Annotated in this window: 28 protein-coding genes and 1 tRNA gene; 25 read left to right on the forward strand and 4 right to left on the reverse strand. The window is 62.1% G+C overall.

Translation table 11 applies throughout. From position 1 onward, the window contains the following. Both K1X71_16515 and K1X71_16520 read right to left on the reverse strand, forming a co-directional pair. Window positions 1–1,132, reverse strand: a 1,132-nt coding sequence (locus tag K1X71_16515) for a hypothetical protein (GenBank protein ID MBX7074746.1), incomplete at its 3' end; no start/stop codon positions are given. Between the two features lie 312 nt (window positions 1,133–1,444). Further along, window positions 1,445–2,638, reverse strand: a complete 1,194-nt coding sequence (locus K1X71_16520) for an SGNH/GDSL hydrolase family protein (protein MBX7074747.1) — start codon at window positions 2,636–2,638, stop codon at window positions 1,445–1,447. A gap of 92 nt (window positions 2,639–2,730) precedes the next feature. Here K1X71_16520 and K1X71_16525 point away from each other — a divergent pair, with 92 nt between their 5' ends. The 23 genes from K1X71_16525 (at window position 2,731) to K1X71_16635 (ending at window position 36,081) form a co-directional block, all read left to right on the forward strand. Beyond that, window positions 2,731–5,088, forward strand: a complete 2,358-nt coding sequence (locus K1X71_16525) for a tetratricopeptide repeat protein (protein MBX7074748.1) — start codon at window positions 2,731–2,733, stop codon at window positions 5,086–5,088. Window positions 5,089–5,117: 29 nt separating this feature from the next. Next, window positions 5,118–7,097 carry a hypothetical protein gene (locus tag K1X71_16530; GenBank protein ID MBX7074749.1) on the forward strand — a complete coding sequence of 660 codons (1,980 nt, stop codon included), beginning with the start codon at window positions 5,118–5,120 and terminating at the stop codon, window positions 7,095–7,097. An 86-nt stretch (window positions 7,098–7,183) separates the two neighbouring features. Further along, a complete protein-coding gene (locus K1X71_16535; protein MBX7074750.1) occupies window positions 7,184–9,736 on the forward strand; it encodes a tetratricopeptide repeat protein in 2,553 nt (850 codons plus the stop codon). Window positions 9,737–10,240: 504 nt separating this feature from the next. After that, entirely contained in the window at window positions 10,241–11,122 is an 882-nt protein-coding gene (locus tag K1X71_16540; protein ID MBX7074751.1) for an exosortase/archaeosortase family protein, read from the forward strand. 54 nt (window positions 11,123–11,176) lie between these two features. Beyond that, a complete protein-coding gene (locus K1X71_16545; GenBank protein ID MBX7074752.1) occupies window positions 11,177–13,372 on the forward strand; it encodes a polysaccharide biosynthesis tyrosine autokinase in 2,196 nt (731 codons plus the stop codon). 68 nt (window positions 13,373–13,440) lie between these two features. Next, window positions 13,441–17,754: a tetratricopeptide repeat protein gene (locus tag K1X71_16550; GenBank protein MBX7074753.1), complete on the forward strand. Its 4,314-nt coding sequence runs from the start codon at window positions 13,441–13,443 to the stop codon at window positions 17,752–17,754. Between the two features lie 14 nt (window positions 17,755–17,768). Beyond that, window positions 17,769–18,428, forward strand: a complete 660-nt coding sequence (locus tag K1X71_16555; protein MBX7074754.1) for an EpsI family protein — start codon at window positions 17,769–17,771, stop codon at window positions 18,426–18,428. Window positions 18,429–18,476: 48 nt separating this feature from the next. Further along, window positions 18,477–19,268, forward strand: coding sequence for a sugar transferase (locus tag K1X71_16560; GenBank protein ID MBX7074755.1), 792 nt, complete (start codon window positions 18,477–18,479; stop codon window positions 19,266–19,268). Window positions 19,269–19,284: 16 nt separating this feature from the next. Next, a complete protein-coding gene (locus tag K1X71_16565; GenBank protein ID MBX7074756.1) occupies window positions 19,285–20,160 on the forward strand; it encodes a DUF3473 domain-containing protein in 876 nt (291 codons plus the stop codon). Continuing rightward, window positions 20,157–21,401, forward strand: a complete 1,245-nt coding sequence (locus tag K1X71_16570; protein MBX7074757.1) for a TIGR03087 family PEP-CTERM/XrtA system glycosyltransferase — start codon at window positions 20,157–20,159, stop codon at window positions 21,399–21,401. The genes K1X71_16565 and K1X71_16570 overlap by 4 nt, the downstream gene beginning before the upstream one ends. 35 nt (window positions 21,402–21,436) lie before the next feature. Further along, window positions 21,437–22,795 (forward strand): VanZ family protein, encoded by a 1,359-nt coding sequence (locus K1X71_16575; protein ID MBX7074758.1) that lies wholly within the window; start codon window positions 21,437–21,439, stop codon window positions 22,793–22,795. Further along, the gene (locus K1X71_16580) at window positions 22,792–23,616 is read left to right on the forward strand and encodes a methyltransferase domain-containing protein (protein ID MBX7074759.1); all 825 of its coding nucleotides are present in this window, start codon (window positions 22,792–22,794) and stop codon (window positions 23,614–23,616) included. The genes K1X71_16575 and K1X71_16580 overlap by 4 nt, the downstream gene beginning before the upstream one ends. Next, window positions 23,613–24,917 carry an O-antigen ligase family protein gene (locus K1X71_16585; GenBank protein ID MBX7074760.1) on the forward strand — a complete coding sequence of 435 codons (1,305 nt, stop codon included), beginning with the start codon at window positions 23,613–23,615 and terminating at the stop codon, window positions 24,915–24,917. Before K1X71_16580 ends, K1X71_16585 begins: the two co-directional genes overlap by 4 nt. 2 nt (window positions 24,918–24,919) lie before the next feature. Beyond that, window positions 24,920–25,873 (forward strand): sulfotransferase, encoded by a 954-nt coding sequence (locus K1X71_16590; protein ID MBX7074761.1) that lies wholly within the window; start codon window positions 24,920–24,922, stop codon window positions 25,871–25,873. Continuing rightward, entirely contained in the window at window positions 25,873–27,087 is a 1,215-nt protein-coding gene (locus K1X71_16595) for a glycosyltransferase (GenBank protein MBX7074762.1), read from the forward strand. Before K1X71_16590 ends, K1X71_16595 begins: the two co-directional genes overlap by 1 nt. Beyond that, window positions 27,080–28,102, forward strand: coding sequence for a glycosyltransferase (locus tag K1X71_16600; protein ID MBX7074763.1), 1,023 nt, complete (start codon window positions 27,080–27,082; stop codon window positions 28,100–28,102). Before K1X71_16595 ends, K1X71_16600 begins: the two co-directional genes overlap by 8 nt. 21 nt (window positions 28,103–28,123) lie before the next feature. Further along, a complete protein-coding gene (locus K1X71_16605; GenBank protein ID MBX7074764.1) occupies window positions 28,124–28,801 on the forward strand; it encodes an acyltransferase in 678 nt (225 codons plus the stop codon). Window positions 28,802–28,817: 16 nt separating this feature from the next. Then, window positions 28,818–30,725, forward strand: coding sequence for a hypothetical protein (locus tag K1X71_16610; protein MBX7074765.1), 1,908 nt, complete (start codon window positions 28,818–28,820; stop codon window positions 30,723–30,725). After that, entirely contained in the window at window positions 30,718–31,896 is a 1,179-nt protein-coding gene (locus K1X71_16615) for a glycosyltransferase (GenBank protein ID MBX7074766.1), read from the forward strand. The genes K1X71_16610 and K1X71_16615 overlap by 8 nt, the downstream gene beginning before the upstream one ends. Continuing rightward, window positions 31,893–33,050, forward strand: a complete 1,158-nt coding sequence (locus K1X71_16620; GenBank protein ID MBX7074767.1) for a glycosyltransferase — start codon at window positions 31,893–31,895, stop codon at window positions 33,048–33,050. Before K1X71_16615 ends, K1X71_16620 begins: the two co-directional genes overlap by 4 nt. A 41-nt stretch (window positions 33,051–33,091) precedes the next feature. After that, on the forward strand, window positions 33,092–34,261 hold the full coding sequence (locus K1X71_16625) for a glycosyltransferase (protein MBX7074768.1): 1,170 nt from the start codon (window positions 33,092–33,094) through the stop codon (window positions 34,259–34,261). 74 nt (window positions 34,262–34,335) lie between these two features. Further along, window positions 34,336–35,367 (forward strand): FemAB family PEP-CTERM system-associated protein, encoded by a 1,032-nt coding sequence (locus tag K1X71_16630; protein MBX7074769.1) that lies wholly within the window; start codon window positions 34,336–34,338, stop codon window positions 35,365–35,367. A gap of 183 nt (window positions 35,368–35,550) precedes the next feature. After that, complete coding sequence (locus K1X71_16635; protein MBX7074770.1) at window positions 35,551–36,081, forward strand: hypothetical protein; 531 nt, start codon at window positions 35,551–35,553, stop codon at window positions 36,079–36,081. 1,421 nt (window positions 36,082–37,502) lie between these two features. Here the strand turns inward: K1X71_16635 and K1X71_16640 are convergent. Next, window positions 37,503–38,552, reverse strand: a complete 1,050-nt coding sequence (locus K1X71_16640) for a polysaccharide biosynthesis/export family protein (GenBank protein MBX7074771.1) — start codon at window positions 38,550–38,552, stop codon at window positions 37,503–37,505. Between the two features lie 343 nt (window positions 38,553–38,895). On the opposite strand from K1X71_16640, the gene K1X71_16645 reads away from it, so the two are divergent. Next, window positions 38,896–39,870: a GDP-mannose 4,6-dehydratase gene (locus tag K1X71_16645; protein MBX7074772.1), complete on the forward strand. Its 975-nt coding sequence runs from the start codon at window positions 38,896–38,898 to the stop codon at window positions 39,868–39,870. Window positions 39,871–39,975: 105 nt separating this feature from the next. Continuing rightward, window positions 39,976–40,057: transfer RNA gene (locus tag K1X71_16650), tRNA-Ser, on the forward strand. A 180-nt stretch (window positions 40,058–40,237) separates the two neighbouring features. Here K1X71_16650 and K1X71_16655 read toward each other — a convergent pair. Then, window positions 40,238–40,543: a hypothetical protein gene (locus K1X71_16655; GenBank protein ID MBX7074773.1), complete on the reverse strand. Its 306-nt coding sequence runs from the start codon at window positions 40,541–40,543 to the stop codon at window positions 40,238–40,240. Window positions 40,544–40,729: the final 186 nt, after the last annotated feature.

Here is a 40,729-nt window from a genome sequence, read left to right on the forward strand (position 1 = left end):
TCGGGGCCACGTTGAGAATGGTCAACGTGTCGCTGATCGACGAGGTGTCATCGCCATCGAAGGCAGTGCCGAGCACGTTGGCGGTGGTTGTGCCGCCATTGTTCTCGTAGAACGGTCCCAGGCTCACCGTGTTGGACGTGCGAGTTGAACCCGGGGCACCGGGAATCGAACCCGCCGGCTGGCTGTCGCTCTGGGTGGGATTCGATCCACTGGCGCTGATATTGAAGTTAATCGTATCGGCGCCAGGATCGGTGGCGGTCATGCTCGCGTTAATCGACTGACCTTCGTTGATCACGTTGCTCGACAGGGACAAGGTGAGGTTCTGCGGAGCGACGTTGAGTACCGTGACCGCACGCGTGATGGGACCATTGGTGGAGTTGGCGCCATCCTGGTCGGTTGCTTGGAACGTGTTGTTGAAGACACCGTTGTTGTTGTAGGTGACGTTGACGGTGCTGGAGGTGCGTGTTGAGCCGGGCGTATTGCCAGGGGCGCCGGCGCCACCGCCATTGATGGTGAAGTTGATGTTGTCGGCGCCCGGATCGGTGGCCGTCATGTCCAAGGCAACGGTGCTACCTTCATTCACCGTGATGTTCGAGTTGTTGCCGTTCTGATTCGCGCTTGTGATCGTCGGGGCGACGTTCAGCACGGTCAACGTGCGGTTATCCGCCACACCCGAGGACGTATCGCCGCTGGGGTTACCGGTGCCGTACGAGGCGTTTTCCTGCCAGTGCCAACCCAAAGCCTGGTTGAAGCCGACATTGTAGACGCCGTTTTGGTTGTAGGTCAGCGCGCCCGAGCCAAAGGTCTGCGTGGCGCTGCCACCGCCGACATTGCCCGAGCTGGTGCTGCCTTGGTCGCTACCGGGAGCGCTATAGCCAAGGTTATTGGTGTTGAAGGTGCGAGTGGTTGTGCCCGCAAAGCCAGATTCGTTGGCAGGGCTGACATTGAATTGTGCGCTGGCCGTGATCGATTGACCTTCGTTAATCACTCCCGAGGAGAGATTAAAGAAGTTCTGACCGACGCCACCTTCGGCATCTGCCCAGGCGGTTCCCGACGTGGCGAGAGCCACTGCGAGCGCGGAAGAAAATACTGCAAACGAACGCATGCGGAAGAAGAACTTCATGTCGACCATCCCCAGGTCCTCAGGCCCACTCGTGAACATCGCGGAATGCGAAAAAGTGAATAACTAGTGCTAACTGGCATCGGTCAAGCTATCGCTGGCCGATTTCACGTGGCCATAGTAACCGGACACCTTGGGAATGCAAACCATATTTTTGAAAAAAATCTAATTTTCCATTCAGCCGTATTCCCTGATGCAGTCAGGAGTTTGGACTTTGGTAGTAACCAATTGGGGGGTGTTAGAAGAATCCCCCGCTGGCAGGAGCCTGACTCCACCCAAGTGGGTGGGCGCGATAAGTTCAATAGCGAACAGTGCTTGCGCTACTCATTTCGAGGGGGAATGAACGTTGGCGGGAGGAGGTGTCAAGAACGCTGGATGCTCCTGCCGCAGCCAGTCAACGATGGCCGAGGCCGCAATCTTGTGAGCCCGAGAATTTGGATGATGGTCGATGGGATGCACCCATAACGACCGTTCATCCATGCCTTGGAACGCATGGGCGAGATCGAGCACGGGCAAACCGGCTTCGCTGGCCACGCTAGCAACGCGGTCGTGAATCGACTGAAACGGGTAGCCGTGGCGCAATCCTTCGAGCAAGGGATAGAGCACCAGCGCGACTTCGCAATTGGGCACGCGGGAAAGATCGGCGATTTCCCGCCAAAGCTTGCGTAGATTCTCGGCGTTGTAGCTTGGTTCATAGCAGTTGCGATACCAGCGAATCGTATCGCGCTCGACCCGCGCCAGCGCCGGTCGCGAGCTAAGAAAGTCGACCAGTCGAGAATGGCGGGCGAGTCCCGCGAGCCAATCGGCGCGCTGGAGTCGTTCGGCGCGGACGTTAATCAGGTCATTGAGAAAGTTCTGTTGATCGAGCAGTGGCTGGCTGAGCGCGATATCGTTGATCAAGAAAACGACGATTGCCCGCGGGCAGTGCAGTTGACTGACGGTGTGACGCAGCAGCGAGTATTGATCTGTCGCGCCAAGGCCGGGGAGCGCGGAGTTGACGATCTGAAATTGCGGTCCTAGTTGACGCTCCATTTGGCGGAATAGGGAATTGGCGAGCGATACCCCCTCGCCAGCGGCAAAAGAGTCGCCCACGCCCGCGATGCGGAGGACGCCGGCCGGCGGGAGGGGATCGTAGACTCGATCGTCTCGGAGGCCCTGATTGGTGCGGTGAAACTCGACACACCAGGGAGTCTCGGGGAGATGAGCGAGGGGGATTTCGTGAGGAGGGAGCGACAAGGTTTGCAGTTGCCAGCCGGGCTGCGTGGTATCTGGCAAGGGGCCTAATTCGCCGGTGGGATTGGTGGGATAGCAGAAATAGGTGTCGCGCAGTTCGTTGCGATAGAGCGCGCGCTTGGTGACGAGTGGGGAGGCGGTTGTGGGGAGCAGTCGCAGGAGCACTTCCGCGCCGAGCAGGCCGAGCAATAGACCCAGAATCAGCGCAGCGCCGCGCAATCGCCAGCGGGGGTCTTGTGGCCGGTCAGAAAACGTTAGTCGCCTGGTCCGCGTTTGAGACGTCATTGCTCAGTAAAAGTCGCGCAAGTTAGCATAAAGGACAAGTGGGAATTAGCGACAAAAGTCGGAACTCGGACGGCGTTTGGAAATCTGGCGGCATGCGTCAAACGGCGGAAGCAATCTCCAGCGCGACCAATGCCCGCGGGCGGGGATGGCTAGCGGGCTTGGGAGTCGCTATCGCGCTGCTGGTGGCCGCCGTGTTTTGGCCGGTGATTGGCCATGCCATCTTAAACTACGACGATTACGGCAACATCCTCACCAATCCGTACTACGATCCGTTGACGGCTAGCAATGTCGCGCAGCTTTGGCGCGTGCCGTACTTTTACACCTACGCGCCGGTGACCTACAGCTTCTTTGCGCTGGAACGGTGGGCAGCCTTTTTACCGGAGGTCCGTCCGCCGCAGGTTCCGCTGGACGCGCGGGTGTTTCATGCCGGCAATTTGGGGCTGCACTTGGCGGGGACGATCGCGGTATGGGCGCTGCTGATCGAACTGACGGGGTGCCGCGGCGCGTCGGCCTGTGGCGCCTTGCTGTTTGCGCTGCACCCATTGCAGGTGGAGCCGGTTGCCTGGATTACGGAAACCAAGACCTTGCTGGCTGGGCTGTTTGGCGTTGTAGCGCTATGGCAATACGTGCGCTTTGCGCGCTGCCCTTCAGGCGATGCTTGGCGATGGTCCCGCTATGCGTTGGCCACGGGGTGTTTGCTGGCGGCGCTACTCGCCAAGCCCTCGGCCGCGGCGATTCCGCTGATGGCGTTGGTGTTGGATCGCGGTTGGTTAGAGTGCGATTGGCGATTGATTGCAAAATCGCTGACGCCATGGATGGCGCTGGCCGCCGTGATCGCCTTGCTGACCAAGGGGCAACAGTCCGGCGAATCGCTGGAGTTTGCTGCGCCAATCTGGGCGCGTCCGCTGGTGGCGGCGGACGCATTGGCATTTTATCTAGAGAAGTTCTGGGCGCCTTGTTCCTTGGCAACCGATTACGGTCGGACGCCGCGGTTAGCGCTTGAGCAGGGATATGTGTGGTGGACGTGGCTGGCGCCGGCCGTGGTCGCGGCGGCTGCGTGGTGGCTGCCGATTGGCCGACAGTACCGAGTAGCGCTTGTGTTAGCGCTAGTGGCCTTGGCGCCGGTCTTGGGGCTGATCCCGTTTGGGTATCAAGACACTTCGACCGTGGCCGATCGGTATATGCATCTGGCTTTGATCGGCCCGGCGCTCGGGCTGGCGTGGTTTCTGTCGCGGCATCGGTCGCCAGTCTGGTGGTCGCTCGCCGCGATTTGGCTTGTTGGACTGGCGGTACTGTCGCACCGTCAAACAGCGGTTTGGCGCGACAGCGAAACCTTAGCCCGAGCGGGTTTGGCAGTGAACGCCGACAGTATGATGTTGCGTCATATTCTGGCCGGGGAATTGGAGAACCAGGGGCGCGCGGCCGAGGCCGTGCCGCTGTATGAGCAGGCCGCTCGGCTTTATCCACGATCGTCACGAGCGCAACTGCGATTGGGTCAGTCGCTGGCCGCCACTGGCCAGAGCGAGGCGGGGTTGGCTCTCATTCGCAAGTCGGTGGAATTGGCGCCGCATTCTCCGGCGGCGCAGCGCGCGCTGGCCGCGGCGCTGGTGGAGCGTGGCCAGGTGGCCGATGCGATTCGCTATTACGAACAGGCGGTGGCTCGCGACCCTGGCGGGTGGCGCGCTCAACTGGCGCTGGGAGATTTATTGGCGCGAAGTGGGCGGACAGCCGAAGCGATCCGCCACTACCGAGGGGCGCTGGAATGGCAGCATGAATACGAGCCGACCTGGAGCGCTTTGGCGCGCGCCTTAACGCAGGCGGGGGATTCTACTGGCGCCGAGCAGGCGTATCGCGAGGCAATTCGTATCCGTCCCGAGTGGCCAATCGCCTATGTCGGGCTGGGCACGCTTTATTTGCAGAAGGGGCGCGCGCGGGACGCCTTGGCGCCGCTAGCGCGCGCGGTGGAACTCGACACGCAGCTATTGCCAGCGCGGCAGAACCTGGCGACCGCGTTGGCGGCGGTGGGGCGCGATCAGGAGGCGATTCACGAATTGGAGATTGTGGCGACGTCGGCGCCAGACGATGCGAATGTGCGCTATAGTCTTGGCAATTTGTTTGCGCGCCAGCGGCAATGGGGTCGTGCCGCGGATCAATTGCGGCAAGCTGTGGCGAAGCAACCCAATTGGATTGACGCCCGGCTGGCGCTGGCGAACGTGCTAGCGCAAGACGGCGCGGTTGCCAATGCGTTGAAGGAATATCAAGAGGCGGTGCGGCTTGCGCCGCAGCGGAGCGACGCACATGGCGCTTTGGGGGAATTACTGGCGCGCGCGGGTGATCGGGAGCTGGCCATCCAACATCTCAAGACGGCTTTGTCGATTGATCCCAACAACCGGCCTGCGCGGGCGGCGCTCGATCGACTAGCGGCGAAGCCGCCCGGGAACGAATCGTGAGTAGCAACCGACAAGCTGAGCGTAGGGAAATGGACGCCGGTCGCGATTCGTCGCGGACCGAGCTTGTCGTACGCTGCTTGTCGGCGGCGGGAGTGCTTTATTGTTTCGCGCTGGCAACGCCTCTGGTGCTTGCGCTACGCGGCCCGGTGGACCGACCTTCCGCTTCCCGACCAAGCGCCAAGGTGGCTGCGGTTTCGCCGCCCGCACTGGCGCCGGGAGAGAATCGCTCATTCATCGGGCCCGCGGGATGCAAGGAATGTCACGCGGACAAGTACGAGGGATTCATTGAAACCGGTCACGCGCGCAGTTTTTGCCTACCGACGCCCGAGAGCGTGCTTGGCGATTTTTCGCCGGGGCACAATCAGTTAAGGACCGGCCGAGACGAGTTGTGGTACGAAATGACGCGCGAGGGAGATCGCTTCGCGCAAACGTCGCACACCGTAGGTCCCCAAGGGCCGGCGCATTTCTCGCGACAGATCGACCTGGTGATGGGCTCGGGAAAAAACGCGCAGGCGGCCATGTACTGGCAAGGAGATCAGTTGTTTCAGATGCCGGTGGTGTATTTCACTCCGCTCGGCGGATGGGCGAACGCGCCAGGTTTTTCGAATCGATTCGCGATGTGGGATCGCCCCATGGGGCCGCGTTGTTTGGAGTGCCACTCGACGTATTTTGAGCATGTGGCCGGCAGCGAGAACCGTTATCGTCAAGACAATTTTTTGTTGGGGATCTCTTGCGAGCGCTGCCATGGCCGGGGGAGCGAACACGCCGAGTTCCATCGATTGCATCCCGAGGCGGCAGGCGGTCGCGCGATAGTGAACCCCAGCGCGCTACTGCGCGCGCGGCAACTGGAGATGTGCGGACTATGCCACGGCTCGGTGGGGACGCCGGTGCAGCCGCCGTTCAGCTATCGGGTCGGGGAACTGCTGGAGCAGTATTTGAAGCCCGACGATCCAGCGGAAACGAGCGCTTTTGTGCATAGCGTGAACCAAGTGCAGCGGCTGAGCCAATCGCGCTGCTTTGCTGGCGACGACACAATGACCTGCACGACGTGCCACGATCCGCATCGGCACGAGCGGGGCGATGTGGCGATGTTCTCGGCCAAATGTCTGACCTGCCACCAGATGGATGACTGCGGCAAGTTCAGCGAGGTCGGCGAGAATTTGCGCACTAACTGCATCGACTGTCACATGCCGATGCGGGACGATGAGAGCTTGCCTTTCAATACCATTCGGGGGCACAAACTGAAATTGATTCGGCTGCGCGATCACCGAATCGGCGTTTATCCCGACGATACGACGCAAATGCTAAAAGAGTGGTTTCGCGAGTTGCCGAATGATCCAAAATCACAACAGCGGGAACTAGACAGCCGGATGGCCGATGCCGCCCAGTTGCGCCGGGCGAACCTATTGGTGGCACAAGACCAATTGGCGGCGGCGGCACAAGGGGCCCAGGCATTGACGGCTGATCCAATCTACGGCGCGGCGGCGTATGAGCTGTTGGGACGCATCGCACGGCTTCAGAATGACGACGCCGGCTCGCGGGCACTGTATCAGAAGGCGGTTGCCGCCGATCCAGAGCGCGAGAGCGCGCTCGATGGATTGGCGAGATCTCACTTGCTGCTGGGCGACGACGCGTTGGCCGCTGCGCATTGGCAAGCACTACTCAAATTGAACGATCGTTCGCTTGCCGCTCGCGCAGGCTTAGCGTGGCTATGGTCGACATCGCCAGAGGCGGAGTTTCGCAGCGGAGCGCGGGCGGTGGCGATGATTGAAAGCGCTTGTTTGTCCTCCCCCACGCCGGACATCGACGCGCTGGACGCTTTGGCGGCGGCGTATGCGGAGTGTGGGCGTTTCAAGGACGCATTGCGAGTGGCGGAACAGGCCATTGTGGCCGCGCGAACGGCACGCGACGACGCGCGCGGCGATGGGGCCGAGGCGCGCTACGAGCTGTATTTGAAGTCGCAGCCATTTCGTCGGCCACGGATGAACATTCAGGGGCGACAACCATGAGCCGGGCCGCCAAATTACGGCGCGACCGTCCCCCAGTCGCCGCGAAATCGGCGAGCGCCGCGCGGCAGCACCTCCGCCCAGTTGCTTTGCCAAAATGGCTCGTGGGTTGGCGCGCGTGGCTGGCGGCGCTGGTGCTGGTGACTGCGATCATTGCGGTGTGGCGGCGCGAGATCATCGATTCGCCACCGTATTGGGACTCGGCGATGGGGTTGTTTTTGGAAGCCGATTTTCTGGCGCGGACCGGCTTCGATTACGCGCAACTGACGTCGCAAGAAGGGAGATTCATCGAAGGGGGAGCGGCAATTTACATTGTCAGCGTGATGCCGTCGCTATTGGCTTGCGCGATGCGCAGCCTGCCGAGCGTCGAAGCGGTGCTGGTGGCGGGACATCTATTTAGTTTTGCGACGGCAGCGGCGCTGGGGTTGGTTATCTTTGCGATTCTGTATCGCAGGGTTGGGAATTGGGCCGCGGGGCTCGTGGCCGCGGCGGTGCTGACGACGCCGCTCTTCGCGACGCAGATCGACATGATCGGCATGGACTTGCCGATGACCTTGATGGCGACTTTGGCGTTGTGGTGCGTGGCGCGTGATTGGTATTTCGGGGCGGCCTGCATGTCGCTGGCCGCATTCTTCGTCAAGCTGAGCGGCGGCGTCAGCACGGCGGCCTTGGTGACTTTTTTGGCATTACTTTCGGTGGCCAGCCTCAATGGCGGCGCCTGCCGCGCGCGACGGTGGTGGGTCGGCTTTGGGATGGCGCTGTTCTGCTTGGCGATTGAGTTGTCGGTCGCGCAGTGGATGTCGCTATTACCCAAGAGCAGCGTCGAACAGCGCGAGGCCAACACCGCGGAAGGGATCGTATCGCTGCTCGACGCGCGTTATTGGTGCCCTGACTTGGCGCTGATTTTCTTGGTGTCGCTAGCGCTCAGTCTGGTTTTGCTTGGGGCCCGGTTGCTTGGCGATTGGAAGGGGCTGCCGCGACCGAGGCGAGTGGGGGGCGCGCTGGCTATCGCGCGCGAAGCGCTTTGGGATCAGCGGGTGGAGTTGTACTGTTGGACGGCGGTGATTGGCCTGCTGTTGGTGCTGTCGCGGATTTACACCATTCCGCGTTATCTGACGATGCCGCTGGTTTATGTTTGGATCGTGCTGGCCGTATCGCTTTTTCAGCGACTCAAGGCAGGGGGCTGGGGGCTGGGCTTGGTGGCGCTAGTGATTGCGTTCAATCTGGCGAACGCCTCGGGTAGATTTTTGCCGGCGCTGCCGAGCGAGGACGTTTTTCAATCACGGACCGGCGCGTTCTTGGAGCGGAGTCGCGAGTACCTGGCGGATCACCGTGAGAACCTGGCGCTGGTGAAGGCATTGGAACACGAGGCGCGCGACCGCGCGATCGTAACCGCAGCCCCGTTTGTGCACTTTCTTTCCAAACCAGCCCTGGGCTATGTGAAGTCTCCGCTTCACGGCTATTCGGTCAATACGTACACGACGGAAACCTTTCCGGCGGTGTCAACGCTGCGCGACGCGCCTGCCGAGCGGTTGGTGTTTGTGTGGGCAACGAATCGATTTGTGCCGCTGGCGCTGTGCGCCATGCCCGAGCCTCAAGCGGGAGATCGCATCATCTATAAAGCAGGCGCGCCGGTCTCGCTGGTGGCGTTTGAACGGGGCGACGACGATCCGCGGATATCGCCGCTGGAGCGGAAGGAACGCTATCTGGCCTTGCTGTTTCCGGGGGACTCCTCGAAGGGGAAAGCGGAGCGGTTGGAGGAAGCGGGCGACCTGGCTGGCGCCATCGCGGCCTATCGAGAGGCGCTGTCGGCGGAACCGTTGCGGCTGGGCGCGCGCTATCGATTGGCGGCGCTGCTGGCCCGCGTGGGGGACGATGCCGCGGCGCTGGCGGAATATCGCTTTCTCTTGGAGAACACCTCCAATGACGTGAGCATCTATCTGGTGATGATTGAATTGATGGCGCGACAGGGGCAGGTTGCCGAGGGGGTGGAATTGATGCAATCTGCGGTGGATCGGTTTCCGCGCGACGTCCGATTTTGGGTTTGGCTGGGCCGCTTGTATGGAGTCGAGGGGCATTGGTTCCAAGCCGAGAACGCATTTCTAAATGCGGTGGAGCTCGATAGAGCCGGTACGGACGCTTTCTATGGGCTCGGCGGCGCTTATCGGAAACTGGATCGACTTGTGGACGCCAAGAACGCCTGGGAGCGCGCGCTGGCGATCGATCCGCGTCATGTTGGCGCCACATTGGCATTGGCGGAGCTTTTGCTCGACACGGGGGACGAATCGGGGGCGGTGGACCGCTTGCGTGGCAGCGTGGCAGCCGGTTCGACGAGCGACACACTACAGAATCTGCTGGCGTGGCTCTTGGCCACCAGCCCTGACGACAAAGTGCGCGATGGCGAGGAGGCAGTGCGGTTGGCCGAGGGAATCTGCGCCAAGTACCCGGATCGCGCCAGCTATCTCGACACGCTGGCCGCCGCCTATGCGGCGGCTGGGCGATTTGAGGAGGCCGTGGGCGCCAGCGATCGAGCGCTGGCGGCCGCCATGTCGGCGGGGGACATGGAACTGCCGCAAGCGATCAAGCAGCGGCGCCAGGAATATGAAGGTCGTCGCGCGTATCGACGCCCGCTCCATAAATAGACGACGCGGCGAGCCGCCGAACGATGACGGGCGGCGCTGGTTGCAAGCGGAGCAGCAGGCAAAATCGTCGTAATTGGACGGAACTACTGCCATATTGCTGGCCTATTAGCGGGGTGGCTGCGGCTTGACACTTGGGGGGGGCTGTCCATAATCGAACCTTAGTCCCCCCAATCGAGTAACTTGTCCGGCTTACTGACCATTCGCGTCAGGCGTCTTTCCGGGCGCGATTTGGTTCTCGCAGGAGTTGAAACTACCGCAGCAGGGCGGCTAGCGGTTTGGGCAGTTGATCGGCCAGTTCTACCGCGTTCGTCCCTGCCATTGGGTTCGCGCTGAGGATGCGGATTTGCCGCGGCGCGATCTAGAGTGGGCCGCCGAAGACGCTGCATTTGGCGTGTCGGCGGCATGTGGGCGAAAGCGTTTCATTCATTGTGGCGAACGAATTGAGCGTAGGGCCGCACACACGCGGCGCTACCCACGGGGACGGAGTCCAGACGGAAAGCACCTATGCAGTCGCGTTGGAAATGGCTCGTTGGACTGCCGATCTTGGCGATCCTCTTTTTCTGGTCGTATTGGCCAGCGCTGGAGCGGATGGTGCAAGCGTGGATCCGCGAGGCAGATTATTCGCACGGCTTCTTGGTGGTTCCCTTCGCCGGGTATCTGTTGTGGGCGCGGCGCGAGACGTTTCCGGGCATTGAGCCGGGGCTCTCCTGGGGGGGCCTGGGGCTGATCGCGCTGGCGTCGTTGGCGCGACCGCTGGCGGCCTGGTTTTATCTGGAGCCGTTGGACGGCTACACCATACCGGTGTGGCTGGCGGGCGTGTGCTGGTTCTTTTTGGGCAGGCAGTGCCTGGCGTGGTGTTTGCCGGCATTGTGCTTTCTGGCGTTCATGGTGCCGTTGCCGTGGCGGATTGAGCACGCGCTGAGTCTGCCGCTGCAGGGCGTTGCCACGTTTGGAAGTTGCTTTTTGTTGCAGTGTCTTGGGCTGCCGGCCGTTGCGGTGGGAAACACACTGCTCTTGGGCGACATACCGCTGGAGGTCGAGCAGGCTTGTAGCGGCCTGCGATTGTTTGTGGGGTTCTTCGCGGTGTCGTTCGCCTATGTGCTGTTGACCGAACGCCCGTGGTGGCAGACGTTCGCGATCATTGCGGCGGCGGCGCCGATCGCGATTGTATCGAATGTGCTGCGCATTACGGCCACGGGCTTGTTGTATCGCTACATCGGGGGATCGGCGGCGCGTCACTTTTCGCATGACGCCGCCGGGTGGGTGATGATCCTCCTTGCGACGGGGCTGTTGAGCCTACTACTATGGTACCTGAACCGGTTGGTGATCGAGGTCCGACCGGTGGCGACCCTCTCCTCTTTTTCCGCGCCGAGCGTTCAACAATAAATCGGCGCATCGCGTCTGGTTCTCTTCCCAATCTCAGGCCAGTCTGCTTCCGCTATGACACAACTCCCGCCGACACTGACCGACGATTACCAACCGCAGCCTCGCGTGGGCCTGCAATTGATACTGCGAGCCGCGCGCAATTGGTGGCTATGGTGCCTGCTGGCGGGCATTCCGCTGGCGCTAGCCGGGACGATTGCCGTGTGGCTGTTGTTCGAGCCGGTGTATCGGGCCATATCGTGGCTGCGCATTGAGGATCGTCAACATGTGGCGTTTCCGGGGCCGGAAGACACGCGGCGATTTGTGCAAACGCAGAAGCAATTGATCCGCAGTCCGATCGTGCTGAACTCGGTGATCAGCAATCCCGAGATCGCGCGGCTGCCCGACCTGCTGGAAGAAGAAGATCCGCTGGAGTGGCTGAGCCATCAATTGGTGGTGGACTCGGTGGGCGAGTCGGACATTTTTCAGATCCGCTTCGACTCATCGACGCCCGAGGGATCGAAGAAGATCGTCGACACGGTGCTCAATTCTTATTTGAAGACGCGGCACAGCGACGTGGACGAGCGATCGTTCAACTTGATTGAAGTGCTCGAGTCTGATTTGGAATCGCGCGAGAAGGACCTGGGCGCGCTACGCGATCGGGTGCGTGAATTGACCAAGCAGACGGCGGCCTCGGGGGGGGCGGTGACCCTGGCGCCAGAACACAAAAACGCCACGGAGACGGCAGCGCGGTCGGCGTATCTGGAACTAGACCGGGAACTGCGTCAGGCCGAGATCGATTTGTTGATGGAAGAGGCGCAGCACAAGGCAATTGAAGATCAAAAGCCGACGACGACGTTCTCTGAAACAATGATCGATCAGGCGGTGGAGCAGCATCCGCAAGTTCAACACCTGCTCGCGGAACTACAGGACGAAGAGGCGGGACTCAATAAGCGGAAGGCTGTGACGAATGATCGCCGCGTACTGAACATCCTCAGCAGCAAAATCGCGCGACTGGAATCGGAATTGAAGAAGGCCCGCGAGGAAGCTCGGCCCGAGGTAGTCGAAATCCTGCAAGACGCGGCGCGGCAAGAGCACGCGGCGCAAATGGACGAATTGCAGACGCGGATCGAGAACCACCGATTGTTGGTCGCCACACTCGAAGCGCGGATCAACGAAGAAAAATCGAAGCTGGCCGACACGGGAAGCGAGAATCTGGATTTGGAATTCGCGCGCGAGAAACTCAACCGGGCGGAAGACATTCACAGCATGATTTCGGACCGTGTCGAGCGATTGCGCACCGAAATGAACGCGCCGGAACGGGTGACGTTGTTGAGTCCGGCCACGTTGCCGCGCAAGCCGGTTGAGGAGATTCCATACAAGCAACTCATCGCGGCGTGTTTGGCCGGGTTGTTGGCGCCGTTCGTATTGGCCGTGTTGTGGGAGATGCGAATCCGCCGGATTGCCGATCCGGAGCAGATTCCGCAAGAAACCCACCTGCCGGTGCTGGGCGAGGTGACCATGTTGCCGGTCAGCGCCGTCAATGGCAAGAAGAAACTGACTCACCAGTTCAATTTGGATCGCGACACTTTTGAGGAGAGCATCGACTATTTGCGGACCAACCTGCTGCTGACGCATGCGATCGACACCGTGCAGGTGATCGCCATCGCCAGCGCCAACAGCAACGAGGGCAAATCGAATTTGGCGGCGCACCTGGCGGCGAGCCTGGCGCGTTCGTGTCACGAGCCAGTGCTGTTGATCGACGCCGACTTGCGCGATCCCGATGCGCACCATATCTTTGGCATCGGCGCCGCGCCAGGTCTGGTGGATGTGCTGGATGGCCGTGCCGCCGCCGAGCAGGCGGTTGTTTCGATGCCGCCCGGGGCGCCGTGCATTCTGCCGGCTGGCCGTTTGAACAAGAGCCCGCATGTGCTGTTGAGCGAAGGGCGCTTTCACGCGCTATTGGAAAAGTTGCGTCCGCGCTATCGGCATATCGTGATCGACATGCCACCGGTGTTGCCCGCGGGCGATGCGTTGCTGCTGGCCAGCGCGGCCGATGGAACGTTGTTTTGCACGATGCGTGATCGCAGTCGCGGGCCGCAAGTGCGGCTGGCCTGCGAGCGGTTGACGCGCGCCGGCGCGCGGTTGCTGGGGGCGGTGCTGAGCGGTGTGCCGCGGCAGACGTATGTCAATCGCTATGGCAGCTATCACTACACCTACACCGGCGGCAGCGTCGCTCCGCCGGATGAAGCGGTGATGTCGAACGGCGCTTAAGCCGGCGCTGATGCACGCATTTTTCGCCAACCGACGCCGAACGTTGAACTTGAGGAGAAACGTCGCCGGTGATTGAGCCCGCGTCGCCAGTTGCTTCTGTTTTTCCGCCGGCGGACCATCGTCCCGCCGATGCGCCAATCCGGGTAATCAACTATCGGCTGCTGCTGGTCACGGCGCTGGTGTTGGTGGTGTTGACGCCGGCCGCGTATTTTTGGCGCGGTTATCAGGTCCAGCGCAACTCGAGCGCGTTGCTGGCGCGGGCGCTGGCGGCGCGCGAGCGAAAACAATGGCCGCGCGCGATTGAGTGTTATCAGCGTTATTTGCAACTGCGCCCGCATGATCTCGATGCGCGCGCGGAGTATGCGAAGACAATCGATCAAGGTGCGCGCAACTCGGCCGACAAGCGGAATGCCTGGCGCCGGTATGCCCAGGTGATTGGCCTGGCGCCGGAGCGGATGGACCTACAGGCGCGTTACGCGCAGTTGTCGCTGGAATTGGGGGCGTTTGCGATCGCGGAATCGGCGGCGCAACGGGTGCTAGGAGTGGATTCCAAGAACGCGACCGCGCTCAAAGTGCTTGCGTCGAGTCAATACTATTTGGCGCAGTCGACCGGTCGGAGCGATCGGCTGGCGAGCATCGTGCCATTGTTCGAGTCAGCCTTGGCTCGGCAGCCGGAAGATGTGGAGTTGACGCTGCAATTGGCGGATGTCCTGCGACAAATGAAGGAGGCGGAGCGCGCCGACGCGCTAGTCGATCGCGTGGTGCAGGCATCGGGCGAATCGGTGGAGGCGCTGATGGCGCGCTACCACTATCGCCGCCAACATCACCTAGGGACGGCCGACTCGGATCTGGATCAAGCGTTGGCCAAGGCGCCTCAGGACGCCAAGGTGCTGCTAACGGCCGCCGATCGAGCGCTGCGCGCGGCGCGACTCGACGAGGCGCGCCGTTACAGCGATGAAGCCATCGCGGCAGCGCCGACTCAGGTGGAGAATTATTTGGCCGCCGGTCGGATTCGACTGGCGCAGGGACAACGCGACGAGGCGGTGGAGATTTGGCAGCGCGGCCTCAAGAAAGTTGGCGCGGACAACGTTTTTTTAAATCTGGAAGCGTCGCGCGTGCTTTTGGCAACGCATAAGCTGGATGACGCGGAACGACATCTGGGAGCGACAGAGCGCGCCTTGCGCGACTTGTCGCTGCAATTGCCGGAACAGCAGCGTGGCCGATTGACGCAACTGCAAGGCACGGTCGCCTATTTGTGGGGTGTGCTGGAAGCGGAGCAAGGCGACTTTCACCGCGCTGTGCCGCACTTGGAGCGCGCCTTGGTGGTGTTTCAGCCCACGCAGCGCGTGGGGGCGGAGATGATGCCGCGCTATCAAGCGCTGATGAAGTTGGGCGAGTGCTACGCCCATCTGGAAGAGTGGGATTTGGCGGCCGGAGTCTTTCAAGAGGCCGCGTCGCTCCAGCCCGACTCGGTGCAGGCGGCGCTGGCGGCTGGCGACATGTGGCAGCGGGCCGGTCGGTTTGACCTGGCCAGCGAACAGTACGACAAGGTCTTGCATCAGAAGGCGGCTTCGCCCGAGGACTGGGCGGTGTGGGCTTATAACAAACTGCGGCACGAGCTTTCGCTACCCGCCGAAGAGCGTAGCTTGCCCGAATGCGAGTCGGTGCTGTCGAAGGCGAAGGAGCAGGCGCCCGATTCGGTCCGCCTGGCGTTGTTGGAGGCGGAGTTTCGCGCGCTGCAAGAACGACATGAAGACGCCTTGGCGATTTGCGAAAAGCTTCGCGACGCGCATCCCGAATCGGTCGATCTGTGGCGGTTTTTGACGCTGGCCTACCAGCAATGGGGCTATCCGGCCAAGGCGCTGCAAGCGGTGGAGTCGCTCAAGAAGTTGTCGACTGTCAGCCGAGGAGACCAGACGCTCTTGGAGGCGGAGCTATTGTCGCTGCGCAAGGAATATGGCGCGGCGGAAAAGCTGCTACGCGAGGCGCTACCGGCATTTGAGGAAGGGGAGCGCAAACGCGGCAACTTGCGGCTGGCGACGGTGCTATTGGAGCAAGGCAAGCGGCGTGAAGCCATCGAGCTGCTCGAGCGATTGACGAATGAGTCGCCAGGCGACGTGGAATTGCAACGGCGCTTGGCCGAACTGGCTTGGGAGGCTGGCGACACCAAGTTATTGGGTCGCAGCGCAGCGCAACTCGAAAAACTGGAAGGCGCCAACGGCACCTGGTGGCGATTCTATCGCGCCGAGCAGTTGTTGGGCGAAGCGACGAGCGCCAGCTCGCCGGCCGGGCGTGAGGCCGCGCGCCTGACAGCCGACGTATCGACGCGCCGTCCGCGCTGGTCGCGGGCGGCAGTGCTGCGCGGCGATGTGGCCCGACTCGAGGGAAGAAACACGGAAGCGCTCGAGCAATACGCGCAGGCAGCGCAGTTGGGCGATCAGAGCCTGAAGGTCTTGGAGCGGCTGGTGACGGCGCTCTATGCGGAGAATCGCTTCGAGGAGGCGCAGCAACATTTGGCGTCGTTTGACGACCCCACGCTGCAATCGCCGGAATTGTCGGTATTGGCGATCTCGCTGTCGATGCGGCAGGGAGAGACGAGCCAGGCGATCGCCTTGGCGCGCGAGGCCGCGGCCCGTTGGCCGGACGATGCGATGCAACAGATCTGGCTGGGCCAGGTGCTGGCGCTGGCCAAGCAAAACGACGAGGCGACCGCGGCGTTTCGCGCCGCAATTGATCGCGCGCCGCAAGACCCCAGAACCTGGGGCGCGATGTTGAATTACCTGCTGCGCGACGAAAAGCCCGACGCCGCGCGGGAACTATTGGCCGAAGCGGCGCGGAGCGAAAAGTTGCCGCGCGGCGAGCGCGAGTTGTTGTTGGCACAGGGAAATCAGCAACTTGGCAACCAGCAGGAGGCCGCCACACATTTTGCCTTGGCGGCGCAGGCGGCGCCCGGCCGCGCGAGCATCCAGTTGTTGGCGGCGGATTACTTTTTGCAGCGCGACGGCGCGCGGGCGGAACAGTATTTGCGCGCCGCGATGCGAGGTGATGCGAGCGACAGTCGGCCGCGCATGCGGCTGGCGCGGCTGCTGTTTCAGCGCGGCGGCGAACAAGCCTGGAACGAGGCGATGCAATTGGTCAGCGGCGTGGACGCCACGGCCGACGAGCGCCGCTTGCAGGTGGCTTTGTATCTGTCGCGAGAAGGCAAGGACCATCGGCAAAATGCGATACGAATTCTGGATCAACTGACTCGTGACGGGTCGGCGACGGCCGCGGATCGGCTGACACTGGGACGGCTTTACGAGCAGGATGGCCGGCTGGAGAAAGCTCGCGAACAGTTGCTGGCGGCCGCCTCGCCAGAGACCGCGGACCCGGCGGCCGTGGCCGGCTTTGTCGATCTGGCATTGCGGCAGAACCAGGCGGATACGGCGACGCCGTATTTGGAACGATTGCAGGAGAAAGATCCCAACAGTATCCGCACACTAGCGCTACGAGCAAAATGGCTCGCGCAGAAGGGGCGCGCCGGCGAGATTGTCAGCACCATTGGGCCGGTGGTTGATCGCCAAGTCGCCGCAGCGGAGACCGCGGAGGCGAAGGCGCGTTTATTGAACGATCTGGGCATGGTTTACTCGCAGTCGGGATTGCAAGCCGACGCGGAGCGCGTGTTGCGGCAGGGGCGGGAAGCGTCGCCCGAACTGTACGAACCGTTGGCGATGTGGTTGGCGAGCGTTGGCCGTGTGGGGGAGGCCGTCGATCTGATCTTGGAAGAGGTGGATTTGTCGAATGCCGACGAGTTGCGCGCTGGCGCGTTGTTCGCCGCGAATCTGCTGGCTTCACAACAGCCGACGAAGGAAGTGAGCGAGCGAATCGAGCCGCTATTGGAACGAGCGCTGCGCGTTCATGCCAACGAGGTTGATCTGCTGTACGCGATCGCGAACTTGCGCTATTTGCAGCAGCGCGAGGCGGATGCCGCAGCGCTGTACCGGCGCGTGGTGCAGTTGGCGCCGTCGCACGCGTTGGCCCTCAACAATCTAGGCATGGTGCTGGCGACCGACGAATCGCGTCGAGCGGAGGCGCGAGAATTGGTGAGCCAGGCCATCAATCTGGCGGGGCGCGAACCGCAGTTTTTGGATTCGCTCGGCATGATCCTGTTGTACGACGGCAAAGAGACTGAAGCAGTGGAGGTGCTGCGCGAAGCGGCCAGCGGCGCGAAGAATGATCCGCGCTTGTTGCTGCATTTGGCCGCGGCGTATCAGCGATCGAAGTCGACTCGTGAAGCGCGCGACACGCTGGCGGCGGCCATGGAGAACAAGTTGGCCGAGGCGCCGCTCTCGCCCAGCGAGGCGAAGCTGCTGGACGAACTACGGCAAGGGCTCAACCAATAGGGACGATGCGCAATATGAAGTCGGCGCTTTATGTCATTGGTCTGACGCTGGTGGTGGCTGTTACGGCCGGCTCGGCGCTGGGAACCGGGTATCTCACCAATCGTTGGAATCGCTCGGACGGCATGGCCGCGGCGGCTGATGCGGTGGAAGCGCTGCCGACCTCGATTGGCCCCTGGGAGGCTCAACATTCCAGCGAACTGACCGAGGAAGTGGTGCGCACACTGCAATGCGCGGGCTATGTCAGCCGCACGTACATTCATCAGCAAACCGGGCAACGCGTGACGGTGGCGGTGCTGGTGGGGCCAGCGGGGCCGATTTCGGTCCACACGCCCGAGGTTTGTTACTCAAGCCGAGATTATCAGATCGTGGAGAAAGCGCAGCGACAATCGTTTCCATCGTCGGAAGCGGCGCCAGCGGAACTGTGGAGCGTGACTTTGCAGGCGCCGGGCGGTGACGATTCGATGTTGCGAGTTTACTATGGCTGGAGCGCCGGCAAAGGTTGGCAGGCGCCGGACAATCCGCGATTCACGTATCGGGGCGGCGTGCTGTACAAGGTGCAGGTCGCCAGTCCGCATGCGGCGGGGGCAACATCGAGCGACAACTGCCGCGAGTTTCTGGAATTGTTCTTGCCGATCTTGAGCAAAACCATCGGCGCGGCGGCCAACGCGGCCTGAACTACGTTCGACACTTTTCGCAATTCTTACTCGTCAGGGCTCATCGAGATGTCGCTAGCGACAGCCGCTGAAACGATCAAGCAATCCATCGACCCCACGTTGGAAGCGCCGCGCGTGCCGCCGCCGGTGGACCGGCCGTACTTCCGTGTGGGATATGTGCTGGGCCGGTTGGCCGGGGTGGCGCTCTTGATTCCCGCGCTGCCGATCATCGCCGTCCTGATGGTGCTGGTGCGCATCACGTCGCCTGGCCCGGGGATTTATCGGCAAGTGCGCGTGGGATTGGGGGGCAAGACGTTCGTGATCTACAAGATTCGCACCATGCGGCAGAACGCCGAAGTGGGGACCGGCGCGGTTTGGGCCTCGACGCACGATCCACGGATGACGCGATTGGGTGAATTCCTGCGGCGTGTGCATCTGGACGAGTTTCCGCAACTCTTCAATGTGGTGAAGGGGGAGATGTCGCTGATTGGCCCACGCCCGGAGCGTCCGGAATTCACGGAGGTTTTGGCGCGGGAGATTCCGGAGTATTTGGGACGACTGCGGGCCAAGCCGGGCATTACCGGACTGGCGCAGATCAACCTGCCGCCCGACACCGACCTGGAGAGCGTTCGTCGCAAGGTCGTGCTCGACTCGGAGTACATTGACCGCGCAGGACCATTTCTCGACGTGCAGATCTTGTGTTGCACGGCGCTGCGGCTGTTGGGACTCAAAGGAGAAACGTGCAGCCGCCTGACGCGTCTGGATCGTTATCTCGTGTGTCTGGCGCGTTTGAAGAAGAACAAGCCAGCGCAAGGGAAGCAGGAGCCGGTGGCGATCTCCGCGGCGGTTAAACCGCGCTAGACCGGCTTCGTAACGCATGGCAGACATACTGAACGCGTTCACGGTCGACGTGGAGGATTACTACCACGTTTCGGCGTTCGAGCGGGTGGTGGATCGCGCGAGTTGGGGGGAGCGCGAGAGCCGAGTGGAGCGCAACACCGAACGACTGCTCGAGCTGTTGGCGGCGCGCGAGGTGAGCGGGACGTTCTTCGTGCTGGGATGGGTGGCGCGGCGATTTCCGGCCCTGGTGCGACGCATCGCCGAGGCCGGCCACGAATTGGCGTCGCATAGCTTTTGGCACCGGCTGGTGTATGAATTGTCGCCCGAGGAGTTTCGGCGTGACCTGCGCGATTCGCGATCGGCGATCGAAGACGCCAGTGGTCACGCGGTGACGAGCTACCGCGCGCCAAGTTTTTCGATCACGCAAGCGTCGCTGTGGGCGCTGGACATTCTGGCGGAAGAAGGGTTCGACTGCGATTCGAGCGTGTTTCCGATCCACCACGATCGCTATGGCATCCCCAACGCGGATCGTTTTCTGCATCGACGACAGACGGCGGCCGGTCCCTTGTGGGAGTTTCCGGCCACGACCGCGCGCTGGGGCAGCGTGAACCTGCCGATCGCCGGGGGGGGCTATTTTCGACTTTACCCCTGGACGGTCACGGCGCGCATGTTGCGCAGTTTCGCGGCCACGACCGGGGAGCCCTTTGTGTTCTACACGCATCCGTGGGAGATCGACGCGGCGCAACCGCGCATTTCCGGCATTGATCTGCGGTCGCGGTTTCGTCACTACGTGAACCTGGCTCGCACCGAGAGCAAGTTGGAGCGGCTGCTGCGCAGCTTTCGGTTTGGTCGGCTGCGCGACGTCATTCAACAGAGGCAAGCGGCAACCACTGAACCGATCGGATCGACTTGAATCGTCCCCGCATTTTGTACTTGGCGCATCGCGCGCCGACGGCGCCCGATCGGGGCGATCGCATTCGGTCGTATCATTGGCTGACGCGCTTGGCGCGGGAAGCCGATGTGTGGCTGGCCACCTGCGCGGACGAACCGTTGACGCAGGTCGAGGCGGCGCGGCTGGAGGCATTGTGCGAGCGAACGGCGATCGCCACGGTCGCCGGCCGTGGGCGTTGGCTGCGCGGCGCGAGCCGACTGGCGCTTGGCGGAACAGCGACCGAAGGGTTGTTCTGGTCGGCCGATCTGAAGCAGCAAGTCGATGCTTGGTCGAAAGAAGTGTCGTTCGACGCGGCGCTGGTGTTTTGCTCCAGCATGGGGGCCTATCTGCCGCGGTCGTTGCCGGCCGAACGCGTCGTTTTGGATTTGGTGGATGTGGATAGCGAGAAGTGGCACAACTACGCGGCGCGGGCACGCGGGCCGGCGCGATGGCTATTTGACCTGGAGGGCCGTCGACTCCGAAGCTTGGAGCAAAAACTGGCCGCCCGGTCGCATGCTGTGGCGCTAGTGAGTGAGGCGGAAGCGCAACTGTTTCGCGGAATCGCGCCAAGCACTCCGGTGTTTGGCGTGCCCAACGGGGTTGATCTGGATTACTTTCACGCCACGCAGAGCGATGAAGCCGAGGGGCGGACCTGCGTCTTTGTGGGCGCGCTCGACTACCGGGCGAATATCGACGCAGTAACTTGGTTTTGCCATGAGGCGTGGCCCGAGGTGAGACGACGTCAGCCGCAAGCCACGCTATTGCTGGTGGGGCGCAAACCGACCGTCGCGGTGCGCCAATTGGATTCGATCGCCGGCGTGCGCGTGGTGGGGCAGGTGCCCGACGTGCGGCCTTATTTGGAGCAAGCCACAGTGGCGGTTGCGCCCTTGCGCATTGCGCGAGGCATACAGAACAAGGTGCTGGAAGCAGCGGCGATGTCTCGCGCGGTGGTGGTTTCGCCCGCCGCGCTAGAAGGTTTGGAGTTACAGCCGGGCCGCGAAGTTGAGTTGGCGGAAGATCCACGCGAGTGGGGAGAGAGGATCAGCGCGCTAATGAATGACGCGCCGCGGCGGCGTGCGCTGGCGATGGCGGCGCGGCGACATGTCGAAGCCAAGCACAGTTGGCAGGCTTGCTTTGAGCCGCTGGCGCGGTTATTGGGACTACGGCGCGAGCGGGTGGGCGCTAAGCCTGCGCCGCCCCTAGGCGAACCGGCGACGACATGAGGGGCGCTGCGCGGCGGTGGAGTCATCGGCGACGATTGGCGATCGCAACGGCGGCGTATGCGGCGCTGGCGATTTACGGCAGCCTGGCGCCGCTACGAATGGAAGCGCGGCGGGCGCAGGCTACTTGGGACGAGTACACGCTGCGCATGAGCGCGCCGATTGAAGTGAAATCGCGATCGGATTGGATGGCCAACATCTTGTTGTTCGCGCCGCTGGGGTTCTTGGCGGTCGGAGCGCTGACCATCGACCGGCCATTGCCGGTTGCGTGTGGGCTGGTCGCACTGGTGATTATTGGCTGCGCCGCGCTGAGCGCGGGGATCGAACTGACCCAGGTGTGGTTTCCGGATCGGACAGTGTCTCCCAACGACGTGGTGGCCGAAACTGTGGGCGCTGCGCTGGGAGCAGGACTGTGGTTGTTCGCGGGGCTGCCTTTGCTGGCGGCGTGGCGCCGCCTGCGGCAGCGGTTGCAATTGGATGGCCAATTGGGGCCCGTCGCGCTCTTGTACTCGATGTGGTTCGCGCTGTGGCAGTTCATGCCGCTGGAATTGACGCTATCGCCGGCCGATGTGTATCGCAAGTATCGGCGCGGACATGTGCTGGTTTTGCCGTTCTATGACCCTTCGGCCAGCTTGGGAGATTGGATTTGGCTGGTGGTGGTGACGGCGCTGACCTACTTGCCGCTGGGTTGCCTATTGGCCTATTGGCAAGCGATTGTCGGCGCGCCGCTGTCGGCGGCGCAGGCGCTGGGCTGGGGGGTGTTGATCAGCGGCTGTGCCGAGGCGGCCCAGCTCTTCGTGTTGTCGCGCGATGTGACCGCCACGGAGATCGTGTTGGGCGGCGCCTTCACGTTGATTGGCTGGCTGGCGGCGCGGCGCGCTGGAGTGACCGCGCGTGATGGCGTCGCGGCGACCGATCCGCGCCGCGCGACGCGTGGCGCGGCGATGTTGATGCTCGTCGCCTGGTGCGTTTTGATCGCGACGATGGTCTGGGAGCCGTTTGATTTTGTGTGGGATCTTGGCGCCGCGAGCGCCAAAGCGCGCGAAGTGACGTTGATTCCATTCGCCGACTACGAGCGTCAAGAGAACTTCCACTGGTTGCGGCACGCGGTGGAACATAGCGGGCTGTTCCTCGCCCTGGGTGTTTTGACGGGCGTTGCGGGCGGGCGCTGGCGAATCGCAGTATTGGCGGGCGCCGTAGTCTTCGCGGTGGTGGTCGAAGCAGGGCAGCTTTTGTTGCCAGGGCGCAACCCGAGCATCACCGACGCGATGTTGGCCGCAGTTTGCATTTTGATTGGCTGGTTCGCGAGCCGACGAGTCATTGTCTCGGCCGGGCAGGAGGAGTCGCCCACAGGAAACGAAGCGGCGCGCGGTTTGATCGTGGGAGGTACGCGATGAGCAGCGTGCTGGCCACGGTGGACGAACGGATGCCGCCACTGACCGAGGCGGAACTGGCTTGGGTGGAGGAATTACCGAATCGAGGCGTCGAACATCTTGGCTGGGGAGTGACGATGCGGCAGCGGGCCGGTTATCACTTGCCCGACGCGTATTACGAGGCGATGGTGGCGCGGCTTTGCCAGAGCGGCGTTACCTGGCTCGACGTGGGGTGTGGGCGGGATTTGTTTCCTCACAATCGGCCGTTGGCCGAGACATTGGCGGCACGCTGCGGTCGCGTGGTGGGAGTCGATCCCGACGACACCATCGACGAGAACGAGCACCTGCACGAACGCATTAAACAGCCGATCGACCAGTTTGAGTCGGAGTGGATGTTTGATCTGGTGACGATGCGGATGGTGGCGGAGCATGTGGCCAACCCGCGGGCCGCGCTGGAGCGGGTTGCTCGACATACCCGTGTCGGCGGCAAGGTGGTGGTGTACACGGTGCATCGCTGGTCGCCAGCGGCCGTCGCCGCGCGTTGGACGCCATTCGGCTGGCATCACTCGATCAAACGGGTGCTGTGGCGGACGGAAGAGAAAGACACTTTTCCGGTGGTGTACCGCATGAACACGCGGCGCCAGTTGGCGGCCTGGTTCGCGGAGGCCGGATTCGTGGAACGCCACTTTGAGCACTTGGACGATTGCCGCACATTGGCGCGATTTCGCGGTTTGCACCGGTGCGAACTAGCGCTCTGGCGAGGGTTGAAGGGAGTCGGCCTACACTATCCGGAGACATGCTTGTTAGGGGTGTACGAACGACGGGAGGGCGCGCAGGCGATATGAAGGGAGTGCTGTTCACATTCTTGTTGACAGCGGTCGGCACGCTGGGCGCGTTTGTCGATCCCTTTATCGCGCTATTGGTCTATGTGAGCTTTGCGATCATCAAGCCCGACGCGATGTGGCATTGGTCGGTTCCGGCGCTGGGATATAGTCGGATCGTGGCGATCGCGATGTTGGCGAGTTGGGCGCTGAACAGCTTTTCGCAATGGCGCTTTGGCCGCGGCGCCCGGCCGACGGCGCTGTTTTGCGGTTACTGGGTCTGGGCGATTCTGAGCGCAGCGCAGTCGCCGCAGGCGGCGCTAGGCTGGCAGTTTGTGATGGACATGGCGAAGATCGTGTTGCCGTTCGTCGCTGGGGTCACCATGCTCAACTCGGCGGCGCGGCTACGGCAACTGGCCTGGGTCATCGCGCTGAGCCAGGGGTATGTGGCGTTCGAGATGAATCTTTCGTATTTCGAGGGATTCAACCGGATGCAACAGATGGGCTTTGCGGGGCTGGACAACAACAGCGCCGCCATCGCGATGGTGACCGGATTTGGGCTGGCGTCGTTTTTGGGGTTTTTCGCGCGCGATTGGTGGCAGAAGGCGGCAGGCCTAGGCAGCGCGCTGCTGATGGCGCATGCGATTATGTTCTCCTATTCCCGAGGCGGGATGTTGGCGCTGACGGTGATCGGCGTGTTTTCATTCTTTCTGTTTGTGCGGCAACCGCGTCATTTGGCCATGGCGGCGGTGCTGTTGTTGGTGATGGTGCGGCTGGCCGGGCCTGAAGTGCGCACGCGATTTGTCACAGCATTCGCGGATGAAGAGACGCGCGACCGCTCGGCTGAATCGCGGATTGAGCAGTGGGGATATTGCTGGGACGCGATGCAGAAGCAACCTCTATTTGGCGTGGGGCCCAATCATTGGCCCATCGTCAGCAAGGAGTATGGTCTGGGGGTGTCTGTCGAGGCGCATTCTTTGTGGCTGCAAACTGCGGCGGAGCTTGGCATACCTGGCGCGGTATGCCTGGTAGGCATGTACCTCACCGTGATTTGGAAGCTGCTGCCATTGGCCTGGCGGCTACCGCTGGGCGTGACGGGGGAAGCTCGCGAATTTGGCTATCTGGCGGGAGGCGTCGTCGCATCGCTTGTGGGATTTGGCGTGGCGGCGAGTTTTGTCAGTCTCGAAGGTCTGGAGATCGCCCCGTATGTCGCAATGCTGGGTGCGGGTATCATGAAACTGGCGCCGGCGCCGGCGGTCGCGCGAGCAGCGCCGGCCGCATTTCCCAAACCGGCGTTGGCCGTAGGTCCCGCATGGCGACGGTGACGATGCTGCAACCCCAAGTTGAGCCGCCGCCGCATTGGGGCACGGACGACCGCCTGCGCTATGTTTACTTGTCGTCCGCGATGCACAGCGGTTCGACGCTGATCGCATGTTTGCTTGGCGCGCATCCGGCGGTTTCGACGGTGGGGGAGCTGGCTGCGGATTTCCCCAAGGCCACGCGTTGTTCTTGCGGTCAAATGTACACCGAGTGCGCCTTCTGGACTGGGTTGGAGCGCCAAGCGACGCGGGCAGGCATACCGTTTGAGATTGGGAATTTGAACATTGATCTGCAACCGAAGCCGCGCAGCGGATTCTGCGAGGCGCTGTACTATTACGGTTTTCGCATCCCGGCTTTTGATGCGGCGCGCGACGTGGCGTTTGGCCGGACGCGCTTCGCGTCGAAGGCGCGCGAGGCAGTGGCGAAATCGGTGGCAATTGCCCAGTTGGTGTGCGACGGCGAGGGGACCCGAGTCTTTTTGGACACGTCGAAAAATCCGTTGCAGTTGCGCTTCTTGGCTGGTAGCGACGACATCGATTTGGGATTGATTGTGTTGGTGCGCGACGGGCGCGGCGTGATGAATTCGATCATGCGGCACTATCATTTCTCTAAGGAGCACGCGCTGGGCGCGTGGATCTGGGCCAATCGCAACATTGAGCGCGCCAGGGAGCGCTATGTGCGGCCCGAGCGCGTGTTTCACCTGCGCATTGAAGATTTGACGACTGACTGCGACGGCGTTTGCCGACGGCTGTTCGAGTTCCTGGGGGTTGAGTCGGGATTGTCGCTGGATTACTCCGACTTGAGCCAGCGGCACATCGTGGGCAATACGATGCGGCTCAGTTTCAAGGGCGAGATTCGCGCCGACGAGCGATGGCGCGATGAATTGCCGCCCGACGCGCTGGCGTACTTTAATGCGCACGGCGGGAGCGACTGGAACCGGCGCTATGGTTACCACGACTGATGCAGATCGGCACGGCAACCTATCCGCCGATAGCGCGTCCGACGCGTGTCTTGTTTATTGGGCATTCGGCGCTGATTGGCGGGGCCGAGTTGTGTCTGGACACGTTACTGGCGCATCTCGATCGATCGCAAATTGATCCGGTTGTGGTGTTCGCGGGAGAGGGGCCTCTGTCAGCACGCACGCTGGAGCGCGGTATTCCGACGCATACGCGTCCGCTGTGCTGGTGGATGTGTTTTGAACCGGGCCGCTGGTACTTTCAGAACTTGTTGATGCGATCGTGTTCCAATGTGCGTTGGTTGGTCGAATTGGTGCAGCGTGAGCGAATTGAGCTTGTGTACACGAACACAGCGGTGATCCCCGAGGGGGCTATCGCGGCACGGCGCGCGGGCGTGCCGCATGTCTGGCACGTGCATGAAGTGCTGACCCCCGCGCACATGCGGCCGCGGCTGTTGCCGCTATCCGCGATCAAGCGGTGCATTGGTGGTTGGTCGGCACGGGTGATTTTCGAATCGGAAAGCGCGCGGCAAGCGGCGGGCGCCGAGATCTCAGAACAAAAATCGATTGCGATTCACAATGCGTCGCGATTCGACGTGGCGGAGGCGCCGAGCCAGGAGGCGGCGCGCCGACAGTTGAATTTGCCGAGTGACGTGACCGTGCTGACCATGTTAGGGAGGTTGTCGGAACGTAAGAATCCGCTGCATCTGGTACGAGCGCTGGCGGCGTGCCGGGTGAGCAAGGAGGCGTTATGCGTATTTGCGGGGGATGGGCCCTTGCGAGCCGAGCTAGAGCGACAGATTGAGCGCTTAGGCCTGGCGAATCAATGCCGGCTGTTGCCATTTCAAGCAGATGCAAGGCCGCTGTTGGCGGCCAGTGATTTGGTGGTGATGCCAAGCCGTGAGGAATCGTTTGGGCTGGTGCTGGTGGAGGCCGCTGCGCTAGGCAAACCAACCATCGCCACGCGGGTACAGGGACCGAGTGAGATCATTGTGGATGGCGAGACGGGCCTGTTGGTGACGATCGACGATGATGCGGAGCTGGCAGCGGCCCTGGAACGATTGATCGGCAACCAGGTCTTGCGCGAGCGCATGGGCGCCGCCGCCCGCCGGCGTGCGGAGGAGCGTTTCTCGGCGCCAGCGCATGCCAGACAGATTGAAGCCGTGCTAAGAGATGTGGCGGCGAGGCATGCGCAGACGGTGGAGCTTGCGCGTGGCTAGCGGCGAGCAGAGTCCGTTGGTGAGCGTGGTGCTGCCGGTGTTCAACGGCGCGGCGCTGGCGGGGCAGGCGATCGAAAGCGCGCTGGCGCAGACGGACTGCTCACTGGAGGTGATTGCCATCGACGATGGCTCGACCGACGATTCGCTAGAAATGCTGCGCCGCTATGGCGATAGGATACGGGTGCTAGAACAGCCGAATCTTGGCGTTGGCGCGGCGCGAGCCGCCGGTGTGCGAGCCGCGCGGGGGGAGTACGTCGCTTTTCTGGATCAGGACGATTGGTGGCTGCCAGGTAAGTTGGCCCGGCAGGTGGCGGCGCTAAGGGGTGATGATCGCCTTGGACTTGCGCATACCGAGGTTCGGTACTTCGACGAGGCGCGTCAGCAGTTCACTGGCCCATTGAATCCCGACGCGCGACCGGAGCGATTGACGGGTGATTGCTATGGCGAGTTGTTGCTGGAAAATCACGTTCGCAATTCAAGCGTATTGACGCGCGCCAGTGTGCTGCGAGCGGTTGGCTTTGACACAGGGATTGCTGGCAACAGCGTACAAGACTACGAACTGTGGCTGAAAGTCGCGCGGGTAAGCCGATTCGCCTATCTGGACGAACCGCTGACGGTGATTCGATTGCATCCCGACCAAGGGACTTGGGATCGGCGTCGCATGCTGGGGGACGAGGCTGAATTGCTGGAGCGAATTGCCGCTGACGTCGAACGGACGCCTGTTTTTCGAGAGCGCATGGCTCGGTTGTATGATTCGCTGGGGGTGGCGCATCTGGACGTGGCCGATTTGCGGTCGGCACGTCCCTGTTTTCGCCGCTCGCTCGGTTGGCGGCCGACGCTGCGCGCCGGCGTCCTATACTTATTGACGTGCTGCCCGAGGTTCGTGTTGCAAGGGATACGGTCCTGGCGTGGCCGCGGAGCGAAGCCGTCCCAGGGCGCGTCTCAGCCAGTGATGGTCGGCGAAGACTCCCTGGCGGGAACGGCGCTACGACCTCCTGCATCGACGATCACCTAAGCGCGATAGCGATCGATCAAGATGGAGACACAAATCGTCGCACCGCAGATCGAAGCCACGGCGCCGACCGATGAATCGAGCAACTTGCGCGCAGGCATCAAGTCGTTGCTGCGTGGCGCGGCGATTGTGTGTATGGTGGCGCCATATGTCTGTTTTCGATTGGGGGCGGCGCTACTGGGACCCGTGCGCGCATTTGCGGGTTGGTCGCAGGCCTTGAGCCTCGTACCTGGTCTGACAGGCGAGTACTTGCGCTGGGGATTTTATCGCTTAGCCCTGGCGCGCTGCGGCGACGACGCGTGCATATCGTTTGGAACCGTGATCTCCCACCCGACCGCCCGCATTGGCCGCACCGTGTATATTGGCCCGTTCGGTTCGATTGGCGATGTCGATCTCGCCGATGATGTGCTGCTGGGGTCGCATGTGTCAATCGCCAATGGCGGCGGCCAGCATGGGATTGAGCGGTTGGACGTGCCGATTCGTGAGCAAGCGGGGCAGTGGCGACGAATCAACATCGGCGCCGACACCTGGATTGGCGATCGCGCCGTGGTGCTGGCCGACGTTGGGCGCCACTGCGTCATTGGGGCGGGTTCGGTGGTCACGGAGGCGGTGCCGGATTTCGCCATCGCGGCGGGCATTCCGGCGCGCGTGCTGCGTTATCGCAATCAACCGGAGGAACCAACCGCATGTCCAGCGAATTGAGTGAGGCGAGTTGCTGATGGCGGGGATCTGCGGCATCGTATCGACCGACGCCACAGCGGAGCTTGCGCCGCGGCTAGGAGCCATGCTCGACAGTTTGCGGCTGTACGATTGGTATGGTCGCGAAGCGCATGTTGACGAGCGGCGAGGAGTGGCCGTGGGGCGGGCAGCGCTTGGGTTTGTCAACACGGCGCCGCAACCGGTGTTCAATGCGGATGGCACGCGGCTGGTCGTCATGGATGGCGAGTTGTACGACTACGACGAGCAGCGCCACGCACTGGAGGCGGCTGGCGCGCAGTTTCGATCCGACAGTCACGCCGAGGTGCTGCTGTTCGGATACGAGCGCGCGGGCCGCGATTTTTTTTGCGGACTGCACGGCAAGTTTGTCGCGGCGATTGTAGATTTCGAAGCGCGACAAACGACGCTTGTGAACGATCGTTATGGGATGAGGCCGAGTTACTACGCGGTCGGCGCCGATACGTTCCTGTTCGCTTCCGAGATCAAGGCGTTGCTCACACAGGCTGAGGTTGCTCGCAGCTTGAACCAGCGCGGCATCGCGCAGTTCTTCAGCTACGGCCAACTGTGGGGAGAAGACACCTTTTATTCCGCGGTGCGCGCCTTGCCCGCAGCGGCTTGGGTGACGTACGACTGGCAAGCGCGACACGTCGAGGTGGAGCGCTATTACCGCTTTAGCCCGACTGCGGGGTCGACGACCGACGCGCAGTGGATTGGCGCGATTGACGAGGCGTTTGCGCGGGCGGTAAGCCGTTCGGTCAGCGGCACGGCGCGATTGGGCATCTCGCTGTCGGGCGGCCTCGACGCGCGATCGGTGCTAGCGCTCGTCGATCACGAGCGAGTCGCGATTCGTTCACTCAGCCTGGGCATGAACGGTTCGCTCGATCATCGCTGCGCCGAGCGGTTGTCGGCCACAACCAATCGCGATCACCATAGCCACATTCTGGCGAGCGACTTTCTGGCGAACTTCGCCACGCACATGCGGCACATGACCCGACTGACCGACGGGCATTACCTGTCGCAGTGCATCGTGATTCCGACGTTGCCAGTGTATCGCGAACTGGGGATCGAAGTCTTGTTGCGTGGTCATGCGGGCGAATTGATGCACATGACCAAGGCTTATAACTTTTCGCTCGACGCGGCTGGCCTGGCAATCGACAGCGACAGCGCGCTGGAGAGTTGGCTCTGGACGCATCTGCGGGCGTACATGCTTGACCAGGTTCGCGGGCCGCTGATTAAAGGCATGAGCGCGGACGATATGGAAGCGCTGGCGCGCGGGACCCTGCAGACGGCGTTGGCGGAATCGGACGACATTGAGCCGCCGATATCACGGATTTGGCATCTGTTTGTGAGTGAGCGACTGCGCCGGGAAACGGCAATGTCGTTGGTCGAGTTTGGGTCGGTGGTCGAAACACGCGTCCCGTTTCTGGACAATGAGTTGGTCGATCTGCTGTTGTCGGTGCCGACGCACTTGAAGCTGGGCGAAACAATTCAGGCGGCGATCTTGAAAAGGCATCGCGCCGAGTTCTTGGATGTGGTGAACGCCAACACCGGCGCGCGGATTGGCGCCGCGGCGTGGACGCAGAAGATCGCATCGCTGCGGATGCGAGTGCTGGCCAAGCTGGGCGTGGCTGGCTACCAACCGTACGAACGCCTGGGATTGTGGTTGCGCCAAGAGTTGGTCCCCTTGGTGCGCGAGTTGCTATTGGGTGAGCGGTGCCTGGCGCGAGGCGTGTTTGTGCCCGACACGGTGCGAGCGGTGGTGGAGGATCATTTTGCCAACCGGGCGAATCATACCTACCTGCTGTTGGCGATGATGATCTTTGAGTTAGGCCAGCGTGAGTTTGTGGACGGCGACGCGCAAGCAGGGGAGCGCTTGGCGGACACGGCCAGCGGCGCCACTCGTGGTTGAGCCAGTCGACGAGTTGAGCGATGCGCAGAGCGGCCGCGCGACTGCGCGCAAGCAGCGGCGCCGGTCGGGGCATATTTGCCAGGTCGTGCATGGGCTGACGGTGGGGGGAGCGGAGCGCTTGGCCGCGACGTTGGGGCGATTCGCCAGCGCGCGACACCGCGTATCGTTCGTGTGTCTTGACGAGTTGGGAGAACTCGGCGGGGTGTTGCGACACGACGGGTACCGCGTGGAGGTGCTCGATCGCGGCGCGGGAGTCAGCTTGAGTTGCGCTCGGCGGCTGAGTCGATATTTCCGGGATGAGAGCGTCGATCTGGCGCACGCGCATCAGTACACCCCATTCTTCTACTCACTGGCGGCGCGTGGGCCGCGGCGCGGGCCGCCGGTGATCTTCACCGAACATGGTCGATGGCATCCCGACTATCCGCGGCGCAAGCGGATGTTGTTCAATCGCATTTTCCTGTCAAAGCGCGATCGCCTGGTGGGTGTGGGCGAGGCGGTGCGGCAGGCGCTGATCGTCAACGAAGGTTTGCCAGCGCAGCGCGTGGAGGTGATCTATAACGGTGTGGACTTGTCGCGTTTTGATTTTGTGGAAGGGAGACGGCAGCGAGCACGAGCCGCGTTGGGACTTGGCCCGGAACAATTGGCTATTTTGCAAGTCGCGAGATTAGATCACTTGAAGGATCATGGCACGGCGCTAAAGACGATGCGGCGCGTGGTGAACGAACTGCCGGACGCGCGATTGCTGTTGGTTGGCGATGGACCGGAGCGCGGCGCCATTGAGAGTATGATTGGCGAACTGAACCTAGCGCCTCAGGTGAGGCTGCTGGGCACTCGGCACGATATCCCCGAGTTGTTGGCCGCGGCCGATCTGTTCTTGTTGACCAGCATCAGCGAGGGGATCCCGCTGACGCTCATCGAAGCGCAAGCGGCGGGCAGGCCGGTGGTTTCGACGGCAGTAGGGGGGGTGGCCGAGATTGTGCCTCCTGCTCATGCAATGTTGGCGCCGGCTGGGGATGACGCGGAGTTGGCGCGGCACGTGCTGGAACTTGCTCGTCATCCAGCGCAGCGAGCGCAAATGGCGGAGCAGGGCCGTGAGCGCGCGCGGGCGATGTTCAGCGAAGAGCAGATGCTGGCCAGCTACGAACGAATGTATAGCGAGCTATTGACATGACTCGGGGCGTCGCGGCATCTCGTGAGTTGCTCGTTTTCGCCGATGACTGGGGGCGGCACCCATCGAGTTGTCAACACCTGGTCAAGCGATTGCAGCCACACTATCGCATCTTGTGGGCCAACACGATCGGCACGCGCAGCCCTAAGGCGGATCGCTTCACCCTGCGGCGTGGTGTCGAGAAATTGAATAGTTGGCGACATGGGTTGCGGCAAGTGGCCGACTCGATGTGGGTAGTCGATTTGCCGATGTTGCCCAAGATTGGCCATCCGCTGGCGCGCGGCGCCAGCCGGCAACTGGTGACATGGCGTTTGCGGCAGGTCTTTCGTCAGATCGACATGAGTCGGCCGACCGTGTTGACGACGTTGCCATTTGTGCAATCGCTGATTCGCGGCCTGCCGCGCGCGGGGCTGGTGTACTATTGCACCGACGACTACAGCCAGTGGCCCGGCGCGGAGCGCGAAGCGCTGGCCAACATGGAACGAGAAACCGCCACGGCGGCGAATTTGATCCTGGCGGTGTCGCGGCCACTGGAAGCTCGATTGCGATCACTTGCGCGGTGCGAGTACTTTCCGCACGGTGTTGACTGCGGGCATTTTGCCTTGGCGCAAAGCGCGACGATCGCGCCTGCCATTGCGGCGCTACCGCAGCCACGCATCGGTTTTTTCGGTCTGATTTACGAAAAGCTCGATTTTGGGCTGCTGAGCGCCGTCGCGCGGGCGAATCCCGAAGGTAGTTTGTGCATGATCGGGCGGGTCGACCACTGCCCCGAGTCGTTTCGGTCGATTTCCAACGTACACTTCCTAGAGGCGCAGCCTTATGCTGACTTGCCCGAGTGGCTGGCAGGACTCGACGTGCTGCTGCTGCCGTACGTGGACGACGAGATGATCCGGCAAAGCTGCCCGCTCAAGCTGCGCGAGTGCCTGGCGTCTGGCAAGCCCACCGTGAGCGTGAGCGTGGCTGAAGTCAACCGATTTGTACCGCATGTCCGTGTCGGCGAAGATCACGAGGCGTTCGTGGCCGCGGTGCGGCAATCGTTGAGTGAGTCACCAGACGAGGGCGGCGCGCGACAGGCGGCGGTCGCCGACGACGATTGGGACAAGAAGGCCGGACAATTGCGTCATCAGTTGGACGCGATCGCGGCGGCCGCCCGGTAGACGCATCGGTTCAACGCTGGGGCATCAACTCAGGCCATAACGTGCCACGCATCTTGCATCTACGAACCGTGACTGGCCGTGGCGGCGGACCCGAAAAGACGCTGCTGAACAGTCAGCGCTTCATCGCCAGCGGCTACGAGTTGCGGCTGGCGTATATTCGCCCCGCCGACGATGCGGACTATGACATGCCGGAGCGGGCGGCGGCCTTGGGGGCGCCGCTGGTCGACATACCGGAGCGGGGAGCGATCGACCCGCGAACGGTCTGGCGGCTGGTGCGGGAGATTCGCGAGTTTCGGCCGCATGTGCTGCATCCGCATGACTACAAGACGAACATCCTGGCGGTGCTGTTGGGAGGCTGGTTTCGCTTGCCGGTTGTGACCACCATGCACGGGTATGTGACGCTTGGCGGGCGACTGGATTGGTACTATCGGCTCGATCGGTGGGCGCTGCGCCGCATGCGACACGTGATCGCGGTGAGCGACGATCTGGCGGCGGCGATCGCCGATCTGAAGTTGCCGGCGGAGCGGGTGACGGTGATCGAGAATGGGATCGACGCGGAGTACTTTCGACCGCGCGCGCCGCGCGACGAGGCCAAGCGAAGGTTTGGAATCCCCGCGGAACGCCTGGTGCTGGGTTGCGTGGGCCGCCTGTTTCCGGAAAAGGGCTTTGATCTGTTGATTGAGGCGGTGCGGCGATTGGTGGATCGGGGCTACGACGCCCATTTGCTGGTGGCGGGCGAGGGTCCAGAACGGCAGCGATTGGCGCAGCGCGTCGCCGAGCTTCAGTTGGGCGACCGAGTCGACCTGGTGGGGCATTTGGCCGACACGATTCCGTTTTACGAGGCGCTCGATGTGTTTGTGCTTTCGAGCTTGCGCGAGGGGTTGCCGAATGTGCTGCTCGAGGCGATGTCGATGCGATTGCCGGTGGTCGCCACGGAAGTTGGCGGGGTACCAAGGCTGGTGCGCAACGGAGAAAATGGTTTCTTGGTGAAATTGCCCGCGCCAGACGAGTTGGCTGCCGCTACGATGTTGCTATTGGACGAGGCCGCGCTGCGCGAGCGATTTGGCGCAGCGGGACGCGAATGCGTGGAAACGCAGTACAGTTTCCGCACGCGAATGGCGCGGGTGCAAGCGGTATACGACCAGGTGCTGGACGGCGCGCCACAGGGAACGGGCGCGCGCTTGGATGGACAAACTCGCGAGGCCGTGTGACGAACACGGCCGGTACTTGAATGGCAGCGTCGGCAAACAGAATTGCGCCTCTGATCGCCAGCGCGACGCAGGATGTGCGCCTGACAACAATCGACGAGCATGTGGAGCCGTTGGTTTGGGACGAATACACGCGCAAGCATCGCGAAGGAGGTGTTTATCTCCGCGCGAGCTGGGACGCGGTATTTGCCGTGTATGGCCTACGGCTGACTCGGTTGGCCGCGCTGCGCGAGGGGCAAATGGTCGGAGCATTGCCGCTCGTTTGGCAGAAGAGCTGGCTATTCGGACGCCGGCTGGTGTCGCTGCCATGGTTTGATACGGCCGGCATCGTGGCCGACGACGATGAAGCTCGAGATGCGCTGTTGCAGGGGGCGATGGAACGCGCCGCCCAATTGGGGGCGGATGTATTGGAACTGCGGCAGCCGCAACTGGTGACTGGCTGGCCGGCGCCACGCGGCGACAAGGCGCTGTTTCGATTGCGGCTCGAGGCCGATCCGGCGGCGCTGTGGAATCGGATTGGGGCCAAGGTGCGCAATCAGGTTCGCAAGGGGGAGAAACTGGGACTGACGATGCAGACCGGCAGCGCTGAGCTGGTGGATGAGTTTTACGCCATCTATTCAACGAACATGCGCGATCTGGGAAGTCCGCCGCATAGTCGACGGTTCTTTGAGCAAGTGGTCGCGACTTTTCCGGCGGAAGCGCGCGTGCATCTGGCGCGCTATCAGGGCGCGGGGGTTGGCGCGGCGTTGACGTTGGACAACGGCAATCGGCTGGAGGTGCCGTGGGCATCTAGCCTGCGCAAATACAATAGCTACTGTGTGAATCATGTGATGTACTGGCGCCTATTGGAGCAGGCGTGCGAGCGAGGCCTTACGTGGTTTCATTTTGGGCGCAGTTCGCTCGACAGCGGGCCGTATCGCTTCAAGAAGCAGTGGGGCGCCGAGATATTGCCTTTGCCATGGCATCCCTTTCAGATTCGGGGTGTCGATCGGGCGCAACGGACGACGCGCATCGACGAATCGTACTCACTGGCGACGCGGGCATGGCAGCGCATGCCGGTGAGTTTTTGCCGCCTGCTTGGCCCGTGGCTGATCCGTAAGTTGCCGTGACAGACGGCATTGCGCGGCATCGATCGCTTGCTGACGAAGTAGGCACAAGTGCCGCCGCCCACGCAGCCGAAAATTGACTATGTGGCGGTCTGCGCCCAGCTCGAGTTTGAATTCGACGGAATGCTGGCGGTATAATCAGACGGTAGCGATTGTGCCACCGAATCGCAGTTCAGGAGAACGAACATGATACGACACCCATTTATTGTCCTGATCGCCGCCGGGATGCTGTCGGCGCCAGCGATGACTCAGGCGCAGGTGGGCCCATCGTATCGCGGTGGCGGCAATCAGCGGTTTCAAAATACGCTGCGCAACAAGCCGGCCGTCAGTCCTTACTTGAACTTGATGCGCCCGGGGAACGTAGCCAATAACTACTACAACCTGGTGCGACCCGAATTCCAGCAATTGCGGGTAAATAATGAGTTTGAGAGCAATTTTCAGCAGATGCAGCGGCAGATGATGGAGCAGCCGGTTGCCGGTGCTAATCCCAACCTGCCGGTGACGGGACATTCGACCCATTACATGCACCATTCGCATTACTATGGCAATTTGCCAGTCGGCGGCGGTGGTGGCGGCGCGCGTCCGCGTGGCACGGTGTCGGCCATCAGTGGCCAGGGCTATGGGCGTCAAATGGGCTCTCAGATGGGCAGTCGGTTCAGCACCCGCTCGATGATTCAGCAAGGATCGGGCGCCGGCATGATGAACCGGGGCCGATAACGGCGTCGAGGCCGGGTTCGGTTCTACCTGAGCCATCGGCACTGTCAGTCATCCTTTGGTAATCCCTGATGGGATTTCCGCGCGCTGACTGGTATCGCGCGGAGGGGCTAATCTGATTTCGGTGTCGATGACCCGGACTCACCGTGGCATGTCACGATGGGGACTCGTTACCACCCGGGTCTCACGCGGTACGCGGATTCGGATGCCGAACCAGATTGCGATGAGCATCGCGATATGGTTGGCTCAGCGATGGGACTACCTGGTCTGGCAGTGCCCGCCCGATCGACGCAAGGTGAACTTCTCGATGGGCGCACGAGGCGCCCGTCGCGCTATGTACGTTGTATTCCAGCGAACTAAAGGCGACGAGATGCCGCCCGTTGGCTGCGAAGCGCCTGGTGCGTGCATGGCCGGAGATTTGATTCGCTCGCACGCGCAACGCATGAAGCTGCCCGAGCCGGCGCCGGACTATTCGACCGGGGGAAGGCTTTGCAAGCGCGGCTGTAGGGCGCGTTGAAAGAGAGAGGGCCGGCGCTGCGTAGCGGCCGCTGGCTCTTGGAACTGCGCGCACTCGACTACGGGGCGCGTGGGACGGTGACCGCTTGAATCGGCCGCGGGGCTGTATTCGGGCGGCATCAACGCCTGCGCCTGCTCGATACTGGAAGGCTGCTGGAGCGGTTCGCGGCTCAGCGGGGAGATGACCCGCTCTGGCAGCGGCATCGCCGCAGGGATGACATTGGTCACCCGACGTGGGGGCAGGTAGGACGCTGTCTCAGCAGGGCGGCGGGGATCTGCCGCGAGTCGACCGCCGGCCGAAATTGTTTGGTGTTCATGGCTGGGTAGCGCCATCACCGCAAGATTGGGGTCGAAGCGGTCTTGCGGTTCGCCTTTTGCCTGAGGCAGCGCGGCCGGGGAGTTTTCGGGGTAGTTCTCGGCGGGAAGCGCATCTGCCGGGTGGCGCTCGGCAGAGAATTGCTCAGACGCAGGCGCGCTGGCAGAGTCGGTCTTCGCAGGAAGCGCGGCGTCGCCGGATGCGGAGGTTCGCGGAGGCGCGTCGGCCGGTGATTTGGCCGGCGGCGCAGTGACCGCGGCGGGCGCAACAACCGTGGGATGGGGAGTCGGGCACTTAGGGCATGCTGGCTGCGCTGTGAAACGACGCCAGCAAGTGGGGTATAGCCCGTGGAACGGCCCGGTTGGGTAGTGCTGAGGCATGCGGTTGCAGCAATGCGGGCAAGATTGCTGGGCGATTGCCTGCACCGTGCAGCAAGCCATGACCAAGGAAGCGAAGATCAGAGATATCGCAGCGCTTTGATTTTTCATGATGTATGACGCTCCGAATGGAGAGCGATCGAACAGGTCTCCGCGTGGCGCCGTTGTCAAAGTCTTGTTGACAAAGCCGCGCCGTTCTCTCATGTGCCACAGAATTAGAAGAATCCACCACCGCCGAGGAATGCATTGCTGCCACCGCCGAAGAAGCTGAACATTCGCACGGTGTTGGCGCCGAGGAGGGTGAATCCGAACACCTGCTCGCCAGGCGCCGTGAGTTTGGCAATGGCGTTGTTCAGTCTTAGCAATTTATCTTCGGCGATGAACAAGCGGTCGCCGGGCATGAGTTGATAGTTGGTCGTTGTCGCCGCGCCAGAGACGATGGCGCAATAGTCGACCGGCAGCATTTGCTCGTGCCCCACTCCGTGAGGCGCGGGGCGCGCGACCCAGATGCGTTTTGACGACACATTGGACAAGCCGTTGATGTTGGAGAGCGCGTCGAGCACGGTCTCGTTGCCGGTGACGGGAAAGCGATCGATCGAGTCGCCTTGCCCGGCTCCTTGCTGCACCACGTAGTACACCATGCTGTTGTAGGCGTACATGTCGACCGACACCTGGGGCTTTTCGAGGAATTGGGAAAGATGCTCCTCGATCGCGAGTTTGGCTTCGGCGACAGTCATGCCGGTGATGAAAACGGCGCCATAGACGCCCAGTTGCACCTTGCCATCGGGACCGACATTGTGTTCGCCCTCGATCTGCTGCCGTGCGCCCGATTGCACCAAACTGATGGAGACGACCGATTCGGTCAGGATGGAATCGAGGTGTTTTTGAACCGCGTCGACCGCTTCTTGAATTGTCAGGCGCTCGACATACACGGCGCCATACGGCGGGCCGAGATCGAGGTTGCCATCGGGCTGCACCTGGTAGGAGCCGGCGATGGGCTGCTCTGGCAGGGCGCCGAGCACTTGCACCTGTAGGACATCGAGTGTTTCGATGCGGTATGGCGCCTTGGGAACCACCTTGATCGCCTCGATGATCAACACATCGGGCGGTTCGATACGGTAGTCGGGCAGGCTGGTCTTGGCGAGTTCGCGCGGCATGTTGGCCAAGGCATCGGCCGGCACGCTTTCGAGCGCCGACTGAAACTTGTAATAGGCGCAGCCAGTGCTTTGCAGCGCGGCCAGCAGCATGGCGGCGAAGAGCGTCAAGGATCGAACATCGCTGTGCATTGCATCCCCCCGGTACCGGCCGTCGGCAGTCTGACGCCAACGGCAGGACTGGTAAAACCGCTACAAGCGGCATATTCGGAATCATCGGCGCTAGAGCGCCCAGTCTTCGATGTTTTCGGCCAACGAATACCGATTGCGGAAAGTTTGACGCCTGGAAAAGGGCTGACGGGGGGCCGTGTGTTCCCTATTTTCTCGCTTTTGCCAAAAAGGAAACGCGCGCGCCAACTGAGAGTTGTCTCCTGCTAAACTGGGGTGACTGGAGCCGCTCAGCATGCTCAAGGCGTTGATTGGGCTTCCCATGTGAATCAGGAAAAACGCTGGCATGAGCATCTTGGTGACAGGCGGCGCCGGCTTCATTGGCAGCCATTTTGTGGAGCACTTGTTGCGGCTCGGGCACGAGCGCGTGATCTGTCTCGACAATTTCAACGACTACTACGATCCGCGGCTCAAGCGGAAGAACATTGCGGGATTCGCAGCCGATCGACGTGTGACGTTGGTTGAGGCGGATTTTTGCGATGTCGATGCGATGTCTCGCCTGTTTGCCGCGCAACAGGTGCGCGAGGTGATGCACCTGGGAGCTTATGCCGGAGTGCGCTACAGCGTTGATCATCCGCTGATCTACGAGCGGGCCAACGTGTTTGGCACTCAATGCCTATTGGAGGCCGCGCGGCGGCATGGCGTGTCGCGGTTTGTACTGGCATCGTCGTCGACGGTGTATGGAAAGGACGCGCTGGCGCCGTTTGTTGAGGATGCGCCCTTGGGGATTCCGCTCAGCCCCTATGGCGCCAGCAAACGTGCGGCCGAGTTGATGAGCCTGACCTACTGGCTGCTATATCAGACACCGGTGGTTTGCGTGCGGCCGTTCAGCGTATACGGTCCGCGGCTGCGCCCTGATTTGGCGCTGACGATCTTCAGCGAGGCCATCTTGGAGAACCGACCACTGCCATTGTTTGGCGATGGCTCGGTGTGCCGCGACTTCACGCACATCTCGGATATCTGTGATGGTTTGCAAGCAGCGCTCAACGTCGAAGCCGCGGTGGGGGAATGCATCAATTTGGGACACAGCGAACCAATCCCAATTACCGAGCTGATTCGATTGTTGGAAGAGGCGTTCGGCAGACCCGCACAGATTGAACGCCTGCCGGCCAAGCCAGGGGAGATGCCAATCACCAACGCCGACTTGACGAAGGCCAAGCGACTGCTGGACTACGCGCCGCGAGTCGATTTCCGCGATGGAATTCGAGAGTTCGCGGCTTGGTTTGCGGAGTCGCGCGGCGAGCGGCGAACTTGCCACTAGGGCGACGTGTCGCTAGATTTGCGTATTGCCGTGGCGCAAAACCGAGCGCACTAGCCGCTTGCGGGCTATTTGAAATCGGTTTTGAATCACGGCTGTGCGCTGCCTGGAGGGTATGCGAATGGCTAGCGGCCTGACTCGAAATCAGGTGCCGGGAAACCGGTTGAGGGTTCGAATCCCTTGCCCTCCGCTCGACTTACGACGATTTGTTTGGGTGAGGCGTTCGGCGATGTCACCCGTTTTGTCACCTAAACCAATTTTCTGATGTTGGCCGAAGGGGGCTTTCGCGCAAGTCGCTGGCCGATGATTTGCCACTACCTGTTTTTGCCCGGCAACGGGGGCAAATGATCTATCGCTTTTTGCGCTTCCTTTATTTGGCTCGTTCTTTCCGCCGCCTTTCGCGACGCAGCTTGTCCGAATCATTTTTGCGTTTGGGCAGCGACTCGATCAGCCATGCCACGGCGCCGTCAGTGGCGTGAAACGCCGGACGCAACAAGTCGACAGCAATGCAGGCTTCTCCAAAGTTGCCGAGCGCATGGTGCGGAGGCAGCGGGATCGGACCATCGGAAGCGAGAAGTTCCGGCACGTTAGCAATTGATGCGAACTGCGGATTGCAATTCGCGGTTTGCTGCTTCCGACCAACCACTAAGCCGGAACGCCAGCAAGGCACGAGCATAGGCCCAATTGGCAGACAGTTCGTCGAACTGTTTCAAGAGCCTGCGGCTGGCATACGCACATCACACGCAACAATTTAAGGAGCGGTCGGTCTATAAACGCCAAAACCCTTGCCAGGGCAAGGGTTTTGAATACTTTCGGCATCAGCCTTCATCGGCTGCCAAAGTGGAGGCGGCGGGAATCGAAC

This window comes from Pirellulales bacterium, from assembly GCA_019694455.1.
Taxonomy (GTDB): domain Bacteria; phylum Planctomycetota; class Planctomycetia; order Pirellulales; family JAEUIK01; genus JAIBBY01.

Coding starts and splice junctions, on each gene's coding strand:
- K1X71_16540 (MBX7074751.1), top strand. CDS start 10,241: ATGCAGTCGCGTTGGAAATGGCTCGTTGGACTGCCGATCTTGGCGATC.
- K1X71_16645 (MBX7074772.1), top strand. CDS start 38,896: ATGAGCATCTTGGTGACAGGCGGCGCCGGCTTCATTGGCAGCCATTTT.
- K1X71_16605 (MBX7074764.1), top strand. CDS start 28,124: ATGGAGACACAAATCGTCGCACCGCAGATCGAAGCCACGGCGCCGACC.
- K1X71_16620 (MBX7074767.1), top strand. CDS start 31,893: ATGACTCGGGGCGTCGCGGCATCTCGTGAGTTGCTCGTTTTCGCCGAT.
- K1X71_16560 (MBX7074755.1), top strand. CDS start 18,477: ATGTCGCTAGCGACAGCCGCTGAAACGATCAAGCAATCCATCGACCCC.
- K1X71_16580 (MBX7074759.1), top strand. CDS start 22,792: ATGAGCAGCGTGCTGGCCACGGTGGACGAACGGATGCCGCCACTGACC.
- K1X71_16520 (MBX7074747.1), bottom strand. CDS start 2,638: ATGACGTCTCAAACGCGGACCAGGCGACTAACGTTTTCTGACCGGCCA.
- K1X71_16590 (MBX7074761.1), top strand. CDS start 24,920: ATGCTGCAACCCCAAGTTGAGCCGCCGCCGCATTGGGGCACGGACGAC.
- K1X71_16585 (MBX7074760.1), top strand. CDS start 23,613: ATGAAGGGAGTGCTGTTCACATTCTTGTTGACAGCGGTCGGCACGCTG.
- K1X71_16530 (MBX7074749.1), top strand. CDS start 5,118: ATGGACGCCGGTCGCGATTCGTCGCGGACCGAGCTTGTCGTACGCTGC.
- K1X71_16565 (MBX7074756.1), top strand. CDS start 19,285: ATGGCAGACATACTGAACGCGTTCACGGTCGACGTGGAGGATTACTAC.
- K1X71_16595 (MBX7074762.1), top strand. CDS start 25,873: ATGCAGATCGGCACGGCAACCTATCCGCCGATAGCGCGTCCGACGCGT.
- K1X71_16655 (MBX7074773.1), bottom strand. CDS start 40,543: ATGCTCGTGCCTTGCTGGCGTTCCGGCTTAGTGGTTGGTCGGAAGCAG.
- K1X71_16610 (MBX7074765.1), top strand. CDS start 28,818: ATGGCGGGGATCTGCGGCATCGTATCGACCGACGCCACAGCGGAGCTT.
- K1X71_16545 (MBX7074752.1), top strand. CDS start 11,177: ATGACACAACTCCCGCCGACACTGACCGACGATTACCAACCGCAGCCT.
- K1X71_16635 (MBX7074770.1), top strand. CDS start 35,551: ATGATACGACACCCATTTATTGTCCTGATCGCCGCCGGGATGCTGTCG.
- K1X71_16555 (MBX7074754.1), top strand. CDS start 17,769: ATGAAGTCGGCGCTTTATGTCATTGGTCTGACGCTGGTGGTGGCTGTT.
- K1X71_16525 (MBX7074748.1), top strand. CDS start 2,731: ATGCGTCAAACGGCGGAAGCAATCTCCAGCGCGACCAATGCCCGCGGG.